The organism is Paraburkholderia diazotrophica (genome assembly GCF_900108945.1).
GTDB lineage: Bacteria > Pseudomonadota > Gammaproteobacteria > Burkholderiales > Burkholderiaceae > Paraburkholderia > Paraburkholderia diazotrophica.
In genome coordinates this window covers 56,637-99,467 of record NZ_FNYE01000029.1, presented here as the reverse complement: position 1 = coordinate 99,467, position 42,831 = coordinate 56,637, and the positions used below count along the sequence as shown (strand labels likewise).

44 protein-coding genes, 1 pseudogene and 1 riboswitch (1 of these 46 cut by a window edge) are annotated in these 42,831 nt (G+C 65.1%); of the genes and pseudogenes, 23 read left to right on the top strand and 22 right to left on the bottom strand.

Annotation, left to right across the window (positions count from 1 at the left end):
- Positions 1 to 269: 269 nt before the first annotated feature.
- The 13 genes from fliR to fliF all read right to left on the bottom strand — a co-directional run bounded on the left by fliR (position 270) and on the right by fliF (position 12,425).
- Positions 270 to 1,052 carry a flagellar biosynthetic protein FliR gene (gene fliR, locus BMW76_RS28685; RefSeq protein ID WP_090871403.1) on the bottom strand — a complete coding sequence of 261 codons (783 nt, stop codon included), beginning with the start codon at positions 1,050 to 1,052 and terminating at the stop codon, positions 270 to 272.
- A 28-nt stretch (positions 1,053 to 1,080) separates the two neighbouring features.
- Positions 1,081 to 1,350, bottom strand: a complete 270-nt coding sequence (gene fliQ, locus BMW76_RS28680; protein WP_090871401.1) for a flagellar biosynthesis protein FliQ — start codon at positions 1,348 to 1,350, stop codon at positions 1,081 to 1,083.
- Positions 1,351 to 1,369: 19 nt separating this feature from the next.
- Positions 1,370 to 2,152: a flagellar type III secretion system pore protein FliP gene (gene fliP, locus BMW76_RS28675; protein WP_090871399.1), complete on the bottom strand. Its 783-nt coding sequence runs from the start codon at positions 2,150 to 2,152 to the stop codon at positions 1,370 to 1,372.
- Positions 2,153 to 2,251: 99 nt separating this feature from the next.
- Complete coding sequence (gene fliO / locus BMW76_RS28670; protein WP_090871397.1) at positions 2,252 to 2,875, bottom strand: flagellar biosynthetic protein FliO; 624 nt, start codon at positions 2,873 to 2,875, stop codon at positions 2,252 to 2,254.
- The gene (gene fliN, locus BMW76_RS28665; RefSeq protein ID WP_090871395.1) at positions 2,872 to 3,336 is read right to left on the bottom strand and encodes a flagellar motor switch protein FliN; all 465 of its coding nucleotides are present in this window, start codon (positions 3,334 to 3,336) and stop codon (positions 2,872 to 2,874) included. Before fliN ends, fliO begins: the two co-directional genes overlap by 4 nt.
- Positions 3,329 to 4,327: a flagellar motor switch protein FliM gene (fliM, locus tag BMW76_RS28660; protein WP_090871393.1), complete on the bottom strand. Its 999-nt coding sequence runs from the start codon at positions 4,325 to 4,327 to the stop codon at positions 3,329 to 3,331. Before fliM ends, fliN begins: the two co-directional genes overlap by 8 nt.
- Positions 4,328 to 4,398: 71 nt before the next feature.
- Positions 4,399 to 4,902, bottom strand: a complete 504-nt coding sequence (gene fliL / locus BMW76_RS28655) for a flagellar basal body-associated protein FliL (RefSeq protein ID WP_090871391.1) — start codon at positions 4,900 to 4,902, stop codon at positions 4,399 to 4,401.
- A 407-nt stretch (positions 4,903 to 5,309) separates the two neighbouring features.
- Complete coding sequence (locus BMW76_RS28645) at positions 5,310 to 6,827, bottom strand: flagellar hook-length control protein FliK (RefSeq protein WP_090871387.1); 1,518 nt, start codon at positions 6,825 to 6,827, stop codon at positions 5,310 to 5,312.
- Between the two features lie 56 nt (positions 6,828 to 6,883).
- On the bottom strand, positions 6,884 to 7,333 hold the full coding sequence (gene fliJ / locus BMW76_RS28640) for a flagellar export protein FliJ (RefSeq protein WP_090871385.1): 450 nt from the start codon (positions 7,331 to 7,333) through the stop codon (positions 6,884 to 6,886).
- A gap of 9 nt (positions 7,334 to 7,342) precedes the next feature.
- On the bottom strand, positions 7,343 to 9,004 hold the full coding sequence (gene fliI, locus BMW76_RS28635; RefSeq protein WP_090871383.1) for a flagellar protein export ATPase FliI: 1,662 nt from the start codon (positions 9,002 to 9,004) through the stop codon (positions 7,343 to 7,345).
- Positions 8,998 to 9,672, bottom strand: coding sequence for a flagellar assembly protein FliH (gene fliH, locus BMW76_RS28630; protein ID WP_407669035.1), 675 nt, complete (start codon positions 9,670 to 9,672; stop codon positions 8,998 to 9,000). The genes fliI and fliH overlap by 7 nt, the downstream gene beginning before the upstream one ends.
- Positions 9,659 to 10,654, bottom strand: coding sequence for a flagellar motor switch protein FliG (gene fliG / locus BMW76_RS28625; RefSeq protein WP_090871378.1), 996 nt, complete (start codon positions 10,652 to 10,654; stop codon positions 9,659 to 9,661). Before fliG ends, fliH begins: the two co-directional genes overlap by 14 nt.
- On the bottom strand, positions 10,644 to 12,425 hold the full coding sequence (fliF, locus tag BMW76_RS28620) for a flagellar basal-body MS-ring/collar protein FliF (protein ID WP_090871376.1): 1,782 nt from the start codon (positions 12,423 to 12,425) through the stop codon (positions 10,644 to 10,646). The genes fliG and fliF overlap by 11 nt, the downstream gene beginning before the upstream one ends.
- A gap of 235 nt (positions 12,426 to 12,660) precedes the next feature.
- Between fliF and fliE the strand changes: the two genes are divergently transcribed.
- The 5 genes from fliE to BMW76_RS28595 all read left to right on the top strand — a co-directional run bounded on the left by fliE (position 12,661) and on the right by BMW76_RS28595 (position 15,833).
- The gene (gene fliE / locus BMW76_RS28615) at positions 12,661 to 12,996 is read left to right on the top strand and encodes a flagellar hook-basal body complex protein FliE (protein WP_090871375.1); all 336 of its coding nucleotides are present in this window, start codon (positions 12,661 to 12,663) and stop codon (positions 12,994 to 12,996) included.
- 235 nt (positions 12,997 to 13,231) lie between these two features.
- A complete protein-coding gene (gene fliS, locus BMW76_RS28610) occupies positions 13,232 to 13,666 on the top strand; it encodes a flagellar export chaperone FliS (protein ID WP_090871373.1) in 435 nt (144 codons plus the stop codon).
- Complete coding sequence (locus tag BMW76_RS28605) at positions 13,663 to 13,992, top strand: flagellar protein FliT (RefSeq protein ID WP_090871371.1); 330 nt, start codon at positions 13,663 to 13,665, stop codon at positions 13,990 to 13,992. The genes fliS and BMW76_RS28605 overlap by 4 nt, the downstream gene beginning before the upstream one ends.
- A gap of 99 nt (positions 13,993 to 14,091) precedes the next feature.
- Positions 14,092 to 15,504, top strand: a complete 1,413-nt coding sequence (gene fliK, locus BMW76_RS28600; RefSeq protein WP_090871370.1) for a flagellar hook-length control protein FliK — start codon at positions 14,092 to 14,094, stop codon at positions 15,502 to 15,504.
- Positions 15,501 to 15,833, top strand: coding sequence for an EscU/YscU/HrcU family type III secretion system export apparatus switch protein (locus BMW76_RS28595; protein WP_090871369.1), 333 nt, complete (start codon positions 15,501 to 15,503; stop codon positions 15,831 to 15,833). Before fliK ends, BMW76_RS28595 begins: the two co-directional genes overlap by 4 nt.
- 32 nt (positions 15,834 to 15,865) lie before the next feature.
- On the opposite strand, the gene BMW76_RS28590 is transcribed toward BMW76_RS28595, so the two are convergent.
- Together BMW76_RS28590 and BMW76_RS28585 are read right to left on the bottom strand one after the other, a co-directional pair.
- The gene (locus tag BMW76_RS28590; RefSeq protein WP_090871367.1) at positions 15,866 to 17,284 is read right to left on the bottom strand and encodes a coniferyl aldehyde dehydrogenase; all 1,419 of its coding nucleotides are present in this window, start codon (positions 17,282 to 17,284) and stop codon (positions 15,866 to 15,868) included.
- 56 nt (positions 17,285 to 17,340) lie between these two features.
- Positions 17,341 to 19,014, bottom strand: a complete 1,674-nt coding sequence (locus BMW76_RS28585; protein ID WP_090871365.1) for an isovaleryl-CoA dehydrogenase — start codon at positions 19,012 to 19,014, stop codon at positions 17,341 to 17,343.
- Between the two features lie 312 nt (positions 19,015 to 19,326).
- On the opposite strand from BMW76_RS28585, the pseudogene BMW76_RS28580 reads away from it, so the two are divergent.
- The 3 genes and pseudogenes from BMW76_RS28580 to BMW76_RS28570 form a co-directional block, all read left to right on the top strand.
- Positions 19,327 to 19,671 (top strand): annotated as a pseudogene (locus BMW76_RS28580) (GMC family oxidoreductase N-terminal domain-containing protein); the annotation flags it as partial.
- Between the two features lie 14 nt (positions 19,672 to 19,685).
- Positions 19,686 to 19,883 carry a GMC oxidoreductase gene (locus BMW76_RS42500; protein ID WP_090871363.1) on the top strand — a complete coding sequence of 66 codons (198 nt, stop codon included), beginning with the start codon at positions 19,686 to 19,688 and terminating at the stop codon, positions 19,881 to 19,883.
- Between the two features lie 120 nt (positions 19,884 to 20,003).
- Positions 20,004 to 21,437 carry a DUF937 domain-containing protein gene (locus tag BMW76_RS28570; protein ID WP_090871413.1) on the top strand — a complete coding sequence of 478 codons (1,434 nt, stop codon included), beginning with the start codon at positions 20,004 to 20,006 and terminating at the stop codon, positions 21,435 to 21,437.
- Positions 21,438 to 21,495: 58 nt separating this feature from the next.
- Here BMW76_RS28570 and BMW76_RS28565 read toward each other — a convergent pair whose 3' ends face one another.
- Positions 21,496 to 22,458: a LysR family transcriptional regulator gene (locus BMW76_RS28565; RefSeq protein WP_090871362.1), complete on the bottom strand. Its 963-nt coding sequence runs from the start codon at positions 22,456 to 22,458 to the stop codon at positions 21,496 to 21,498.
- 122 nt (positions 22,459 to 22,580) lie between these two features.
- Between BMW76_RS28565 and BMW76_RS28560 the strand changes: the two genes are divergently transcribed.
- From BMW76_RS28560 to BMW76_RS28500, 13 genes are all read left to right on the top strand, one after another.
- On the top strand, positions 22,581 to 23,081 hold the full coding sequence (locus BMW76_RS28560) for a CidA/LrgA family protein (RefSeq protein WP_090871360.1): 501 nt from the start codon (positions 22,581 to 22,583) through the stop codon (positions 23,079 to 23,081).
- 23 nt (positions 23,082 to 23,104) lie between these two features.
- Positions 23,105 to 23,827 carry an LrgB family protein gene (locus BMW76_RS28555; protein WP_090871358.1) on the top strand — a complete coding sequence of 241 codons (723 nt, stop codon included), beginning with the start codon at positions 23,105 to 23,107 and terminating at the stop codon, positions 23,825 to 23,827.
- Between the two features lie 92 nt (positions 23,828 to 23,919).
- Positions 23,920 to 24,729: a glycosyltransferase family 2 protein gene (locus BMW76_RS28550; RefSeq protein WP_090871357.1), complete on the top strand. Its 810-nt coding sequence runs from the start codon at positions 23,920 to 23,922 to the stop codon at positions 24,727 to 24,729.
- A 49-nt stretch (positions 24,730 to 24,778) separates the two neighbouring features.
- Positions 24,779 to 24,893, top strand: a riboswitch (S-adenosyl-L-homocysteine riboswitch).
- Positions 24,894 to 24,924: 31 nt separating this feature from the next.
- Positions 24,925 to 26,346, top strand: a complete 1,422-nt coding sequence (gene ahcY, locus BMW76_RS28545; protein ID WP_090871355.1) for an adenosylhomocysteinase — start codon at positions 24,925 to 24,927, stop codon at positions 26,344 to 26,346.
- 219 nt (positions 26,347 to 26,565) lie between these two features.
- Positions 26,566 to 26,919, top strand: a complete 354-nt coding sequence (locus tag BMW76_RS28540) for a phage holin family protein (protein WP_087736270.1) — start codon at positions 26,566 to 26,568, stop codon at positions 26,917 to 26,919.
- 19 nt (positions 26,920 to 26,938) lie between these two features.
- Complete coding sequence (metF, locus tag BMW76_RS28535; RefSeq protein ID WP_090871353.1) at positions 26,939 to 27,769, top strand: methylenetetrahydrofolate reductase [NAD(P)H]; 831 nt, start codon at positions 26,939 to 26,941, stop codon at positions 27,767 to 27,769.
- 224 nt (positions 27,770 to 27,993) lie between these two features.
- Complete coding sequence (locus BMW76_RS28530) at positions 27,994 to 29,637, top strand: ABC transporter substrate-binding protein (protein ID WP_090871351.1); 1,644 nt, start codon at positions 27,994 to 27,996, stop codon at positions 29,635 to 29,637.
- Between the two features lie 185 nt (positions 29,638 to 29,822).
- Positions 29,823 to 31,454 carry an ABC transporter substrate-binding protein gene (locus BMW76_RS28525; protein ID WP_090871349.1) on the top strand — a complete coding sequence of 544 codons (1,632 nt, stop codon included), beginning with the start codon at positions 29,823 to 29,825 and terminating at the stop codon, positions 31,452 to 31,454.
- A gap of 154 nt (positions 31,455 to 31,608) precedes the next feature.
- Positions 31,609 to 32,622 (top strand): ABC transporter permease subunit, encoded by a 1,014-nt coding sequence (locus tag BMW76_RS28520; RefSeq protein ID WP_090871347.1) that lies wholly within the window; start codon positions 31,609 to 31,611, stop codon positions 32,620 to 32,622.
- 85 nt (positions 32,623 to 32,707) lie between these two features.
- Entirely contained in the window at positions 32,708 to 33,625 is a 918-nt protein-coding gene (locus BMW76_RS28515) for an ABC transporter permease subunit (RefSeq protein ID WP_090871345.1), read from the top strand.
- 1 nt (position 33,626) lies between these two features.
- Positions 33,627 to 34,640 carry an ABC transporter ATP-binding protein gene (locus BMW76_RS28510; protein ID WP_090871344.1) on the top strand — a complete coding sequence of 338 codons (1,014 nt, stop codon included), beginning with the start codon at positions 33,627 to 33,629 and terminating at the stop codon, positions 34,638 to 34,640.
- Positions 34,637 to 35,671: a peptide ABC transporter ATP-binding protein gene (locus BMW76_RS28505; protein ID WP_090871342.1), complete on the top strand. Its 1,035-nt coding sequence runs from the start codon at positions 34,637 to 34,639 to the stop codon at positions 35,669 to 35,671. The genes BMW76_RS28510 and BMW76_RS28505 overlap by 4 nt, the downstream gene beginning before the upstream one ends.
- Positions 35,664 to 36,863 carry a TraB/GumN family protein gene (locus BMW76_RS28500; RefSeq protein WP_090871340.1) on the top strand — a complete coding sequence of 400 codons (1,200 nt, stop codon included), beginning with the start codon at positions 35,664 to 35,666 and terminating at the stop codon, positions 36,861 to 36,863. The genes BMW76_RS28505 and BMW76_RS28500 overlap by 8 nt, the downstream gene beginning before the upstream one ends.
- A 96-nt stretch (positions 36,864 to 36,959) precedes the next feature.
- On the opposite strand, the gene BMW76_RS28495 is transcribed toward BMW76_RS28500, so the two are convergent.
- The 5 genes from BMW76_RS28495 to pxpB all read right to left on the bottom strand — a co-directional run bounded on the left by BMW76_RS28495 (position 36,960) and on the right by pxpB (position 41,445).
- Positions 36,960 to 37,916 (bottom strand): DUF979 domain-containing protein, encoded by a 957-nt coding sequence (locus tag BMW76_RS28495; protein WP_090871337.1) that lies wholly within the window; start codon positions 37,914 to 37,916, stop codon positions 36,960 to 36,962.
- Positions 37,913 to 38,689 carry a DUF969 domain-containing protein gene (locus BMW76_RS28490; protein ID WP_090871335.1) on the bottom strand — a complete coding sequence of 259 codons (777 nt, stop codon included), beginning with the start codon at positions 38,687 to 38,689 and terminating at the stop codon, positions 37,913 to 37,915. Before BMW76_RS28490 ends, BMW76_RS28495 begins: the two co-directional genes overlap by 4 nt.
- Before the next feature lie 287 nt (positions 38,690 to 38,976).
- On the bottom strand, positions 38,977 to 39,729 hold the full coding sequence (gene pxpA, locus BMW76_RS28485; protein ID WP_090871333.1) for a 5-oxoprolinase subunit PxpA: 753 nt from the start codon (positions 39,727 to 39,729) through the stop codon (positions 38,977 to 38,979).
- Positions 39,730 to 39,742: 13 nt separating this feature from the next.
- Positions 39,743 to 40,795 carry a 5-oxoprolinase subunit C family protein gene (locus BMW76_RS28480; RefSeq protein ID WP_090871330.1) on the bottom strand — a complete coding sequence of 351 codons (1,053 nt, stop codon included), beginning with the start codon at positions 40,793 to 40,795 and terminating at the stop codon, positions 39,743 to 39,745.
- Positions 40,792 to 41,445 (bottom strand): 5-oxoprolinase subunit PxpB, encoded by a 654-nt coding sequence (gene pxpB / locus BMW76_RS28475; protein ID WP_090871328.1) that lies wholly within the window; start codon positions 41,443 to 41,445, stop codon positions 40,792 to 40,794. The genes BMW76_RS28480 and pxpB overlap by 4 nt, the downstream gene beginning before the upstream one ends.
- A 180-nt stretch (positions 41,446 to 41,625) precedes the next feature.
- Between pxpB and BMW76_RS28470 the strand changes: the two genes are divergently transcribed.
- A complete protein-coding gene (locus tag BMW76_RS28470) occupies positions 41,626 to 42,138 on the top strand; it encodes a winged helix DNA-binding protein (protein ID WP_087736256.1) in 513 nt (170 codons plus the stop codon).
- Positions 42,139 to 42,166: 28 nt separating this feature from the next.
- On the opposite strand, the gene BMW76_RS28465 is transcribed toward BMW76_RS28470, so the two are convergent.
- Positions 42,167 to 42,775 (bottom strand): 5-formyltetrahydrofolate cyclo-ligase, encoded by a 609-nt coding sequence (locus BMW76_RS28465; protein WP_245763416.1) that lies wholly within the window; start codon positions 42,773 to 42,775, stop codon positions 42,167 to 42,169.
- Between the two features lie 20 nt (positions 42,776 to 42,795).
- Here BMW76_RS28465 and BMW76_RS28460 point away from each other — a divergent pair, with 20 nt between their 5' ends.
- Positions 42,796 to 42,831: the beginning of a lytic transglycosylase domain-containing protein gene (locus BMW76_RS28460; protein WP_090871326.1), read on the top strand. 1,938 nt of this gene lie beyond the right edge of the window; 36 of the gene's 1,974 nt are visible here — the first part of the coding sequence; its start codon is at positions 42,796 to 42,798; the stop codon falls past the right edge of the window.

The following is a 42,831-nucleotide window of genomic DNA, read 5'->3' as shown; positions in this document are numbered from 1 at the left end:
CGCGATGGCAACGCACATTGACCAGTACTTTGCCGTGTGAAGCGTGGGGACGTTGAGAGCCCGTGGGTAAAGGTCAAGCACTGGCGGTGTGAGCCCGCTTTCTTTGCTTACTTTCTTTGCGGCGGCAAAGAAAGTGAGTGCCGCCCCGCACAGGGGCAACGCTTGCGCCGCGAGGCGCATCGCGGATGCCCGCGAAGGGCAAGGCAAACCAACGCATCGCGGATGCCAGCGACAAAGGCAAAAAGCCAACAGCGTCGCAGACAAAAAAACTACCTCATCCCCGCCGCCACGCGCCCCATCTCATCAATCCCGCTCTCAAACAGCCGTGAAAAGAACGGCATCATATTCGGCAGCATCAACTGGATCAGCAGCAATCCGGTAATCACCGTCACCGGCAAGCCGACCTGAAACACGCCGATCTGCGGCGCAGCCCGATTGAGAATACCCAGCGCGAGATTCGTGATCAGCAGCGCCGTCACGACGGGCAGCGACAGCAGCAGCCCCGCGCTGATCACCGTGCTGCCCCAGCCGACAAGCACGCGCCAGCCGTTCGCGCCCAGCACATTTGCCGCGACGGGCAGCGATTGAAACGTCTGGATCAGCGCCGACAGCATCTGCAGATGTCCGTCGAGCGCGAGAAAGGTCAACAGCGCGATCATGTTCAGGTAGCGCGACATCACATCCGTCGAGCCCGCCGCATGCGGATCGAAGAATGTCGCGAAGCCGAGCCCCATGCTCATGCCCATGAAGGCGCCCGCGGCCTCCACCGCCGCGAACACCATCTGCATCGTAAAGCCGAGCGCCGCGCCGATCAGGAACTGGTTGACGATGATCCAGACGCCCTGCGCCGAAAACACCGTCACCTGCGGCATCGCGCCGAGCGTCGGCGCGACGATGATCGTGACGAACGCGGCGACGCCGATCTTCACGCGAGTCGGCAGCGACTTGTCGCCGAACGCGGGCGCCGTCGCCATCAGCGCAAGAATCCGCATGAACGGCCACAGGAACGCGGTGAGCCAGACGTTCAGCTGCTCGTAGGTGACGGAGAACATCGTGCGTCGAAGAAAAAAAGAAGCGCGCTCAGTTGGCGAGCGTCGGAATGCTCGTGAACATGTGGCGCATGTAGTCGAGCATCTTCGCGAGCATCCACGGGCCGATCAGCACGAGCGTCACGGCGATCGCGAACAGCTTCGGAATGAACGACAGCGTGGCTTCGTTGATCTGCGTCGCGGCCTGGAAAAGACTCACGACGAGACCGACGATCAGTCCCACGAAAAGCGGCGGTGCGGCCAGCAGCAGCGCGATGTACATCGCATCGTGCGCGAGCGTGGTGACGGTTTCGGGTGTCATGGCGTCAGTCTTCCGGGTATCAGGTGAAGCTCTGCGCAAGCGAGCCGACGATCAGCTGCCATCCGTCGACCAGCACGAACAGCATCAGCTTGAAGGGCAGCGAGATGGTCGCGGGCGAGATCATCATCATGCCCATCGACATCAGCACGCTCGCCACCACCATGTCGATGATCACGAACGGAATGAACACGGTGAAGCCGATCTGGAAGCCCGTCTTCAGCTCGCTCGTCACGAACGACGGCACCAGCAGCGACAGCGGCACGTCTTCCGGGCCTTGCATCGGCGCGGCGTGCGAGATGCGCGCGAAGAGCGCGAGATCGCTCTCGCGGGTCTGCTTCAGCATGAACGCCTTGAACGGCGCGACGCCGCGCTTCACCGCTTCGTCCATCTGGATCGTGCCTTCGGAGAAAGGCTTGTAGCCATCGTTATACGCCTTGTCCAGCACGGGCGACATCACGAACAGCGTCAGAAACAGCGCGAGCCCGACCAGCACCTGGTTGGGCGGCGTCGTCGGCGCGCCGAGCGCCTGGCGCAGCAGCGACAGCACGATGATGATGCGCGTGAAGCTCGTCATCATCAGCACCATCGCGGGCAGGAACGACAGCATCGTGAGCAGCAGCATCGTCTGCACGCTCAGCGAGTAGGTCGTGCCGCCGTTCGGGCCGGGGCTCGTGTTGAACGCGGGCAAGCCCGCCGTCTGCGCGAACGAGAGCGTCGGCAGCGCGAGCATCAGCGCGGGCACGGCGAACGGCGCGGCACGCGACGCAACATGCGCTGCACGTTTCACGAAGGGAATCGACATCGAAGCGGGCGCCGAAGAAGTGGCGCGGGAAGATACATGGAAAGGGGCGTGGAAACCCCGAGCGCAGCCGCGCTGCGCGTCAGATCGGTCGTACTGCATTTACTGTTCTCCGCTCGCGCGCCGCTGGAAACGTCTGCTGGCTTCGTGTTTGAGCGCGTCGCGAAAGCGTTGTCCGAAGGTGCCGCTCAACTGGACGGGACCGCCGCCGAGGGTCGAACCGGCTGCGCCAGGCGCAGCGGCCGGGCCGGTGAAAGGGATTCCGCCCGTGGCCGAGCCGGCGGGCATCGTGTGCAACAGACGCACATTGCCGGGCGCCGCGCCGAGCACGAGCCACGTGTCGCCGATCTCGACGACGGCCACGCGCTCCTTGCCGCCGAGCGATGTGCCGCCGATCGTCTTCACGATGCCGCCGCGCTGGCCCGGTTGCAGGCCGAAGCGGCGCGCGAGCCATGCGCAGCCGAACACGAGGCCGATCACGACGGCAAGCCCTACGATCGTCTGCAATACGGCGCCGACGCCGAGCGACGGCACCGCCGTGCCCGCGCCGACGTTCGAGGCGATCTTCGCGGCATTGTTGACGGCGTTCATGTCGGCGGCGTGCGCGAGGTTCGACGCGCTTGCGTAGAGCGCGACACCTGCCAGCACAACCGTCGACACGAAGCGGGCGCGGGCAAGCGATACGCCGCCTGCAAAAAACGCGGCCCGGTGTACAGCGTGTTTCATCGATTCAGTTTCCGGATACGCTCGGACGGCGTAATGATGTCGGTCAGGCGAATGCCGAACTTGTCGTTCACGACGACCACTTCGCCCTGCGCGATCAGGCAGCCGTTGACGAGCACATCCATCGGCTCGCCCGCGAGGCCGTCCAGCTCGACGACGGAACCTTGCGCGAGTTGCAGCAGGTTGCGGATCGCGATCTTCGTGCGGCCGAGCTCGACCGTCATCTGGACGGGAATGTCCAGGATCATGTCGATGTCGTTGCGCGTCGTGGTCGGCTCGACCTTCGACAGCGGCTGGAACACGCCGGCCGTGCTCGTGCTCACGGGCGGATTGTTGTTCTGCTCGGCGAGCGCGCTCGCCCAGTCGTCGAGGGCGGTTTCGTCGGCGCCGACGACCGCCGCCGGATCGTTGACCTTGGATTCTTCCGGCATGTCCATTTCGGGTGTCGAGTTCAGCTCAGTCATATCCCGCTTCCTTCATCGTGTCCGCTGCGCTGATCATCTTCTGGACCCGCAACGCATATTGACCATTGAAAATTCCGTAGCCGCATTCCATCACCGGCACGCCGTCGACTTTGGCGGTGATGTGCTCGGGGACGTTGATCGGCAGCACGTCGCCCGCCTTCATGTTGAGAATCTCCTGGAACGTCACGGGGATCTGCGCGAGATCGGCCGTCAGCTCCACTTCGGCGGCCTGCACCTGCTGCGACAGCACGCGCACCCAACGGCGGTCCACTTCGAGCGCTTCGCCCTGGATCGGCGACGAGAGCACGTCGCGGATCGGCTCGATCATCGAGTACGGCATGCAGATGTGCAGCGTGCCGCCCGTCGGGCCGAATTCGATCGAGAACTGCGTGACGATCACGATCTCGTTCGGCGTGGCAACGTTTGCGAACTGCGTGTGCATCTCCGAGCGCACGTATTCGAACTGCAGCGGACGCACGCTCTTCCACGCCGTCGCGTAGTGCTCGAACACGAGGCCGAGCAGCTTGCTGATGATGCGCTGCTCGGTCTGCGTGAAGTCGCGGCCTTCGACGCGCGTATGAAAGCGCCCGTCGCCGCCGAACAGGTTGTCGACCACGAAGAACACGAGGTTCGGATCGAACACGAACAGCGACGTGCCGCGCAGCGGCTTCACGTGGACGAGGTTCAGGTTCGTCGGGATCGGCAGGTTGCGCGTGAATTCGCTGTACTTCTGCACCTTCACCTGGCCGACGGAAATTTCCGCCGTGCGCCGCATGAAGTTGAAAATGCCGACGCGCAAGAGTCGCGCGAAGCGGTCATTGATGATTTCGAGGCCGGGCATCCGGCCGCGGACGATGCGTTCCTGCGTCGCAATGTTGTACGGGCGGACGCCGCCGTTGTCGGCCTCGCCGGAGTGCGAGTCGGATTCGCCCGTAACGCCCTTGAGGAGGGCATCGACCTCCTCCTGGGACATGAACTCTTCGTGGCCCATTCCTATTCCTCGTGCGTCCCTTCGCGATGGATGGCGCGGTTCAAGATCAAGTCAGTCAGCGCGACGCGCCGTTACTGGACGACGAATTCGGTGAACAGCACGTCTTCGACGCGCACCTGCTGGCCATTGGGCTCGGTCGGCTGTTCGACCAGCGTTTCGAGTTCCTTCGCGAGCGTCTTCTTGCCGTCGAGCGTCGCGAGTTCATCAGGATGTTTCGCCGATAGCGCGAGCAGCACGCGGCTGCGGATCTCGGGCATGTGTTCGGTCAGATGCTCCTGCACCCGCTGGTCGGCGAGCTTCAGCGTCAGGCCGATGCGCAGGTAGTGCAACTGGCCGTCTTCGGATTGCAGGTTCACCGTCATCGATTCGAGCGGGAAGAAGATGGGAGCGGCCGCGATCACGGGTCCTGCCGCCATCGCGGCGGAGGGCGCGCGCTTCGACATGAAGAACCAGGTGGCTGCGCCGGCTGCGCCTGCCGCGACCAGCGCGATCAGCAGGATCACCACAATGCGGTTGACGAGGCCCGGGGACGAGGGCTTCGTGTTGGCTTGCTGGGTTGCGGTCGTGGATGCCATGGAATTGATTGCCTCAATGCTGTAGGTGAATTTTCAGGTGTCTGACAGTGCCGCGATGGGTCGAAAAGAAGGGATATTCACGTTTAGCTCGTTTGTTTGCTTCGTTCCGGCCACTTTCGCGATCGTTCATCGACGCGGGGCGCGGCGAGCCGCATGCCGCGCGTGATGTCCCGGCCGGCGACCGCCGTGGCTGCTGCCGTGAGTTCAGAGATGGCTGTGATGCGGATGCAGGCGCGATACCTTGTCTTACCCGTGCATCGCGTGGCCGTGCGCTGAAAGCTCCTGTCGTTTTCATCATCGGCATGCGCGCGCGGGCTTCGCGCGCGACGCATGCCTTCAATCGTTATCAGGGAAGCACGGCGCGGCCGCCGCCCTCACGGCGAGCCGCTTGCGCTGTGCGCGCAGAATCAGGCGAACGTGTCGACGAGTCCGACGGTGCGGCGCACGGGCACGTTCACGGCCGTCGCGCTGTCCGCGACGCCGATACCCGCGTCGCCACGGCTGCCGCCCCGGCCGCCGCGCGCGCTGCCTCTGCGCTCGTCGCCCTGCTGGCCGGTCTGCCGGGCAAAGCCGTCGCTGACGCTTGCGCTTCCCAACCCGATGCCGCCTTGTTCCATCGCTTCGCGCAGTTTCGGCAGCGCGGCTTCGACCGCGTCGCGCACCTGCTGATGCTGCGAAACGAAGAGGGCATGTGCATGGTTATCGGCAACCTGGAGGACGACCTGTAGCGGCCCGAGGTCGCGCGGGTTCAGCGTGAGTTCCGCCGACTGCTGATGCGCACTGGTGAGGAACACGACCTTCTGGCTGAACGCGTCTTCCCAGTCGGACGTGCCGACATGCGGCGCGACCGCGTTCGCCATCGCGGCCGTCGCGGGATTGGAGGCCTGGCTCGCAACCGTCGATGCCGTCGCCGCTGCCGCCTGAGTCGCGGCAAGCGCGTCGTTCGCGCCGGCCGCGGGCGCAGCGGAAGCGTTCTGCGGCGCGCTCGCGGTCGCGGCCGCAAGCGCTTCGGCGGGACTTTGCGGCGTCGCGGTCCCGGTGGAAGCGGCGGCCGTGGTGGCTGTTGAGTTCGTCGATGCAGTGTCGCCCTTCGCGCCGTGGAAATCGCCGATCGTCAGGCCCTTGCCGGCGTTCGCGCCGTGGCCGCCGAGCGTCGCGTCAACCGTAGCAGGCGTGCCCGCCTTCGCGGACGCCGCGTTCATCGCGGGCGCCGCGCCCTGGCCGTTGGACATCGCGGCGAACGCTGCTTGCAGCGCGTCTTGCGTCGCTTTCGGATCGAGCGATGCGATCTTTTTCGACGGCGTCTGGATGACGGGCGTCGTCGTGTTGCCGGCGACAGGCGCGGTGGCGGGTGTCGTCGGCTGCGTGTCGCTGTCGGCTGTGGCCGCTGCGTTTGCTGCATTTGCCGCGCTGCTCGCCTGGGCCTGGGCCTGTGCCTGAGCTGCCGCTGCTGCCGCAGCCGCCGTTTCAGCCGTGGCCGCGCTGGTGGTCGGCGCGTCGCCGTTCTGCTTCGACGCGGAGTCGCTCTTGTCCTTGCCGTTCGCAGCGTCCGTCGATGTCGTCTGCTGCGCGCCGCCCGTCTGGCTCGCGGACTTCGTGCTGTCGGTGTTGTTCGAGCTGTCGGCCGTGCTCGCGTCCTTCGATGCATCGGCGGGCGGCGGCGCGTCGTGCACACTGGAATTGCTCGCACCCGTCGCAGCCGTCGCACCGTTCGATGCCGATGTCGATGGAGCCGCGCTGGGAGCCGGCGAAGCAGACGTGGAAGGCGCCGCCAAGGCGGCTGCCTGATTCTGCGCGTCGATGCTTTGTTGCAGCGTCGTCGAGAAGGGCAGCGCGCTGCTCGCGCTTGCGCCATTCGATGCGCTGCTGCCCGATGTGCCGCTCGTTGCGCCGAGCAGCGAGTTGATCAGTGAAAGAGGCGACATGGTAAATCTCGTTTGGTCGTGTCAGTCCCGTTGCGCGCGATGCGCGGAAGCGCGCTTCATGCGCCTTCCGCCCGCATCCGGAGAATTCGTGCGCCGTGCTCGTCGGCGTCCCGTTGCTCGCGGCGTGCCTCCGCCCGCGCTTGCGCCGCGATGCCGCGCGCTTCGAGCACTTCGTAAGAGCCGAGCTTCTGCTTGCTGCGCTGCCACTCGGGCTTCGCTGCTTCGACGCGCGCCGTCGCGGCGGCCAGCAACTGACGCTGCTGTTCGATCGCGGCATCGAGCGTGTCGATGAATGCCTGGAAATTGCGCATGTTGCCGGCGGGCATCCCGGCCTTCGCCGTTTCCGTAAAGCGGCGGTGATATTCGTCGCGGTACTCGATCAGCGAATTCAGTTGCGTTTCGATCTCGTTGCGCTCGCGCTGCACGCGGCCGAGCTTGCGCGCGGCGGCATCGACGTCGTCTTGCGCGAGGCCGATTAGCGTCTTGATCGGAAAGTGCTTGCTCATTCAGTCTCCTTAACCGAACAGCGAGTCGAGGTGCGCGACGCTGGTTTCGAACCCGGCGCTTTCGCGAAAACCTTGTTGCAGGAACGCTTCCATGCGCGGATACAGCGCGATCGCGCGGTCGAGCACGCCGTCGCGTCCCGCCGAATACGCGCCGACGTTGATCAGATCACGGTTGCGCTGATAGCGCGACAGCATCTGCTTGAACTGGCGCGTGCGGTCGAGATGCGCGTCGCTGATGAGCGACGTCATCGCGCGGCTGATCGACGCTTCGATGTCGATCGCGGGATAGTGGCCCGCTTCGGCGAGCGCGCGCGACAGCACGATATGGCCGTCGAGAATCGCGCGCGCCGAATCGGCGATCGGGTCCTGCTGGTCGTCGCCTTCCGTCAGCACGGTATAGAACGCGGTGATCGAGCCGCCGCCTTCGGGGCCGTTGCCCGTGCGCTCGACGAGCGCGGGCAGCTTCGCGAACACCGACGGCGGATAGCCTTTCGTCGCGGGCGGCTCGCCGATCGCGAGCGCGATTTCACGCTGCGCCATCGCGTAGCGCGTCAGCGAATCCATCAGCAAGAGCACGTGCTTGCCCTGATCGCGGAAATATTCGGCGAGCGACGTCGCGTACGCGGCGCCCTGCATGCGCAGGAGCGGCGACACGTCGGCGGGCGCGGCCACGACGACAGAACGCGCGAGACCGTCCTCGCCGAGAATCTGCTCGATGAACTCCTTCACTTCGCGTCCGCGTTCGCCGATCAGCCCGATCACGATCACTTCCGCGCTCGTGTAGCGCGCCATCGTGCCGAGCAGCACCGACTTGCCGACGCCCGAACCGGCGAACAGGCCCATGCGCTGCCCGCGTCCGACGGTGAGCAGCGCATTGATCGCGCGCACGCCGACGTCGAGCACCTTATGGATCGGCTCGCGGTGCAGCGGATTGATGGTCGGCGCGGTGAGGGGCGCGTCGTTGCGCGCGTCGAGCGGGCCGAAGCCGTCGAGCGGCTTGCCCGACGCATCGACCACGCGGCCGAGCAGCTCCCAGCCGACGGGCAGACGCTTCGCGCCCGCCATCGGATCGGCGATGGGCGCGGTTTCGAGCGGATAGACGCGCGCGCCGGGCAGCAGCCCGGCGACCTCCGTCGTCGGCATCAGAAAGAGCTTGTCGCCGGAAAAGCCGACCACTTCGGCTTCCGCCATCGTGCGCGTGCTGCCCGGCGGCAGTTCAATCATCACTTCGGCACCGACGGCCAGCCGCAGCCCGACGGCTTCGAGCACGAGACCGGCCGCGCGCGTCAGACGTCCGCACGCGCGCAGCGGCCGCGCGATCTGGTTGCGTTCGCGCAAGCCGTTCAGGCGCGCGCGCCAGGCTTGCAGATGCGGATTGCTGGCGAGCGCGGGGTCGGGCGTGCGCTTTGGGGGCGGCGCCGACTCGCGGCTCGCGGGCGCAGCAAGGGGATGCGCGGCGGGATGTGGTGCGCTCGCGCCGGCGCCGGCTGTATCGGACGTGGTCACGTCGGCGCCCGCATGAGCCGACGAAATCGCCGATTCCAGCGCCGCGAGCGACGCTTCCATCTGCGCGACGGTGAGCGCCTCCGCGCCGAACGACGCGAGCGCCAGTTCGCGCTCGAGCGGCGTGAGGTCGCTGTGCTGAATGTCTTCGATGGTCGGCTTTACCATGTGCTTGCCTTGCCGAGCGCGGCGGCGACGCGCTCCCAGCGCGTGCCGATGCCGGCGTCCACTTCGCCCGTCGTGGAAATCGCGCGGCAGCCGCCGCGTTCGATCGCGGGATCGGTGCGCACGGTCCAGCCGCGCGTCTGCAATTCTTCGAGCAGATACGCTTCAACGACGGGCAGATCGGCGGGGCTCACGATCAGAGCGGGCGCGCCGATCAGCGCCGGTTCCGTCTCCATCACTTCACGCGCGGCGGCGATGAGCGCCGTCGGATCGTGCTGCACGTGCTGGCGCACCACTTGTTGCGCGATGTCGAGTGCGAGCGCGACGATCGTTTCGGACAGTTCGTGCTGCGCGTTGTCGAGCGCTGCCTTGAAGGTTTCGGCGAGCGCGGCGAGCTGCGCGGCTTCCGCGCGCGCTTCCGCCTGACCCTGATCGAAGCCCTGCGCGCGGCCCTGCTCGTAGCCGGCCTGATAGCCGAGCGCCTGGCCGGCGACATGGCCGGATGCGACGCCTTGCGCATGCGCCGCTTCGCGCAGGCGTTCCAGCTCGGCTTCGAACGCGCCGTCGTCGACGGGGTCCGGCTCGGGCACCGGGTCGAACGAGGCCATCTCCCAGCGCTGGTAGGCCGGGCGGCTTTCCTCGCGCACGGGATCGTGGTCAGACATACGCATCTTCCGCCTTGCCGCCGATCACGATCGCTCCCGATTCGGCGAGATTGCGCACGACCTGCAGGATCTTGCGCTGTTGCGTTTCCACTTCCGACACGCGCACCGGGCCGCGCGCGTCGAGGTCTTCCGCGAGCAGCTCGGCTGCGCGCTGCGACATGTTCGACAGGAACTTCTGGCGCAGCGCGGGCTGCGCGCCCTTCAGCGAGATGATCAGCGTTTCCGACTCCACTTCCTTCAGCAGCAGCTGGATCGCGCGGTCTTCCAGGTCGAGCAGGTTGTCGAACACGAACATCTGGTCGATGATCTTCTGCGCGAGTTCGGCGTCGTACTGGCGGACGTTGTCGATGACGGACTCTTCGTGGTTGCTCGGCAGGAAGTTGAGAATTTCCGCCGCCGTCCGGATGCCGCCCATCGGGCTGCGCTTCAGGTTGTCGCTGCCCGAGAGCAGGCCCGTCAGCACATCGTCGAGTTCGCGCAGCGCGGCGGGCTGAATGCCGTCGAGCGTCGCGATGCGCAGCAGCACGTCGTTGCGCAGGCGCTCGGTGAAGCAGGAGACGATCTCCGACGCCTGATCGCGGTCCAGATGCACGAGAATCGTCGCGATGATCTGCGGGTGCTCGTTCTTGATCAGCTCGGCGACGGCGCCCGAGTCCATCCACTTGAGCCCTTCGATGCCGCTCGTGTCGCTGCCCTGCAGGATGCGGTCGATGATCGCGCCTGCCTTGTCGTCGCCGAGCGCCTTCGTCAGCACGGAGCGGATGTACTCGTTCGAATCCAGCGACAGGGCGGTGTGCTTGTCGGCTTCCGCGACGAACTCGTGCAGCACCTCGTCGATCTGCTCGCGCGTGATGTTCTTCAGCGACGCCATCGCGACGCCGATCTTCTGGACCTCGCGCGGGCCGAGAAACTTGAATACCTGAGCCGCCTCTTCCTCGCCGATCGACATCAGCAGGAGCGCGCTCTTCAATACGCCTTCAGTGCTCATCGGACACCCAGCTCTTCACGACGGTTGCAACGATCTTCGGATCCTGACGCGCAATCTGACGCGCGTATTCGAGGTTCCGCTCATATCTGGCCTTGTCGCTTTCCAGTGCGACCAGCGTGCCTTCTTCCTCTTCGGCGTCGATCGCGACCGTGGCCGGCAGGCCGTCGAGCACGGGCTCGTCCGGCGACGGCAACGCGGGGGGCGGCTCGGGCGGCGGGAACGCGCGGCGCAGCGCCGGCTTGACCATCACGAAGTAGAGGAACAAGGCGACTACGCCGATGCCCGCATACGTCGCGATCTGCTTGTACAGCGCGATCATGTCCTTCGTGCGCCACCACGGCAGGTCGGCGTCGGGGTCGGGGATCGTCGTGAACGCGCTGTTCACCACGTTGACGGAGTCGCCGCGCGCCTGGTCAAAGCCCATCGCATCCTTCACCAGCTGCGTGACCTGCGCGAGCTTGTCGGCGGGAACCGGCTGCATCGTCGCGTGACCCTTCGCATCGAGGACGCGCATGTAGTTCACCACCACCGCCACGGACAGGCGCTTGATGCCGCCCGTCGCCTTTTCCGTGTGGCTCACGGTCTTGTCGAGCTCGTAGTTGGTCGTCGAATCCTTGCGGTCGCTGACGGGCGTCGTCGTCACGCCGCTTGCGCCGTTCGCGCTCGCGACGATGGGCGCCGACGCCGGCTGCGGCGGCTGGTTCGACAGCGCGCCCGGCACGCCCTGCGCGCCGCTTTGCGTCATCTCCGTGGCCGTGCTCGTCTGCTGGCTGCGGATCGCGGCCTGCTGCGCGTTCGCGTTCGGGCCGTAGTTTTCGGACGTCTGCTCGCCCTTCGTGAAATCGATGTCGGCGCTCACCTGCGAATGCGCGTTGCCTGAGCCGAACAGCGGCGCGAGGATCGCGTCGATGCGCTGCTGCGTGTTGCGCTCGATCTGCTGCACGTACTTCAGCTGCGTCGCGTCGAGGCCGCTGCCGTTGGCGCCCGCCTGCGTGAGCAGGTTGCCGTCCTGATCGATGATCGTCACGTTGCGCACGGGCAGATCGGGCACGGCCGACGCCACCATATGCGTGATCGCGACGACCTGGCCTTCGTCGAGCATGCGGCCCGGATACAGATTGACGAGCACCGACGCCGACGGCGCTTCGCGGTCGCGCACGAACACGGTCGGCTTCGGAATCGCCAGATGGACGCGCGCCGTCTTCACCGTCGAGATCGACTCGATCGTGCGCTGCAGTTCGCCTTCCAGCGCGCGCTGATAGTTCACCTGCTCGGCGAACTGGCTGATACCGAACTTCTGGTTGTCCATCAGCTCGAAGCCGACCGAGCCGCTCTTGGGCAGGCCCTGCGAAGCGAGGCGCAGACGCATTTCATGCACCTGGTCGGCGGGCACGAGAATCGCGCCGCCCGCGTCGGAAAACTTGTACGGCACGTTCGCCTGCTGGAGCGCGGCAACGATTGCGCCGCCGTCCTGATCGGAGACGTTGCTGTAGAGCACCTTGTAGTCCGGCGCGCGCGACCAGAGGATCAGCCCCGCAATGACGGCGACCAGCACCGCCACCGCGAAGATCAGCGGCGCGCGCGGGTTGCCGCGCATCTGCGACAGCGACGCGGGCAGGCCCGGAAAGCGCGTGGGAAAGCCACCGCCGCCCGTGCCGCCGAGGTCGACGCCCGCTGCACCGGCCGTGGCAGCGCCTGCCGTGCCCGGCTGCGCGCCAGCGAGGCCCATGCGGGCGTCGGGGTTGATCAAAGAGTTGGCTGACGAATCCATGCGTCGGGTTTCTCCGGAATGCTTTCGAGTTCTGCGGGCGGCGCCCCGGCTTGCGGCGCGCACCGGCAGAGACTTTCACGCTAGGGATTATCCGCATGGGCTGGCAACCCGATGCTCCGAATAGCGGGGGGTTTCCCCCTTACTTTCGCGGCTTTCGGAAGGGGCCCGCTGCTATGCTTCCTGTCCAATCGGTGCATGGCGCGAATGCTCGCCGCATCCCACTTCTGGAGAGAACATGACTGTGCCCATCAATCCGCTCACGTCGGCGTTACAGCAGATGCAGTCGATGGCCGCCCAGGCTGCGGGCAGCAGCACGCCCGTCGCGAACGGGTCCGGCGCGGCCACGGCGGGCGGCTTCGCGTCGGCCCTGAAGGCCTCGATCGACAAGATCAGCAACGACCAGCAGAACGCGGTCGGCGAGGCTCATGCATTTGAGATCGGCGCGCCGAACGTGTCGCTGAACGACGTGATGGTGGACATGCAGAAGGCCAACGTCGGCTTCCAGTTCGGCCTGCAGGTGCGCAACAAGCTCGTGTCGGCCTACAACGAGATCATGCAGATGTCCGTCTGAAGCGGCGCTCGCGGCCGGCAGCCGCCGTACTGCCGCGCGACGGCACACAGGCGCCCCGCCGGGCTGCCTCTCGTTTCTGACGCTTCCTTTCGGCGGCCTAAAGCTTTATTCGTACGATCCGATAACCTTGGTACAAGGGCTGGCCGGATGGCGGGCTGCACGCCGATGCAGCACGTTTCCCGGCAAGCCTGCCGCTGTCGTATCGATCGTCATCTGCAATTCAGGAGGAGCGCCGATGTTTTCCCCGGGACACTCTGGAGCCAACGCCTACGCTCGCGTCGGCCTGGAGACAGGAGCGATGGGCGCGAGCCCGCACCGTCTGATCGTGATGCTGTATCAGGGCGCGCGTCAGGCAATCGCGCAGGCCCGCATGCATCTGCAGCAGGGCGATATTCCGGGGCGCGGGCTGGCGATCACCAAGGCGATCAGGATCATCGGCGAGGGATTGCAAGCCGCGCTCAACCTGGAAGCGGGCGGCGAAATCGCGGGTCGTCTGGATGCGCTCTATTCGTACATGACGCGGCGACTGCTCGAGGCGAACATCAAGCAAAGCGAAGCAATGCTCGTCGAAGTCGACGGCTTGCTGGCGACACTCGAGGAAGCCTGGCTCGGAATCGCGCCGGAGATCGCGCGGATGGCGACGCAGTCGTCCGCGGAAAGCATGAGATGAATTCGAACGAAGAATATCTTGCCCGCTACGAGGCAATTGCAGTGATTTCGGTGCGGATGGTGGTGGCGGCGCGAAACGCCGCGTGGAACGATCTCGTCCTGTTGCAGGACGACTACCGTCATCTCGTCGACGCGCTGAAGAACGCTGAATCGTCCGTGCGGCTGTCCGAGGACGACCGCGCGCGCAAGTTCGATCTGATCCGTCAGATTCTCGCCAACGACGCAACGGTCCGCGATCTGGCGAATCCGCGCATGGCGAAGCTGCAGGCGCTCTTTGCGCCAGGCCGCCCCGCGATCGTATTGAAGGAACTCTACCAGGCGCGCTGAGCGCTTTTTTTCCGGTCCAGTAACACGGTCCAACATGAGCCGCATGGGCGCACGCGCCGCTAGCGGCCACGCATCGTCAAGACGCGAAAGGAAGCGGGCATGAACGGAATCGACTCGGCGGTGGCAACGCTGCTGGCTAGCCGCATCGACAGCCTCCTTTCCGTCGGCGCGCGCGCCAGTGCGACGGCCTCGCAAGCGGACGCGTCGCTCAACGTCAGAACACCTGCCACGCCCGTTGCGGCCACGCCCGCGCCTTTGCCCGCTTCCGCGCAGACGGCATTGTCCGCCGTCGCGCTGACGCTCGACGCCATCACGCGCTCGGGCGGCGAGGCGACGCCCGCGCTCGTCGGCCAGGCGCCCGTGTGGCCCGCCGCGCCCGCTATCGATGTCGCGCCATTGCCGTTGTTCGATGCGGGGACGGGCGCATCGGGCGCTTCCGCTGTGGCGAACGCGGCGGGGAATGCGGCGTCAATGCAAGGCGCGAAAGGCGAAGGCGCGAACGCGGCGCAGGGATCGAACGCGGCATCGAATGTCGTCGCGGCGCCCGTGCCCGTTGCCGAACTCGCGGCGGCGCTCATGCGCACCGTCGACGAAAGCGGGCTCTTCTACGAATCGCATCTCGCGCAGTGGCTCTCGGGGCAAAGGCCCGTCGAATCGCTCGCCGCCGAGCCGCAGAATCATCTTGCCGACATGGCGTCGCAGTTGCCGCTCGACTGGAGCCACGACGCCGACGATCCGCTGTCGTGGACGCAAGGCCATCCGGCGAGCGGCGCGGGTTCGGGCGCGGCGGCTTCGGCGAATTTCGCTGCGCGCGGCGCGCCCGATGGTCCGCATGCGCAGTCGGCGCGCTTCACGACGTTCGACATGGCGACGCACGACATCATCGACATGACGGACGAGCACGCGGCGCCACATGCGGCTTCGGCCAGTGCAGCGGGCATCGACGACAGCAACGGGCGTCAGCCGCAGTCGATGGCGGCGGCGCTGCATCCCGCGACGATTCCGCTCGTGCGCCAGCAGCTCGATCTGCTCGCGACGGGGCAGTTCCGCTGGACGGGCGAGGCATGGCCCGGCGCGCGGCTCGACTGGACGATCGAGCAGGAAGGCGACGAATGGCGGCGCGGCGGCAGCGGCGCTTCTTCCGCCGACGACGAATATCCGTGGCGCACGCGCCTCACGCTGTCGCTGCCGACGCTCGGCACCGTCGACGCCGAACTCACGCTGACGGGCACGCGGCTCGTCGCGCGCGTGCTCGCGAGCCCGGGCGGCGCGGCGCGTCTGTCGGCGCAGGGCGACGCGTTCCGGCAACGGCTTGCGCAAGCGGGCATCGAGCTGAGCGGGCTGTCGATCCGCGAGATCGGCGGGAATGCGCTTGCGGGCGGCGCGGCTGCGGCGGCCGCTGCGGCATCGGCGTATGCGAGGTCGACGGACACGCGCTCGACGGACGCGCCGGCGGGCAAGCCGCATTCGCACGACGCCGCCGACGACAACTTCGACTGGGAGCTGCAATGAGCCGCACCCATCGCAGGAGCGCGGCGGCGCTGGTCTACGATTCGCACGGTCACGACGAAGCGCCGCGTGTCATCGCGAAGGGCTACGGGCTCGTCGCCGAGATGATCGTGCAGCGCGCGAAGGAAGCGGGACTGTATGTGCACGAAGCACCGGAGATGGTGTCGCTGCTGATGCAGGTCGATCTCAACTCGCGCATTCCGCCGCAGTTGTATCAGGCCGTTGCGGAACTGCTGGCCTGGCTGCATCGGCTCGAAAGCGGCGCGGCCGACGACGCGCCGTCCACCGAACTCACCGTTTCCGCGACGCCGCCATCGGAAGCGGCACGGTAGCCGCACAGGAAAACAGCGGCCACGACTGGGCCTCAGTGCCGCATCATCAATGCAAGCAGTGCCCGCACGCGCTTGCCGTATGGCGGCGCGATCAATTCGCGCCCATTGAAGCGCGACTGCGTGAAAACCGGCTTCATCTTCGAGAACGTGACGAAGCCCTCATATCCGTGATACGCGCCCATGCCGCTTGCGCCGACGCCGCCGAACGGCAGGCTCTCGCAAGCGAGGTGCATCAACGTCTCGTTGACGGACATGCCGCCCGCGATCGTTTCGTGCGTGACGCGCGCGATCGTGGCCTTGTCCTCTTCGTACAGATACAACGACAGCGGACGCGGCCGCGCGTTGACATAGCGAATCGCGTCGTCGATCGAATCGTAGGGAACGACGGGCAGCAGCGGACCGAAAATCTCTTCCTGCATCAGCATGGATGCGTCGGCTGCATGAGTCACGGCGACGGGCGGAAAGCGGCGCGTGTTCGCATCGGCCGTCGAATCGGTGAGCGCGTGCAGTTGCGCGCCCTGTTCGCGCGCTTCGTCGGCGAGACGTTGCAGCCGCGCGAAATGGCGCGGCGAAATGATCGACGTGTAATCGCGGTTGCGCGCGAAATCCGGATACAGGTGTGCCATGCGCACGCGCGCCCGTTCGATGAACGCCTGTTCCTTGCCGCGCGGCACGAGCACGTAATCCGGCGCGATGCATGCCTGCCCGGCGTTGAGCGTCTTGCCCGCGACGATGCTGTCGACGGCATAGTCGAAGCGCGCACCCGGCCCGACGATCGCAGGCGACTTGCCGCCAAGCTCGAGCGTCACGGGCGTCAGATGCTCGGCGGCGGCGCGCATCACATCATGGCCGACCTTCGTCGAGCCGGTGAACAGCAGATGATCGAACGGCTGCGCGCTGAATGCAGCGGCGAGCTTTGCATCGCCATTGACGACGGCGACGTGATCGCGCGCGAAGGTTTGTGCGATCAGCTGTTCGAAGAGCATCGACGTGCGCGGCGTCAGCTCCGACATCTTCACGATCGCGCGGTTGCCCGCCGTGAGCGCGCTGATGAGCGGACCGGCCGCGAGCAGCACGGGATAATTCCACGGCACGATGATCCCCACCACGCCGAGTGGTTGCGGCACGATCTTCGCGCGCGCGGGCAACAGCCATTTATTCGTCGCGCGCCGTTGCGCTGTCATCCAGCGTTTGCCGTTACGCAGCGCGCCGTCGATCTCCTCTTTCACGAGCAGAAACTCGGCCAGCAGGATTTCTTCTTTTGCGCGATTGCCGAAGTCGACATTCATCGCGTCCGCGAGTGCATCGCGATTGTCGAGCAGCACATCGCGCAACGCCCTCAGATGCGCGGCGCGCTGATCCCACGACGGATACGGCGCGCGCAGATACGCGGTCCGTTGTTCGCGCAACAGGCCTTCGAGTGCTGCGACTTCCGGCAGGTCGTTTTTCATCGTTCGTCTCTCGTGTTCTGTGTGTTGTTCTGTGTCGCGCGCGTCGTGCCGCGCAGTCAGCCCGCGAACGCGCGGTCGACGATCGCCGCATGATCGAACGCGGACGGCAGCGTGCCATACACACGGCCGCTCTCGCCGCAGCCTTCGCCGAGCCGTGTCGCGATGAAGGCATCGGCGACGAACGACGGCGCATGCTGCGCGAGCAGCACCGATTGCGCGATCAGCACGATTTGCTGCGCGATGCGGCGCGCGGACGCCTCGCGCGCTTCGGGCGCCGACGTCAGCGCGCTCATCAGCCGTTCGATCGCAGCATTCAGCGCCGGATGCGCGTGCGCCTCTTTGCGCCATGCGGCCAGCAACGCCTGCGCCGCTTCGGGCTCGCGTTCCATTGCACGCAGCACGTCGAGACACATCACGTTGCCCGAGCCTTCCCAGATCGAATTCACAGGTGCTTCACGATAGAAGCGCGCCATCGGTCCTTCTTCGACGTAGCCGTTGCCGCCCCATACCTCCATCGCTTCGCCCGTGAATTCGAGCGTGCGCTTGCAGACCCAGTACTTCGCGGCGGGCGTGACGAGCCGCCGCCACGCGCGTTCTTCGGGCGCGTTCGCCGTGTCTTCGAATGCGCGCGCGAGGCGCATGAACAGCACCGTCGCCGCCTCCGATTCGAGCGCGAGATCGGCGAGCACGTTGCGCATCAGCGGCTGATCGACGAGATGCTTGCCGAACGCGCTGCGATGGCGCGTGTGATGGATCGCCTGCACGAGCGCGGCGCGCATCAACGCCGCGCTGCCGATCACGCAGTCGAGCCGCGTGTAGTTCGCCATTTCGATGATGGTCGGCACGCCGCGCCCTTCGTCGCCGATCATGAGGCCGTAGGCATCGAAGAACTCGACTTCGCTGCTTGCGTTCGAGCGGTTGCCGAGCTTGTCCTTCAGCCGCTGGATGCGCACTGCGTTCTTGCTGCCGTCGGGTGCGAAGCGCGGCACGAAGAAGCACGACAGGCCTGCGTGATCGCCGGTGCGCGCGAGCACGAGATGCGCATCGCACTGCGGCGCGGAGAAAAACCATTTGTGGCCGACGAGCCGATACGCCGCGCCGCGTCCGCCGCCGTTCGCCGCGAATGCTTGCGTCTGGTTGCTGCGCACATCCGATCCGCCTTGCTTTTCAGTCATGCCCATGCCGACCATCATCGAGGTCTTCTGATCGAGCGGCACGTCGCGCGCATCGTGTTCGCGTGAATAGAGCTTGTCGCGCAGCGTGGCGAACAGCGCGGGCTCGAGTTGCAATACGGGGATGCTCGCGAATGTCATCGTCAGCGGACAGAGCGAGCCGGATTCCAGTTGCGCGTGCAGGAAATAGCCCGCGCAGCGCGCGACCATCGCGCCTTGCCGCGGATCGGAAAACGGCAGCGCGTGCAGGCCCTCGCGACGCAGCAGACCGAGCAGCGTGTGCCACGCGGGATGAAACTCGAGCGCGTCGATGCGTTCGCCGCGCGGGTTGAAGGTCGCAAGCTCGGGCGTATGACGGTTCGCGAGATCGGCGAGCGCGAGGATTTCGGGTGTCGTCAGCGCGGCGCCGTCGCGGGCGAGCGCCTCGCGATGCCACGCCGCGCCTTCGCGATCGACGGCGGCGGCGAGTGCGGCATCGCTCGAAAACAGGCTGTAGTTCGCGAGCGGCGGGACCTGATTGGTCACGTTGTGCGTCTTGCCGGGGCCGAACCGTTCCATCGCAAGTCTCCGTTTGGCGGACACGCGCCGTTGGTTTTTTCGAGGCGCTGTTTGATTGGAGCGCGCAAGCCATGCGTGTGGACAGCGGCGCGCAAAAGACCGTGTTTGAACGATGTCCGGGCGCGCGGCATCGCGCGGACGGAAGCTTTCATCATAGGAGGCTGATGCGCGTTGCGCTTAGAGGGATCGCTCTGTCATCGATGCGCCACGAACGGCCCTCGCTCCCTACAAGCGCAGTCAGCACACGTAGACAAGTGTGCATGAGACAGATGCTGCGGGCAACGTCGTGCGGTGCGAGCGGAGGAGGAGCGGATGCAATACGACTATGTGATCGTCGGCGCAGGCTCGGGCGGCCGTTCGCTAGCGGGACGTCTCGCGGAGCACGGTCCCGATGCGACGATCGCACTCATCGAGGCCCGCCCGCACACCGGGCGCAATTTCTTCGTCGACATGCCGCTTGGCGTCGCTGCCATCGTGCCGTTCCGGCTCAAGACCAACTACGGCTATCTGACGACGCCGCAAACCGGCCTCAACGGACGGCGCGGCTATCAGCCGAGAGGACGCGGTTTCGGCGGATCGAGCGCGATCAACGCGATGGTCTACACGCGTTGCCATCCGCTCGACTACGACGAGCGCGCGCGGCTCGGCTGCGAAGGGGCAATTGCGCGTGCGTGACGGGCCTGCGGCTGTGTGGCGTGACGGGCCTGCGCGTGGTCGACGCATCGGTGATGCTGACGCCGGTCGGCGGCAACACGAACGCGCCGACGGTGATGATCAGAGAGCGTGCCGCCGATTTCATCGCTGCCACGCGCGGCAAAATCGCGTCGTCCGTTATCGCGGATGAACCCGCTGGCGCGGCAGCGAAATAGGATTAGTCCGATAAAGCTCAAAATTCAGTCATCGCTTCATTTCTGAGATTTTCCCGCTCCTATAATCGCGCCCCAATGAGGCGCGTGTGGCGCGCGCTCGAAATTCAGGGAAACGAATCGATGAGTGTCAATGTGATTGAACTGATCCGGTCGGCGTTGCCGGAAGCGGTGGTTCGGCAACTGTCGAACTGCCTCGGGTTGCCGCCGGAGGCGACGGCGAAAGTTGTGAACGCCGCTTCGCCGGCGCTCGTTGCAGGTCTCCTGAACCGGTGCGCGACGCTCGACGGCGCACGCGCGCTGTTCGCGACGATTCTCGGCCAGGAAGTCAACGCGGAGATCGGCGAGCAGTTGCCGCGCATCTTCGCGAGCACGACGGGCGTGACGCAATTGTCGTCGACGGGACGCCAGTTGCTCGAGCACACGTTCGAGCGCCGTATCGACGGTCTGAGCGACGCCGTATCGATGCAAACGGGCGTGCCCGCGCACGCGACGCACGCGGTGACGGGCATCGCGGGCAGCATCCTGATGGGCGTGCTGAAGCGTCACCTTCTGGCTCAGCAGGGCAATATCGGTCAGCTGCCGACGCTGCTCGGCCAGCAGTTGCCGGTCATCGCGCCTCATCTGAACGACGGACTGACGACAGTGCTCGGGCTGGGTAGCGCGTCCGCGTTCGTGAACGCCGTTGGCCTGCATGTGCGCGCGGTGTCGGCGCATTTCGAGCGACCGGCTGCGGTGCCCGCGCCGGCCCGCGATCCTGTTGAACCGGCGGCGGCTGCGTCTGCGGCGGCTGCTGCGCCGGCCGCGCAGACGGTGCGCGAAGTGCGCTACGGCGGCCCGAAGGCGAAGCACTGGTTCGGCGCGGCGGCCTTGTCGGCGATGCTCGGCGCGATGACCGCGATGCTGACGTGGATCGCGCTGGCTTATTGCCCATCGGCGGTGAATTTCCTCGGTCGCAATGCGGTCGCGGCGACGCCTTCGACTCCGACGATCACGGCCGCCCGTTCCGCCGACGCGCAGGATGCGGCCGTGCATTCCGCATCGGAAGCGCAGCCGGATGGCGCGGCGAGCACGACGGGCAAGATCGAGCCGCAAGCACTTGCGGCCGCGAAGGATTCACGGTTGATCGTCGCCGTCGACAAGGGCGGCAAGCCGACGATTACGGCAAGCGTGCAGAACGTCGCGGAGAAATCCGTGCTGTTGAACGCGCTGACGGCGAAATTCGGCGCGGGCAACTTCAACGCCGATATCACCGTCGACGACAACACGAAGGCCGCCGACTGGCTCGCGCACATCGACGCGCTGTTGCCGCTGATGCAGACGCCGCGCGCCGAGATGAAGATCGGCGGCACGCGTGTCGAGCTGAGCGGTGCCGCCGCCGACGCGAAGGCCGGCTGGCCGGACCGCGTGAAAGCACTGTTCGGCGCGACGTATCAGGTGAGCGCGTTCGATGCCGCGCGATCCGCAGCAAGCGTCACGCACGAAGCGCGAACACGAGCCGCGCAAACGCAAGGCACGCAGGCACAGGCGGCGAAAGCCCAAGCCCGCGCGCAATAAGCGCCACGCGCCCGCAAGCAGAACAGCATGCCGCCCGACGCAGACCGGGCGGCATTTTTCATTTGAGCGTCGATTTCGGCCGATCCGGCGACGGTGCGGGCACGTCGAACGTGGGTGTGTGCGTGAAGTTGTCGGTGGTCAGTCCCGCCAGCGTCTCGCGCGCGACGTCGAGCCATGCGCGCGCAGCGTGCGACAGATAGCCGTTGCGCCGCCAGCCGATCGCCATCTCCCACGGAATCTCCGGCTCGACGACGGGCAGGCAGGTGAACTGCGCCGCGTCGAGCCGCCTGCAATACGGCGCGGGCAGCAGCGCAATGCCGACGCCCGCCAGCACCAGCGCCGCCATGAAATCCCAATGCCCGCTGCGCCCGACGATGGTCGGCGCGAAACCGGCCGTGCGGCAGGCCGTCAGCACGACGTCGTTGAGTGCGAGGCTCTCGCCGTAGAACACGAACGGTTCGTTCGCGAGATCGGCGAGCGGCACTTCGTGCAGGGCGTCCCAGCGCGAGCCCCGGCGCGCGACGAGCCACAGCACCTGACGTGTCATCGGCAGCACGTCGATCATCTCCGGGTCGACAGGCTGCAGGACGCCGCCCAGTTCGAGTTCGCCCGAAATCAAAGCGGCCTCGATCGCTTTCGAGCCCTGCTCGAACAGCTTCAATTCGACTTTCGGATAGCGCTGCCGGAACGTGGCAATGGCGGGCGTGAAGAGCGAGCCGCCCATCGGCGGAATGCCGATCGTCAGTTCGCCGCGCCCGAGCGTGCCGACATCGTTCAGTTCGGCCTGCAATTGCGCGTAGGCCGCGAGCACGTCCTGGCCGCGGTGATAGACGATCCGCCCGGCGTCCGTCAACAACATCTGCCGGCCGTCGCGCAGCAGCAGCGGCGAGCCGATCTCGTCTTCCAGCGACTTCACCATCTTGCTGATGGTCGGCTGCGTGACGAACATCTGCTCGGCCGCGACGGTGAAGCTTTGCTGCCGGACGACCTCGACGAAATAACGCAACGCGCGCAGTTCCATGTTTGTAGCCCTTGTAGCTCGTGAATTCCAATTAGGAATGGAGCAAATAGTTCTAAGTCATTTTATTTATGTTGCGACGCACCCTATACTGAATTCAATCGAAATGTCACCTAGGGTTTGCCATGATCTCGCCGCTTATCGCTCGTATTGCCGCTTCAGTTCGCGTCGACGCGGCGTCGCCGCTCGCGAGAATCAGCCGGATCGCCGTGCAGAGCGCCGCGATCGCGGGCGTCTGGTTCGCCGCCGATTTCGTCGTGCGCCGCTTCGGCTTGCCCGTGCCGGGCGGCGTCGTCGGGCTCGTCGCGTTGCTCGCGCTGCTGTTCTGCGGCGGCGTCGCGCCTCGCTGGGTGAAGGCGGGCGCCGACTGGCTGCTGTCCGACATGCTGCTGTTCTTCATCCCGGCGGCCGTCGCGGCTGTCCAGTACGGCGGCCTGTTCCGCGAAGACGGCTGGCGCCTCGCGCTCGTGGTCGTCGCGGGCACGCTGATGGTGATGGTGGCCGTCGCGTTCGCCGTCGAGCAGGCCGCGCGCCTCGAACGACGCCTCGCGCTGCGCCGCGTGATGGTCCAGCGGGTCCAGCGTGGCCAGGCCGGGCACGGCCTCGACCGTCGAAGCTTCCGCTAATTCCAGTTGCGAGTCACGCCATCATGAGCGCCCTCTACACGTCCCTTTTCGCCGACGACGCGTCCCGGCTGATCGCCGCGGGCTGCTTCGTGCTGACGGTGGTGCTCTATTTCGCGTCGAAGGCGCTGTACGCGCGCTTCAGGTCGCCGTGGCTGACGCCGCTCGTCGCAGTGCCGGCCGTGCTCGCCGCGATCGTCATGGTCACGCGGATTCCGTACGCCGTCTACTTCGAGGACACGCGCTGGCTGATGTGGCTGCTCGGCCCGGCCACCGTCGCGTTTGCGGTGCCGATCTACGAGTATCGCGCGCTGCTCAAGCGTCACTGGATTTCCCTCACCGTCGGCGTGACGGTCGGCATCGTGGTCGCGGTGGGCGGATCGCTCGCGCTGTCGAAGCTGCTGCATCTGTCGCCGGAACTGCAGCGCAGCCTGATGACGCGCTCCGTCTCGACGCCGTTCGCGCTCGCCGTCTCCGACAAGATTCACGCGCCGAAAGATCTGACCGCGCTGTTCGTGATCGCGACGGGCGTCTGCGGGATGCTGTTCGGCGAAATCGTGCTCGCGCTGGTGCCGCTGCGCACGCGGCTCGCGCGCGGCGCGCTGTTCGGCGCGGCGGCGCATGGCGTTGGGACCGCGAAGGCGCGCGAGCTGGGCAGCGAAGAAGGCGTCGTCGCCAGCCTGACGATGATGATCGCCGGCGTCGTGATGGTGCTGCTCGCGCCGCTTTTCAGCATGCTGCCGCTCTGACGCGAAGGGCACGCGCGATCAAATCGGGATAAAAGGCGGCGCGTCGGCTTTATGATCGACGCACTGTCTTTTCACGGTCGCCCGTCCTCGCGATGCTGCCCATCTCCGTCATCATTCCCTGCTACAACGCCGACAAGACGCTCGCCCGCACGCTCGATAGCTGTGTCGTGCAGCCGGAGGCGGCGCAGATCGTCGTGGTCGACGACGGCTCGCAGGACGCTTGCGCCGAAATCGTTGCGCACTACGCGCGGCAGCATCCGCGTGTCGAGCTTCTGCGCATGCCGCACAACGGCGGCGCGGCTCGTGCGCGGAACTGGGGCGCGATGCATGCGCTTCATCCGCTGCTGGCTTTCATCGACGCCGACGACGAATATCTGCCCGGCGCGCTGGCGAGCGCCGCCGCTTTCATGGCGGAGCATCCGCATCAGCCGTCGATCCGGCTCGACGTCGATTTTTGCGGCTTTCCCGCCGACATCACCGGGCATCCGCAATTCGAAAGCCACGCGGCCGTTCTGAGCAACACGGTGCCGAGCAGTCTCGTGATTCGCCGTTCCGTCTATGCGGCGTTCGGCGGCTTTCCGCTCGATGACGTGTTCCGGCGCCATGGCGGCGAAGACGGCGCGTTTTCGCTGGCGCTGCTGAACATCTTCGGCAATCCGCGCCTCGACGACTGCAAGCGCGTGCGCATGCACTATCACCCGAACATTCACGCCGAGCGCTATTTCCGCATTTCGATGGGCATGCTCGCCGCGCCCGACGAACTGATCGCCGCGACCCGCGATGCTTCGTGGCGCTTCGTGCATCGCGCCTACGCAGCCGTCAAGGAACTGCGCGACGCCGAACTGGCGCCGCAACTGACGCCGCCGCCTGCCGGCGCATCGCCGACAGGACAATCGGCATAGGCCGAAGCGCACCACCGCAAGCCATCTCGTTTTGCTACAATCGCCGTTCGTCTTCGAGGAGCGTTGCGACGGGTTCCGCCCGCCAGGCTCGAAGGCTTTCAATCGGAAGGATTGGACGCGCGCCGCGCTTACAAACCAACCGCATCGAACGGCGCTCACGTCACATTTCTAGTTATTTTTAGAAAGGAGGGCGTGATGAACGCCGCTGTCTACGATTCGAAAGATTCCCAGGATTTTGTCGTTGCCGACCTGTCGCTCGCCGACTGGGGTCGCAAGGAACTCGACATCGCCGAGACGGAAATGCCCGGCCTCGTGCAGATCCGCGAAGAGTACAAGGCGCAGCAGCCGCTGAAGGGCGCGCGCGTCGCCGGCTCGCTGCACATGACCATCCAGACGGGCGTGCTGATCGAAACGCTGAAGGCGCTCGGCGCCGACGTCCGCTGGGCGTCGTGCAACATCTTCTCGACGCAGGACCACGCCGCTGCCGCGATCGCGAAGGGCGGCACGCCCGTGTTCGCGTTCAAGGGCGAATCGCTCGACGAATACTGGGAGTTCACGCACCGCATCTTCGAATGGCCCAACGGCGAATTCGCGAACATGATCCTCGATGACGGCGGCGACGCAACGCTGCTGCTGATTCTCGGCGCGAAGGCCGAGAAGGACCGCTCGGTGATCGCGAAGCCGACCAACGAAGAAGAAGTCGCGCTGTACAAGGCCATCGGCAAGCATCTCGACGCCGACGCGACGTGGTACTCGACGCGTCTCGCACACATCAAGGGCGTCACGGAAGAAACGACGACGGGCGTGCATCGCCTGTATCAGATGGAGAAGGAAGGCCGTCTGCCGTTCCCGGCCATCAACGTGAACGATTCCGTCACGAAGTCGAAGTTCGACAACCTGTATGGCTGCCGCGAGTCGCTGGTGGACGGCGTCAAGCGCGCGACGGACGTGATGATCGCGGGCAAGATCGCCGTGGTCGCAGGTTACGGCGACGTGGGCAAGGGCTGCGCGCAATCGCTGCGCGGCCTGGGCGCGACCGTGTGGGTCACGGAAATCGATCCGATCTGCGCGCTGCAAGCCGCGATGGAAGGCTACCGCGTCGTGACGATGGAATACGCCGCCGACAAGGCCGACATCTTCGTGACGGCAACGGGCAACTACCATGTGATCAATAACGATCACATGAAGGCGATGCGCCACAACGCGATCGTCTGCAACATCGGCCACTTCGACTCGGAAATCGACGTCGCGTCGACGCGTCAGTACAAGTGGGAAAACATCAAGCCGCAAGTCGATCACATCATCTTCCCGGACGGCAAGCGCGTGATCCTGCTGGCGGAAGGCCGCCTCGTGAACCTCGGCTGCGCAACGGGCCACCCGTCGTTCGTGATGTCGAACTCGTTCACGAACCAGACGCTCGCGCAGATCGAACTGTTCACGCAAGGCGGCAAGTACGAGAACAAGGTCTACGTGCTGCCGAAGCAGCTGGACGAGAAGGTCGCGCGCCTGCACCTCGCTCGCATCGGCGCGAACCTGACCGAACTGTCGGCCGATCAGGCGAAGTACATCGGCGTCGACAAGAGCGGTCCGTTCAAGCCGAACCACTACCGTTACTGATCGGCAACCAGGCGGCATGACGGATGCAGCCGCGTGCCACGGCATGCGGCTGCATCGAGCGAAGCACGAAGCAGATGGCCGTTGCGGCCGCACGCATAGCCTCACGCGTGGCCGCATAGGGCGGGACGTGGCCCACGCGATGCGTCGCGCGGGCCGTGCTTCGCGCATGCCCTGGCGTTCAACCCGGACTTCACGCCCGCAAGCGACGAGGAGCTGTAAATGACTGTATTGCTGACCTGGGTGATCAACGCGCTCGCGCTTCTGATCATCACTTACCTTGTGCCGTCGATTCACATCCGCAGTTTCGGCACTGCGTTGATCGTCGCGCTCGTGCTCGGGCTCATCAATGCCGTCTTGCGCCCGGTGCTGATCCTGCTCACGCTGCCCGTCACGATACTCACGCTCGGGCTCTTCATACTGGTGGTGAACGCGCTGTGCTTCTGGCTGTGCGCGTCGCTGCTGAAGGGCTTCGAAGTGTCGGGTTTCTGGTCGGCGTTCTTCGGCTCGATCCTGTACAGCATCGTTTCGTGGCTGCTGTCCGCGCTCATCTTCGGCAACCGCAGCATCGGCTGACGGGACTGCCAACAGGACCATGAACCCCATCGAACTTTCATTCGAATTCTTCCCGCCGAAGACGCAGGAAGGACTCGACAAGCTGCGCGCCACGCGCGCCCAACTGTTGCCGCTCAAGCCCAAGTTCGTGTCCGTCACGTTCGGCGCCGGCGGTTCGACCCAGCAAGGCACGCTCGACACCGTGCTCGAGATGGGGAAGGACGGCGTCGATGCCGCGCCGCATCTGTCGTGCATCGGCTCGTCGAAGGAAAGCCTGCGAGCGATTCTCAACGAGTACCGCTCGCATGGCATCCGCCATATCGTCGCGCTGCGCGGCGATCTGCCGTCGGGCATGGGCGAAGTCGGCGAACTGCGCTACGCATCGGAACTGGTGAGCTTCATTCGCGCCGAGTTCGGCGACTGGTTCCGCATCGAGGTGGCCGCGTATCCCGAGTACCACCCGCAGTCGCGGTCGCCGCGTCACGATCTGGAGAACTTCGCGCGCAAGGTGAAGGCGGGCGCCAATTCGGCGATCACGCAGTACTTCTTCAACGCCGATGCGTATTTCCGTTTCGTCGACGATGCGCACAAGCTCGGCGTCGATGTGCCCATCGTGCCGGGCATCATGCCCATCACTAACTTCTCGCAGCTGATGCGCTTCTCCGAAATGTGCGGCGCGGAAGTGCCGCGCTGGGTCGCGAAGCGGCTCGAAAGTTTCGGCGACGACCGCGATGCGATCCGCGCGTTCGGCCTCGACGTGGTGACGGACCTGTGCCGCCGTCTCGTCGACGCGAAGGTGCCGGGCCTGCATTTCTATACGCTCAACGGCGCGGCGGCGTCGAAAGCCATTTGCGGGCGGCTGGGCTTCTGATTTCTTGCCTCTGATCTTTCGCTTCTGATCTCTTTTATCGGCAGTAAATACGGGCGGCGTGCGCGCAGGCGTACGCCGCCCGTTTCATTTCACGCGCACTGTCGCGCTCATCGTTTCGATTCGCTTTGCTGTCACGAACGCGGAGTGAAAACCCATATTGAATCGCAATATTGGCTGACTATGATCCAAAGGGCACTCGACCCAACTGCCTCGCGGAGAACAACATGTCAATGTCATCGACGCTGTCTGCAGTTCGCCAGTCCTGCCTGCTCATTTTGTCCGCCGTCGCGATTGTCGCTGCATGTGTCGCGCCCGGTCTGAGCGCCGCGGCGTCGCTGCCCGACAAGACGGTCGTGTTCTGTTCCGAAGGCAGTCCCGCCGGGTTCGATACCGCGCAGTACACGACGAGCGTCGAGTTCAGCGCCGGTTCGTACACGATCTATAACCGGCTCGTCGAATTCGGTCACGGCAGTACCGATATCGAGCCCGGCCTCGCCGAAAAGTGGGAAGTTTCCAGCGACGGCCTGCAGTACACGTTTCATCTGCGACACGGCGTCAAGTTCCACACGACGGCCTGGTTCAAGCCGACGCGCGACTTCAACGCCGACGACATCGTCTTCACCTACACGCGGATGCTCGATCCGGAGCACCCGTTCCACAAGGCGTACCCCGTGTCGTTCCCGTACTTCAACGACCTCGGCCTCGCGAAGAACATCAGCAAGATCGAGGCGCTCGATCCGTATACCGTCCGCTTCGCGCTGAAGGAAGTGGATGCACCATTTCTCCAGCAGCTTGCGATGCCGTTCGCGTCGGTCCTGTCGGCCGAGTATGCGGATCAGTTGCTGAAGGCGAACAAGGCCTCCGACATCAATCTGTTCCCCGTCGGCACGGGGCCGTTCATTTTCCGCAGCTACACGAAGGACGATTCGATCCGCTTCGACGGCAACCCGAACTACTGGAAACCGGGCGTCGTGAAGGTGAGCAAGCTGATCTTCGCGATCACGATCGATCCATCCGTGCGTCTGCAAAAGCTCAAGCGCAACGAATGCCAGGTGATGAGCTATCCGAAGCCCGCCGACATTCCGCAGATCCAGGCGGACTCGTCGCTCGCGCTGCCGCATCAGGTGGGCTTCAATCTGGGCTTCATCGCGTACAACACGACGAAAAAGCCGCTCGACAACGTGCTCGTTCGGCGCGCGCTCGATATGTCCGTCAACAAGAAGGCGATCATCGATTCCGTTTATCAGGGCGCGGGCCAGGCCGCGACGAACCCGATGCCGCCGACACAATGGGGCTACGACAAGAACCTGAAAGACGCGCCATATGACGTCGACAAGGCAAAAGCGCTGCTCAAGCAGGCGGGCTACCCGGATGGCTTCGATCTCACACTGTGGGCGATGCCCGTTTCGCGTCCGTACAACCCGAATGCGCGCCTGATGGCCGAAATGCTGCAGGCGGACTGGTCGAAGATCGGCGTGAAGACGAAGATCGTCACCTTCGAGTGGGGTGAGTACATTCGACGGGCCCATAGCGGCGAGCACGAAGCGATGCTGATCGGCTGGACGGGCGACTACGGCGACCCGGACAACTGGCTCGGCGTGCTGCTCGGCTGCGACGCCGTCAACGGCAGCAATTTTTCCAAATGGTGCTACAAACCTTTCGACGACCTGATCAAGCAGGCCCGCAGCACGACCGACATGGCCACGCGCACGAAGGACTACACCGAGGCCCAGGAAATCTTCAAGCAAGAGGTTCCTTTCACTCCCATTGCACATTCGACCGTCTATCAGCCGCTGTCGAAGTCGATCACTGGCTTCAAAATTGACCCGTTTGGCCCGACGCAATTCTGGAACGTCGGCTTGAAGTAACGAATTTGCCGCTTCTTTGCGCAAATTCGCTCTTGTACGGGATGGCTGCCGCGCGGGCCGCGGCAGTCCGCTGCACAGCTGTTTCCGATCGTCAACACAAGGAATTTCCTCCGCTTGTGGCCCCTGGCAAAGCTCAGTAATATCGCGCTACGCTGGTTTTTGCCGGCGCTGAACCTGGAGGAAACATGAAGCAAAACAAACTGTTGCGCGCGGCTCGGCTCACGATGCTGGTCGCGACTGCAGCGGCATCGATGGCGGGAGCCCAACTGGCGAACGCCGCCGATATTCCGAACAAGACCCTCGTCTACTGCTCCGAAGGCAGTCCAGCGGGCTTCGATCCGGCGCAGTACACCACGGGCGTGGATTTCACGGCCAACACGTTCACCGTCTACAACCGCCTCGTCGAATTCGAGCGCGGCGGCACGAAGGTCGAGCCGGGCCTGGCAGAGAAGTGGGACGTTTCGCCCGATGGCAAGACGTACACGTTCCATCTGCGCCACGGCGTCAAATTCCACACGACGTCGTACTTCAAGCCGACGCGCGAATTCAATGCGGATGACGTCGTGTTCACGTTCCAGCGCATGCTGGACCCGAACCAGCCGTTCCGCAAAGCCTATCCGGTGCAGTTCCCGTACTTCACCGACATGGGTCTCGACAAGCTGATCGAGAAGGTCGAAAAGGTCGATCCGTACACCGTCAAGTTCACGCTGAAGGAGGTCAACGCGCCGTTCATCCAGAACCTGGCGATGGAATACGCATCGGTCCTGTCTGCTGAATATGCGGATTCGCTGCTGAAGGCAGGCAAGGCCGCCGACATCAACCAGAAGCCGGTCGGCACGGGCCCGTTCATCTTCCGCAGCTATACGAAGGATGCGACGATCCGCTACGACGGCAACCCGGATTACTGGAAGCCGAACACGGTCAAGCTGTCGAAGCTGATTTTCTCGATCACGCCCGATCCGGGCGTGCGCGTGCAGAAGTTGAAGCGCGACGAATGCCAGGTGATGAGCTATCCGCGCCCCGCCGACATCGCGCCGCTGAAGGCCGATTCGAACATCGACATGCCGTCGCAGCCGGGCTTCAACCTCGGCTATCTGGCGTACAACGTGAGCCACAAGCCCGTCGACAAGCTCGAAGTGCGTGAGGCGCTCGACATGGCGATCAACAAGAAGGCGATCATCGACTCCGTCTACCAGGGCGCAGGCCAGGCCGCGACGAACCCGATGCCGCCCACTCAGTGGTCGTACGACAAGAGCCTGAAGATGCCGGCTTACGATCCGGAGAAGGCGAAGGCGCTGCTCGCGAAGGCCGGCTTCCCGAACGGCTTCGACATCACGCTGTGGGCGATGCCCGTGCAGCGCGCGTACAACCCGAACGGCCGCCTGATGGCGGAAATGATCCAGGCCGATTGGGCGAAGATCGGCGTGAAGGCGAAGATCGTCACGTACGAGTGGGGCGAGTACATCAAGCGCGCACACGCGGGCGAAGACGACACGATGCTGATCGGCTGGACGGGCGACAACGGCGACCCGGACAACTGGCTCGGCACGCTGCTCGGCTGCGACGCGGTGAACGGCAACAACTTCTCGAAGTGGTGCTACAAGCCTTTCGACGAACTCGTGCAGAAGGGCCGCGAAACGACGGGCCAGGATGCGCGCACGAAGTTCTACACGCAGGCTCAGCAGATCTTCGCGCAGCAGCTGCCGTTCTCGCCGATCGCTCACTCGACGGTGTATCAGCCGGTCAGCAAGAAGGTCGTCGATATGCGTATCGAGCCGCTAGGCTATGCGCGCTTCGACGGCGTGACCATGAAGTAAATCTCGCGATGCGGCGGGTTTCGTTGCCCGCTGCGTCCCAGACGCAGTACGCTTTTCGTTCGGTTAGAAGACTGGTCGAAATGGTCCGGCGACCGGGGTCACGAGCCCTCGTCGCCGGTTGCGTTTTTTCTCACCAAGACCATAGGGACGAACCATGTTCCGATTCGTTTTGCGCCGCATCGGGATGGTCATACCGACTTTCATCGGTATCACGATCCTCGCGTTCGCGCTCATTCACCTGATCCCGGGCGATCCCATCGAAGTGATGATGGGCGAGCGCGGCGTCGATCCCGCCATGCACGCAGCCGCGATGCATCGCCTCGGACTCGACGAGCCGCTGCCCATTCAATACATCCATTACGTCGGTCACGCGCTGCAGGGGAACCTCGGCACATCGATCATCACCAATACCAGCGTGATGGACGAGTTCCTTGCGCGCTTCCCCGCCACCGTCGAGCTGTCGTTCTGCGCGATGCTGTTCGCGCTGATCGTCGGGCTGCCGGCGGGCGTGTTCGCGGCGCTGCGGCGCGGCACCGTCGTCGATCACGGCGTGATGGGCACGGCGCTCACCGGCTATTCGATGCCGATCTTCTGGTGGGGCTTGATCCTCATCATGGTGTTCTCGTCGAAGCTCGGCTGGACGCCCGTGTCGGGCCGCATCGCGGTCGAATACGACATCCCGCACGTGACCGGCTTCCTGCTGATCGACTCACTGTTGCCAGGCACCGACGAAGGCTCGTTCCGCTCGGCGCTCTCGCATCTGATTCTGCCCGCGATCGTGCTCGGCACGATTCCGCTCGCAGTCGTCGCGCGGATGACGCGTTCGTCGATGCTCGAAGTGCTGCGCGAGGACTACATCCGCACGGCGCGCGCGAAGGGCCTGTCGCCGGCGCGCGTGATCGTCGTGCATGCGCTGCGCAACGCGCTGATTCCCGTCGTGACGGTGATCGGTCTGCAGGTCGGCACGCTGCTCGCGGGCGCGGTGCTGACGGAGACCTTGTTCTCTTGGCCGGGCATCGGCAAATGGCTGATCGATGCGATCGGCCGGCGCGACTATCCTGTCGTGCAGGGCGGTATCCTGATGATCGCAACGCTTGTGATCGTCGTGAACCTCGTCGTCGATTTGCTGTACGGCGTGTTGAACCCGCGCATTCGCCATACGAGGTAATGAATATGTACCCCCACGCTCACATTCGTTCGCTGCCCCCCAAGGGGGCGCATGCCTCCCTTGAGGCGGCTCGGCGGGAGGCATGATGGCCGACATCCAAAACACCGTCCCCCAGGCCGTCACGCCGCCCAGCGGCCGCGCCATCGCCGCCCGCGAATTCTGGGCCAACTTTTCGCGCAACCGCGGCGCCGTCAGCGCGGGCATCATCGTGCTGGTGCTGATCTTCGTCGCGGTCTTTGCGCCGTTGATCGCGCCGCACAGCCCGATCGAGCAGTACCGCGATTCCGTGAAGATTCCGCCCGCATGGCTCGACGGCGGCAGCTGGAAGTTCATTCTCGGCACCGACGAAGCGGGCCGCGACATTCTTTCGCGTCTGATGTACGGCGCGCGTCTGTCGTTCTGGATCGGCTTCGTGTCGGTGATGCTCGCGCTGATCCCCGGCATCGTGCTCGGCCTGATCGCCGCGTTCTTCGAGAAGTGGGCCGACACGCCCATCATGCGCATCATGGACGTGCTGCTCGCACTGCCGTCGCTGCTGCTCGCGGTCGCCGTCGTCGCCATCATCGGTCCGGGGCTGACGAACACGATGCTTGCCATCGCAATCGTCGCGCTGCCCGGCTATGTGCGTCTCACGCGCGCATCGGCGCTGGGCGAACTGCACAAGGAGTACGTGATGGCCTCGCGCGTCGCGGGTGCGGGCACGCTGCGCCTGATGTTCTCGCAGGTGCTGCCGAACTGCACGGCGCCGCTGATCGTGCAGGCCACGCTCGGCTTTTCGTCGGCGATTCTCGATGCAGCCGCGCTCGGCTTCCTCGGCCTCGGCGTGCAGCCGCCGTCGGCGGAGTGGGGCGCGATGCTCGCGTCGGCACGCGACTACATCGACAGCGCATGGTGGATCGTCACCATGCCCGGTCTCGCCATCCTGATCTCGGTGCTCGCGATCAACCTGCTCGGCGACGGGCTGCGCGACGCACTCGACCCGAAACTCAAACGGTTGGCCTGACATGCAAAACGTGACCAACGGAAATCTGTTGACCATCCGCAATCTCGCGGTCAACTTCAGCGGCATGCCCGCTGTCGATCGAATCAATCTGGACGTGGCGCCCGGCGAAGTGGTCGGCGTCGTCGGCGAATCGGGCTCGGGCAAGAGCGTGACGATGATGGCGCTGATGGGCCTCATCGACGCGCCGGGCATCGTCACCGCCGACGAAGTCACGTTCAACGGCAAGGACCTGCTGAACGCGTCGCCGAAGGCGCGGCGCAAAATCATCGGCAAAGACGTGGCGATGGTGTTTCAGGACGCGCTGACGAGCCTGAACCCGAGCTACACGGTGGGCTATCAGATCAAGGAAGTGCTGAAGCTGCACGAAGGCCTGCGCGGCGACGCGCTGCATAAGCGCGCGGTCGAGCTGCTCGATCAGGTCGGCATTCCCGATGCGAAGAACCGCATTTCGACGTTCCCGCATCAGATGTCGGGCGGCATGAACCAGCGCGTGATGATCGCGATGGCTGTCGCATGCAACCCGAAGCTCCTGATCGCCGACGAGCCGACGACGGCGCTCGACGTGACCATTCAGGCGCAGATCATGCAACTGCTCGTACAGTTGCAGAAAGAGCGCGGCATGGCGCTCGTGCTGATTTCGCACGATCTGGCCGTGGTGTCGGAGGTCGCGCAGCGCGTGGCCGTGATGTACGCGGGCGAGATCATCGAAACGAACCGCGTGCCGGATATCTTCAGCGCGCCTCATCATCCGTACACGGAAGCGTTGCTGGCGGCGATTCCCGAGCACAACGTCGGCGCGGTGCGTCTTGCCGCGCTGCCGGGCATGGTGCCGGGGCGCGACGATCGCCCGAAAGGGTGTCTGTTCGCGCCGCGCTGCAAGTACGTCGTCGACGATTGCAACAAGGCGCGGCCCGCGCTGTCGTCGATGGCGAACCACGACGCCGCAGCCCGGGTTCGCTGCATCAAGCCGCTGAACCTGGTTCGCGATGCCATTCAACACGGAGGCGCACGATGAATGCAGTACCCGAAACGCGGCGCCCCGATGATGGAGCCCGCAAGCCCGCAGGCGATCACGTGCTGGTCGCCGACAACCTCGCGCGCCACTATGACGTGAAGCGCGGCATGTTCGGCCACGGCACCGTAAAGGCGCTGAACGGCGTGTCGTTTCAGCTCGAACGCGGCAAGACGCTCGCCGTGGTCGGCGAATCCGGTTGCGGCAAGTCCACACTGGCGCGTCAGCTGACGATGATCGAATCGCCGACGTCCGGTCGTCTGCTGATCAACGGCGAAGACGTGGCGGGCGCGAATCACGAGAAGATCGCGCAACTGCGCCGCCGCGTGCAGATGGTGTTCCAGAACCCGTTCGCGTCGCTGAATCCGCGCAAGACCGTCGAGCAGACGCTCAACGAGCCGCTCGCCATCAACACGCAACTGAACGCGGTCGAACGCGCGGAGCGCATCGCGCACATGATGCGCATCGTCGGCTTGCGGCCCGAGCATGCGAAGCGGTATCCGCATATGTTCTCGGGCGGCCAGCGTCAGCGCGTCGCGATTGCGCGGGCGATGATTCTCGACCCGCAGATCGTCGTCGCCGACGAGCCGGTTTCCGCGCTCGACGTGTCGATCCAGGCGCAGATCCTGAACCTGTTCATGGACCTGCAGGACGAGTTCAAGACCAGCTATGTGTTCATCTCGCACAACCTGTCGGTGGTCGAGCACATCGCGGACGACGTGATGGTGATGTACTTCGGCGGCATCGCGGAACTCGGCGACAAGCAGCGCATCTTCAGCAAGCCGCGGCATCCGTATACGCGGGCGCTGATGTCGGCGACGCCGTCGATCTTCGAAGCCGATCGCCGCATCCAGATCAAGCTGCAAGGCGAAATGCCTTCGCCGCTCAATCCGCCGTCGGGCTGCACGTTCCATCAGCGCTGCCCGTATGCGATCGAGCGTTGCCGCAAGGAAGAGCCGAAGCTGCGCGAAGTGGATGGCCGTCAGGTGTCGTGTCATCGCGCCGAAGAGGTGGGAGACGACACGAATGCATGACGGGGTGGCGGCGCGTCGTCTTGCGCGCCGTCACGCGCGTCGTTCGCATGTCGATCATGCGCGCGGCGCGCGCGCTGTGACGATGCGGCGGCGGGCTGCGCACGTTTTCGCGTGCGCGGTGCTCGCCGCCGCGCAGCTTTCGTTTCATTGGCTGGATGCCGTCATCGTTCCGGCGCGCGCCGCGGGCGCTGCCGCCAACACGGCCGTTCAAGGCGCGCAGGGCAACCAGGCGGGACGGCCCGCCGTTCCCGTGCCGGGTTCGCGCAACGCTTCGCAGCCGCGCGCTACATTGCCCGGCTTCAATCCGCCGCCGTCGACCGCGAGCGGCACGACGGCAAGCGGCCCGGTGCGCGTGCAACCGGCGCGCATGCCTTTCTATGTCGCCACGCGCGGCACGACCACGATCTATCTGCTCGGCACGCTGCATGTCGGCGATCCGAACGACTATCCGTCCGGCCAGCCGTTTCGTCCGCCGATACTCGGCGCACTCGCCGCATCGCCGACGCTCGCGCTCGAACTATCGCCCGACGATCTGCTCGTCTCGCAGGACGATGTGTCGAAGTACGGTGTGTGCTCGTACCGATGCCTGCCGAAGCTGCTGCCCGAGCCGTTGTGGCACAAGCTCGCGATGCGCCTGCACGGCAATCCCGCGGCGCTCGACGAGATCAGGAAGATGCGGCCGTGGCTCGCCGCGCTGCTGGTGGAAACCTACGATTCGCTGAGCGCCGGCCTGCAAACCGAGTACGGCACGGAGGCGCAGTTGCAGAACGTGTATCTGCGGCAGAAGGGCAGGATCGTTGGACTGGAGACGCTCGGCGAACAGATGCGCGCGTTCACGGGGCTCACGCTCGCGCAGCAGCGCGAAATGCTCGCGCAGGATCTCGTGCAGACGCCCGCTGATAACGTCGCCGATGTGCAGACCTTGCACCGGCTATGGCGCGTCGGCGACGCCGATGCGATCGCCGCATGGGAAGCGGCGAAGTCGGAGAAACTCGCGCGCGACAAGCGCATCTCCGCGCAGGTCGACAGCAAGATCCTGTTCGACCGCAACCGGCGTTTCGTCAACCGGATGCTGCTGATCGCCGCGCCGAACAAGCCCGTGTTCGTCGCGATCGGCGCGTTGCATCTGGGCGGTCCGAAGGGCGTGTTGCAGTTGCTGCGGCAGCGCGGCTTTGTCGTCGACGCGTACTGAACCTGACGTTGCGCGTGCATTCAGGCACGCGGCGCAGGCGGTCCGTATTTCATCGAGAGACCGCCTTGCCGTTTCGCTTCGGCCAGAGAACTACAGCTACAGGAACATCAGGAAGTTCAGCAGGAAAATGTTCACGACGAGCAGCGGCAGCGCCGTCAGTATCTGCACCTTGATCACCGCGTTCTTGTCGGGCAGTTCGAGCAGCGCCGCCGGCACCATGTTGAAGTTCGCGGCCATCGGCGTCATCAGCGTGCCGCAGTAGCCCGAGAACATGCCGATCGCGACCATCACGGCCGGATTGCCGTGAAATACGTTGACGAGAATCGGCACGCCGACGCCGCCCGTCATCACCGGAAAGGCCGCGAAGCCGTTGCCCATCACCATCGTGAAGAGCGCCATTCCGATGCAGTAGACGGCCACTGCGATCAGCCGGTAGTCGAGGCTGATGTAGGCCGTCGTCACGTGCGCGACCGCCTTGCCCACGCCCGCATCCGAGAACACGAGGCCGAGCATGCCGAGCATCTGCGGCAGCACGGCGGCCCATGACAGCGCATCGACGAGACGCCGCGCTTCCTTCATCGACTGGCCGACGGTGTCGCGCGTCATGATGCAGGCGAACGCGAGCGCGATCACGCAGCCGATGCCGAAGCCGATCAGCGTGACGTTCTTCTGCTCGATCAGCGGTGTGCCGCCGAATACCAGATGGCTCGCGCCGAGCGTGATGATCACCGTGACGACGGGAATCGTCAGCGCGGGGAAGAAGAGCTTGTTGCCAAGACGCGCGGCGCTCGCCTTGCGCGCGGCCTCCGACAGCACCTTGGGCTTGCCCGCCGTCACGCCGCCGAAGCCGGCGATCAGCGCCATCGCGATCACGAGCGCACCGACGAGTTCGACAGGCAGCTTGTCGCCGACGAGAAAGATCACCGCATAGATGATCCAAAAGCCGCCTGCTGTGAAGCGGCGCGGATGTTCCTTGTCCGTGACGATCATGCCGCCGATCACCAGCAGCACGATGCCGACCAGCCAGAACAGATAGTTGATGGTGAGTGTCATACTTCGTCCCCGGTTGCTGTTTGCGAGGCGTGCTTGCCTGCCGCGTTCTTGTCGTTGGTGTTCGTGCCCGCTTGCGATGCCGCGTTGCCGCGCAGTTCGCGCTCGAGCTTGCGGTCGAGCAGATAGAGCCGGAAACCGTGAATCAGAAACGCGCTGACGGCCGTCGGAATGCCCCATACGGCGACGTGCATCGGCTCGACGGTGATGCCCGCTTCCTTCAGGAACGTGACCATCAGCACGATCGCGCCGAACGCGACGAAGATGTCCTCGCCGAAGAACAGACCCACGTTGTCCGTTGCCGCCGCGAACGCGCGCAGCTTGTAGCGCACCGCGTCGCTGAACTTGCCGAAGCGCGTTTCCGTCGCGCCTTCCGCCATCGGCGCGATCAACGGACGCACCATCTGCGGATGACCGCCGAGACCTGTCAGGCCGACGGCAGCCGTCAGTTCTCGCACGAGCAGATAGACGATCAGAAGACGACCGGCCGTCGCCGCCTTGATGCTCGCGATCCAGGTCTGCGCGCGCTCGCGCAGCCCATGCCGTTCGAGCAGGCCAATCACCGCGAGCGGCAACAGGATGATGAGGGGGATATTGCGCGTCTTGATGAAGCCGCTGCCGATCGCAGCGAGAATCCTGTCGGGCGGAAAATGCCCGGCAATGGCGGTGATGACCGCTGCGGCGGCCACGATCAGCATCGGGTTGAAGCGCAATACGAACCCGACGATGATGACGGCAACTCCTATGAGCGGCCACAGGTTGACGGTTGACTGCATCTAGATCTCCAGAGGTGGTCCTGCGTTGGGACACCGCGCGTGGCGGCGAACTCTCTTGACTCCCGGCCATATCGGCGCGGATGCCCTCTTTGCCGTACGGCTCTTCGATGGCCGCCTGGCTGACTGCCTGTCGTTGCTGCGCGTACTTCTCGGGTACTTCTCGGGTACTACCGAACTTCTGGTGCTTCAAAAAATCGCCGGCAACCGTTGCCGTTGCGTTCTGGCAAACGCCCCGCGAAGAGCGGGGCGTCGGTTGCTGACGGGTGCGTGCGGTACACGTGCAGGAATCAGATGCGCGCCGCGCTGGCCGCATGCACGCCGATGCCCGCCGCTTCGAGCGCCGCACGGATGCGGCGCGCGAACGCGAGCGCATGCGGGCCGTCGCCGTGCAGGCAGATCGTCTGCGCGTTGATGGGCACCCATTCGCCGCTGACGGCCTTCACGCGCTGCTCGCGCACCATCGTCAGCGTGCGCTCGAGCACTTCGTCTTCGTCATCGAGCAGCGCGCCCGGCTCCTTGCGCGGCACGAGCGAACCGTCGGCGCGATAGCCGCGATCGGCGAACACTTCTTCGACGGCGACGAGCCCCGCGTTGTGCGCGGCCGTCACGAGCCCGCTGTTCGCCAGCGCGAACACGACGACGGACGGATCGAAGTCGTGCACGGCGGAAACGATCGCATCGGCGATCTTCGGATCGCGCGCGGCCTGGTTGTAGAGCGCGCCGTGCGGCTTCACGTGCGCGATGCGTCCGCCCTCGGCCTGCGCGATCGCCGACAGCGCGCCGAGCTGATACAGCACGCCCGCGTAGATTTCGCTGGCGGGCAGGTCCATTTCCTTGCGGCCGAAGTTCTCCGGATCGTTGAAGCTCGGATGCGCGCCGATCGACACGCTTTTCTGCACCGCCCAGCGCACGCAGTCGCGCATCGCGTTGGGTCCGCCCGCGTGCCAGCCGCACGCGATATTGGCCGAGCTGACGAGATCGAGTAGCGCCTCGTCGGAGCCGCATCCTTCGCCGAGATCGGCGTTCAAGTCGATTTCCATGATGTCCTCCTGGTTAGGCCACTGCGGAAGCGGCAACTCGCGCGCAGCGTTCTTCATGCATGCCGATTGCGGCATCGATCTGCCGCAAGTACTTGCGTTCTTCGATCAGCGCCTGGCGGGCCTCATAACGCGTGGCCGGAATGAAGCGCACCGCGCCGTTCAGGCGCACCTGCGCGAGCTTCCACAGATCCGCGTGAATCACGGCGCCGATCTTCGGATAGCCGCCCGTCGTCTGCGCATCGCTCATCAGGATGATCGGCTGGCCGTTCGGCGGCACCTGGATCGTGCCGGGCATCACCGCATGCGACAGCAGATCGGTCTTCTGCGTGCGCTTCAGTTCGTTGCCCGACAGCCGGTAGCCCATGCGATTGCTGTTCGGCGTGACGAGCCACTCGTCGTTCCAGAAAGCCTTGTGCGCGTCGGCCGTGAAGCTGTCGTACTCGGGGCCGGGCAGCACGCGGATGGGCGGCGCCCACGCGACGCTTGACGGATGACGGCCGCGCCTTACGGGCTCGTCGACGAGCACGAACTTGCACCACGCGGGCGCTTTCACGCCGAACTCGGGTGCGTCAGGCGAGAAGCCCGAACCGGCGGCCGCGCGCGGCACGCCGACGGGCAGCCGGTCGCCGTCGCGCAGCGCGCGGCCGCCGAGTCCGCCGAAGCCGGCTTGCAGATCGGTGCTGCGCGAGCCGAGCATCGGCAGGACGTCGATGCCGCCCGCGACGCACACGTAGCCGCGCATCCCGCGCTTCGCCGTGTTCAACGTCAGTTCCTGGCCGGCCTTCACGGGCAGGCTCCACCACGAATAGACGGGCTTGCCATCGAGCGTCGCGCCGAACTCGGTGCCCGTGATCGCGACGCGCGTCGGGCGCAAAAAGCGCAGCACGGTCGGACCGAACGTGATTTCGAGTCCGGCGGCGTCGGGCCGGTTGCCGACCAGCCGGTTGCCGACTTCGAGCGACAGCCGGTCGAGCGCGCCACCCATCGCGACGCCGAGATGCCGGTGGCCGTGCCGTCCGAGATCCTGGATCGTCGTCAGCAAACCCGCGCGTATCACGTCGATCATGGATGCAGCCCCGCGATGGTGAAGCGGACGCGATCGCCCGGTTGGAGAAGGGTCGGCGGATTGCGCGACGGGTCAAACAGTTTGAGCGACGTGCGGCCGATCAGTTGCCAGCCGCCCGGCGACGTCGCCGGATAGATGCCCGTCTGCGCACCGCCGATGCCGACTGAGCCGGCGGGCACTTCGAGACGCGGCTCGGCGCGGCGCGGCGTGTGCAGCGCCTCTTCGAGCCCACCCATATACGCAAAGCCCGGCTGGAAGCCGAGAAAGAACACGATGTACTCGCCGCTCGAATGCCGCTCGACGACTTCCTTCACCGAAAGCCCAGTGTGATCGGAGACGGCCTTCAGATCGGGGCCGTACTCGCCGCCGTACTGCACGGGAATCTCCACGTCGCGGCCAGCGTTGGGCGCGGCGCTGGCGCGCTCCCAGGCGGCCTTGAGCTTCGCGGCCAGATCGTCGGGATCGGCTTCGAGCGGATCGAAGATCACCGTGAGATTGTTCATCCCGGGCACCACTTCGAGCACGTGCGGCCAGTGGCGCGCGGCCTGCGCGGCCGCCCAGACGCGGCGCTGGCAATCGAGCGTGGCAGGCGGCGGCGCCTCGCAGACGAGCGCGGTATCGCCGAACGGAAAGATGCGGGGTTCAGTCATCGAGATCCTGGATTGGGTAGAGAGCAGCAGATTCGTCGGACGATGTCCGCTGCCCCTCGCGACGGGTAGCGTACATTCTCAATAAAATATCGACAATTTATCAATAAGCGATCTCCCCAGGCTCGCCCGGATGCGGGTGAAGTCGTACACTTCGATCAACCATCACGCTAAAAAAACATCATGGCGCGTCATCCGACCAAAATCGTCTCATCGGAACATCTTGTTTCCGAGTTCAGTGCGGAACTGTCCGAACTGGAATATGGGCTGATCATGGCGAGCAACGCGTTCAACCGCTGGATGGTGCGTTGTATGGCGGCTGCCGGTGACAAGGACATGACGGCCATCGAGGTGTCGCTGCTGCATCACGTGAGCCATCGCGAGCGGCGCAAGAAGATTGCCGACATCTGCTTCGTGCTGAACATCGAGGACACGCACGTCGCGACCTATGCGCTCAAGAAGCTGGTAGCTAGAGGGTATGTAAAAAGCGAAAAGACCGGCAAGGAGGTGTTCTTTTCCGCGACGCAGGCAGGGCGCGATCTGTGCATGAAGTATCGCGAGGTGCGTGAGAACTGTCTGATCGCTACGCTTAAGGAAAGCGGCCTCACCAATGAACAGATCGGCGAGGCCGCACAACTGATGCGCAACGCGTCGGGCATCTACGACACGGCGGCGCGCGCAGCCGCATCGCTTTGAGACTGTCTATGAAATTGCGACCGCGTGCTCAGGCGGTCTCTTTCTCTTTCGGATACCAAGTAGCATCGGTGACGATTGCGTCGAGCGGAATGTCGTGTGCTTCGTGCTGCAGCGTTTCCGTACGGCATGCTTCATACGCAATGCCCACTGTGATGGGCACTTTCCCGGCGTCGCGAAACATCGCGAGCGTGCGGTCGTAATAACCGCCGCCATAGCCGAGCCGATAACCGTCCGCATCGAAACCGACGCACGGCACGAACAGAAGATCGGGCGTGATCGCTTCACCCGACGTCGGTTCATGGATGCGATGTGCGCCGAGTTGCATCCGCATGTCCGGCGTCCACACATGAAACTCCAGCGGCTTTTCGCGGCCCGTGATGACGGGCAGACTCGCGCGGCGCGTGGCGTCCGTCGCGAGCCAGATTGCGATCGCGGCGCGTATGTCGAACTCACCCGACAGCGGCCAATACAACCCTACGCTCTGCGGCGCAAAGCGCTTCAACGCATCGAGCACGCGGCGGTTCAGCGCATCATTGATACCTGGCCCGCGAGCCGCATGCAGACGCGCTTCGAGAAGCGTTGTACGCAGTTCCTTTTTCGATTTTGCGCCGAGGTTGCATGCTATGCTTGAGTTCAATTCGCGCTCCAGAAATAACGATGTCCAAAAGCCTCTTCCGAGTATATCGCGCGGCC

Bases quoted from the DNA above. Each gene is read 5' to 3' on its own strand.
- fliP (WP_090871399.1), bottom strand. From the start codon at position 2,152: ATGTCGATTCCCTTCGTGAAACGTGCAGCGCATGTTGCGTCGCGTGCC.
- BMW76_RS28605 (WP_090871371.1), top strand. From the start codon at position 13,663: ATGAATTCGAACGAAGAATATCTTGCCCGCTACGAGGCAATTGCAGTG.
- BMW76_RS28530 (WP_090871351.1), top strand. From the start codon at position 27,994: ATGTCAATGTCATCGACGCTGTCTGCAGTTCGCCAGTCCTGCCTGCTC.
- BMW76_RS28470 (WP_087736256.1), top strand. From the start codon at position 41,626: ATGGCGCGTCATCCGACCAAAATCGTCTCATCGGAACATCTTGTTTCC.
- BMW76_RS28520 (WP_090871347.1), top strand. From the start codon at position 31,609: ATGTTCCGATTCGTTTTGCGCCGCATCGGGATGGTCATACCGACTTTC.
- BMW76_RS28645 (WP_090871387.1), bottom strand. From the start codon at position 6,827: ATGTCGCCTCTTTCACTGATCAACTCGCTGCTCGGCGCAACGAGCGGC.
- fliL (WP_090871391.1), bottom strand. From the start codon at position 4,902: ATGGCATCCACGACCGCAACCCAGCAAGCCAACACGAAGCCCTCGTCC.
- BMW76_RS28480 (WP_090871330.1), bottom strand. From the start codon at position 40,795: ATGATCGACGTGATACGCGCGGGTTTGCTGACGACGATCCAGGATCTC.
- BMW76_RS28590 (WP_090871367.1), bottom strand. From the start codon at position 17,284: ATGAAAAACGACCTGCCGGAAGTCGCAGCACTCGAAGGCCTGTTGCGC.
- BMW76_RS28550 (WP_090871357.1), top strand. From the start codon at position 23,920: ATGCTGCCCATCTCCGTCATCATTCCCTGCTACAACGCCGACAAGACG.
- BMW76_RS28555 (WP_090871358.1), top strand. From the start codon at position 23,105: ATGAGCGCCCTCTACACGTCCCTTTTCGCCGACGACGCGTCCCGGCTG.
- BMW76_RS28570 (WP_090871413.1), top strand. From the start codon at position 20,004: ATGAGTGTCAATGTGATTGAACTGATCCGGTCGGCGTTGCCGGAAGCG.
- BMW76_RS28495 (WP_090871337.1), bottom strand. From the start codon at position 37,916: ATGACACTCACCATCAACTATCTGTTCTGGCTGGTCGGCATCGTGCTG.
- fliF (WP_090871376.1), bottom strand. From the start codon at position 12,425: ATGGATTCGTCAGCCAACTCTTTGATCAACCCCGACGCCCGCATGGGC.
- fliI (WP_090871383.1), bottom strand. From the start codon at position 9,004: ATGGTAAAGCCGACCATCGAAGACATTCAGCACAGCGACCTCACGCCG.
- pxpB (WP_090871328.1), bottom strand. From the start codon at position 41,445: ATGACTGAACCCCGCATCTTTCCGTTCGGCGATACCGCGCTCGTCTGC.
- fliE (WP_090871375.1), top strand. From the start codon at position 12,661: ATGACTGTGCCCATCAATCCGCTCACGTCGGCGTTACAGCAGATGCAG.
- ahcY (WP_090871355.1), top strand. From the start codon at position 24,925: ATGAACGCCGCTGTCTACGATTCGAAAGATTCCCAGGATTTTGTCGTT.
- BMW76_RS28585 (WP_090871365.1), bottom strand. From the start codon at position 19,014: ATGGAACGGTTCGGCCCCGGCAAGACGCACAACGTGACCAATCAGGTC.
- fliJ (WP_090871385.1), bottom strand. From the start codon at position 7,333: ATGAGCAAGCACTTTCCGATCAAGACGCTAATCGGCCTCGCGCAAGAC.
- fliQ (WP_090871401.1), bottom strand. From the start codon at position 1,350: ATGACACCCGAAACCGTCACCACGCTCGCGCACGATGCGATGTACATC.
- fliG (WP_090871378.1), bottom strand. From the start codon at position 10,654: ATGAGCACTGAAGGCGTATTGAAGAGCGCGCTCCTGCTGATGTCGATC.
- fliH (WP_407669035.1), bottom strand. From the start codon at position 9,672: ATGCGTATGTCTGACCACGATCCCGTGCGCGAGGAAAGCCGCCCGGCC.
- fliN (WP_090871395.1), bottom strand. From the start codon at position 3,336: ATGACTGAGCTGAACTCGACACCCGAAATGGACATGCCGGAAGAATCC.
- BMW76_RS28510 (WP_090871344.1), top strand. From the start codon at position 33,627: ATGCAAAACGTGACCAACGGAAATCTGTTGACCATCCGCAATCTCGCG.
- metF (WP_090871353.1), top strand. From the start codon at position 26,939: ATGAACCCCATCGAACTTTCATTCGAATTCTTCCCGCCGAAGACGCAG.
- pxpA (WP_090871333.1), bottom strand. From the start codon at position 39,729: ATGGAAATCGACTTGAACGCCGATCTCGGCGAAGGATGCGGCTCCGAC.
- fliM (WP_090871393.1), bottom strand. From the start codon at position 4,327: ATGGGCCACGAAGAGTTCATGTCCCAGGAGGAGGTCGATGCCCTCCTC.
- BMW76_RS28515 (WP_090871345.1), top strand. From the start codon at position 32,708: ATGGCCGACATCCAAAACACCGTCCCCCAGGCCGTCACGCCGCCCAGC.
- fliS (WP_090871373.1), top strand. From the start codon at position 13,232: ATGTTTTCCCCGGGACACTCTGGAGCCAACGCCTACGCTCGCGTCGGC.
- fliR (WP_090871403.1), bottom strand. From the start codon at position 1,052: ATGTTCTCCGTCACCTACGAGCAGCTGAACGTCTGGCTCACCGCGTTC.
- BMW76_RS28540 (WP_087736270.1), top strand. From the start codon at position 26,566: ATGACTGTATTGCTGACCTGGGTGATCAACGCGCTCGCGCTTCTGATC.
- fliO (WP_090871397.1), bottom strand. From the start codon at position 2,875: ATGAAACACGCTGTACACCGGGCCGCGTTTTTTGCAGGCGGCGTATCG.
- BMW76_RS28560 (WP_090871360.1), top strand. From the start codon at position 22,581: ATGATCTCGCCGCTTATCGCTCGTATTGCCGCTTCAGTTCGCGTCGAC.
- BMW76_RS28565 (WP_090871362.1), bottom strand. From the start codon at position 22,458: ATGGAACTGCGCGCGTTGCGTTATTTCGTCGAGGTCGTCCGGCAGCAA.
- BMW76_RS28595 (WP_090871369.1), top strand. From the start codon at position 15,501: ATGAGCCGCACCCATCGCAGGAGCGCGGCGGCGCTGGTCTACGATTCG.
- BMW76_RS28490 (WP_090871335.1), bottom strand. From the start codon at position 38,689: ATGCAGTCAACCGTCAACCTGTGGCCGCTCATAGGAGTTGCCGTCATC.
- fliK (WP_090871370.1), top strand. From the start codon at position 14,092: ATGAACGGAATCGACTCGGCGGTGGCAACGCTGCTGGCTAGCCGCATC.
- BMW76_RS28505 (WP_090871342.1), top strand. From the start codon at position 34,637: ATGAATGCAGTACCCGAAACGCGGCGCCCCGATGATGGAGCCCGCAAG.
- BMW76_RS28500 (WP_090871340.1), top strand. From the start codon at position 35,664: ATGCATGACGGGGTGGCGGCGCGTCGTCTTGCGCGCCGTCACGCGCGT.
- BMW76_RS28525 (WP_090871349.1), top strand. From the start codon at position 29,823: ATGAAGCAAAACAAACTGTTGCGCGCGGCTCGGCTCACGATGCTGGTC.